The 56,320-nt window shown below is 74.5% G+C and carries 49 protein-coding genes and 1 riboswitch; of the genes, 32 read left to right on the top strand and 17 right to left on the bottom strand.

The features are described from left to right. Entirely contained in the window at positions 1–795 is a 795-nt protein-coding gene (locus WA788_RS12765) for a TetR family transcriptional regulator (protein WP_335976406.1), read from the bottom strand. Positions 796–899: 104 nt separating this feature from the next. Between WA788_RS12765 and WA788_RS12760 the strand changes: the two genes are divergently transcribed. Beyond that, complete coding sequence (locus tag WA788_RS12760; RefSeq protein ID WP_200823366.1) at positions 900–1,052, top strand: hypothetical protein; 153 nt, start codon at positions 900–902, stop codon at positions 1,050–1,052. A 143-nt stretch (positions 1,053–1,195) separates the two neighbouring features. Further along, positions 1,196–1,411 (top strand): DUF4190 domain-containing protein, encoded by a 216-nt coding sequence (locus WA788_RS12755; RefSeq protein WP_335976915.1) that lies wholly within the window; start codon positions 1,196–1,198, stop codon positions 1,409–1,411. A gap of 91 nt (positions 1,412–1,502) precedes the next feature. Here the strand turns inward: WA788_RS12755 and WA788_RS12750 are convergent, their stop codons facing one another. Next, complete coding sequence (locus WA788_RS12750) at positions 1,503–2,978, bottom strand: glycine hydroxymethyltransferase (protein ID WP_335976398.1); 1,476 nt, start codon at positions 2,976–2,978, stop codon at positions 1,503–1,505. A 27-nt stretch (positions 2,979–3,005) separates the two neighbouring features. Beyond that, positions 3,006–3,096: riboswitch (ZMP/ZTP riboswitch) on the bottom strand. Positions 3,097–3,225: 129 nt separating this feature from the next. On the opposite strand from WA788_RS12750, the gene WA788_RS12745 reads away from it, so the two are divergent. The 5 genes from WA788_RS12745 (at position 3,226) to WA788_RS12725 (ending at position 9,938) form a co-directional block, all read left to right on the top strand. After that, on the top strand, positions 3,226–4,236 hold the full coding sequence (locus WA788_RS12745; protein WP_335976396.1) for an enoyl-CoA hydratase/isomerase family protein: 1,011 nt from the start codon (positions 3,226–3,228) through the stop codon (positions 4,234–4,236). A gap of 140 nt (positions 4,237–4,376) precedes the next feature. Then, the gene (locus WA788_RS12740) at positions 4,377–5,117 is read left to right on the top strand and encodes a class I SAM-dependent methyltransferase (protein WP_335976392.1); all 741 of its coding nucleotides are present in this window, start codon (positions 4,377–4,379) and stop codon (positions 5,115–5,117) included. A 247-nt stretch (positions 5,118–5,364) separates the two neighbouring features. Continuing rightward, complete coding sequence (locus WA788_RS12735; RefSeq protein ID WP_335976389.1) at positions 5,365–6,435, top strand: LacI family DNA-binding transcriptional regulator; 1,071 nt, start codon at positions 5,365–5,367, stop codon at positions 6,433–6,435. 316 nt (positions 6,436–6,751) lie between these two features. Beyond that, the gene (locus WA788_RS12730) at positions 6,752–8,659 is read left to right on the top strand and encodes a ricin-type beta-trefoil lectin domain protein (RefSeq protein WP_443034020.1); all 1,908 of its coding nucleotides are present in this window, start codon (positions 6,752–6,754) and stop codon (positions 8,657–8,659) included. 301 nt (positions 8,660–8,960) lie between these two features. Next, positions 8,961–9,938 (top strand): lysylphosphatidylglycerol synthase transmembrane domain-containing protein, encoded by a 978-nt coding sequence (locus WA788_RS12725; protein WP_335976386.1) that lies wholly within the window; start codon positions 8,961–8,963, stop codon positions 9,936–9,938. Between the two features lie 63 nt (positions 9,939–10,001). Here WA788_RS12725 and WA788_RS12720 read toward each other — a convergent pair whose 3' ends face one another. Next, positions 10,002–11,699, bottom strand: coding sequence for a bifunctional 3'-5' exonuclease/DNA polymerase (locus WA788_RS12720; RefSeq protein WP_335976383.1), 1,698 nt, complete (start codon positions 11,697–11,699; stop codon positions 10,002–10,004). A gap of 135 nt (positions 11,700–11,834) precedes the next feature. Beyond that, positions 11,835–12,239 carry a thioredoxin gene (gene trxA, locus WA788_RS12715; RefSeq protein ID WP_335976382.1) on the bottom strand — a complete coding sequence of 135 codons (405 nt, stop codon included), beginning with the start codon at positions 12,237–12,239 and terminating at the stop codon, positions 11,835–11,837. Positions 12,240–12,361: 122 nt separating this feature from the next. Here trxA and WA788_RS12710 point away from each other — a divergent pair, with 122 nt between their 5' ends. Then, positions 12,362–12,616 carry a hypothetical protein gene (locus WA788_RS12710; RefSeq protein ID WP_335976379.1) on the top strand — a complete coding sequence of 85 codons (255 nt, stop codon included), beginning with the start codon at positions 12,362–12,364 and terminating at the stop codon, positions 12,614–12,616. A gap of 55 nt (positions 12,617–12,671) precedes the next feature. On the opposite strand, the gene WA788_RS12705 is transcribed toward WA788_RS12710, so the two are convergent. Continuing rightward, the gene (locus tag WA788_RS12705; RefSeq protein WP_335976377.1) at positions 12,672–14,063 is read right to left on the bottom strand and encodes a citrate/2-methylcitrate synthase; all 1,392 of its coding nucleotides are present in this window, start codon (positions 14,061–14,063) and stop codon (positions 12,672–12,674) included. A 114-nt stretch (positions 14,064–14,177) separates the two neighbouring features. On the opposite strand from WA788_RS12705, the gene WA788_RS12700 reads away from it, so the two are divergent. The 4 genes from WA788_RS12700 (at position 14,178) to pspAB (ending at position 18,129) form a co-directional block, all read left to right on the top strand. Continuing rightward, positions 14,178–15,338: a citrate synthase/methylcitrate synthase gene (locus tag WA788_RS12700; protein WP_335976375.1), complete on the top strand. Its 1,161-nt coding sequence runs from the start codon at positions 14,178–14,180 to the stop codon at positions 15,336–15,338. Between the two features lie 139 nt (positions 15,339–15,477). Further along, entirely contained in the window at positions 15,478–16,431 is a 954-nt protein-coding gene (locus WA788_RS12695) for a quinone oxidoreductase family protein (RefSeq protein ID WP_335976374.1), read from the top strand. Between the two features lie 238 nt (positions 16,432–16,669). Continuing rightward, positions 16,670–17,569, top strand: a complete 900-nt coding sequence (htpX, locus tag WA788_RS12690) for a zinc metalloprotease HtpX (protein ID WP_335976372.1) — start codon at positions 16,670–16,672, stop codon at positions 17,567–17,569. Continuing rightward, positions 17,569–18,129 carry a PspA-associated protein PspAB gene (gene pspAB, locus WA788_RS12685; protein ID WP_335976369.1) on the top strand — a complete coding sequence of 187 codons (561 nt, stop codon included), beginning with the start codon at positions 17,569–17,571 and terminating at the stop codon, positions 18,127–18,129. Before htpX ends, pspAB begins: the two co-directional genes overlap by 1 nt. Position 18,130: 1 nt before the next feature. On the opposite strand, the gene WA788_RS12680 is transcribed toward pspAB, so the two are convergent. Further along, positions 18,131–19,672, bottom strand: coding sequence for an APC family permease (locus WA788_RS12680; protein ID WP_335976367.1), 1,542 nt, complete (start codon positions 19,670–19,672; stop codon positions 18,131–18,133). A gap of 162 nt (positions 19,673–19,834) precedes the next feature. Further along, the gene (locus WA788_RS12675) at positions 19,835–20,791 is read right to left on the bottom strand and encodes a hypothetical protein (RefSeq protein ID WP_335976365.1); all 957 of its coding nucleotides are present in this window, start codon (positions 20,789–20,791) and stop codon (positions 19,835–19,837) included. Positions 20,792–21,054: 263 nt separating this feature from the next. Between WA788_RS12675 and WA788_RS12670 the strand changes: the two genes are divergently transcribed. From WA788_RS12670 to WA788_RS12650, 5 genes are all read left to right on the top strand, one after another. Further along, entirely contained in the window at positions 21,055–22,575 is a 1,521-nt protein-coding gene (locus WA788_RS12670; protein ID WP_335976363.1) for a hypothetical protein, read from the top strand. 147 nt (positions 22,576–22,722) lie between these two features. Next, positions 22,723–23,886 carry a CaiB/BaiF CoA transferase family protein gene (locus tag WA788_RS12665; protein WP_335976361.1) on the top strand — a complete coding sequence of 388 codons (1,164 nt, stop codon included), beginning with the start codon at positions 22,723–22,725 and terminating at the stop codon, positions 23,884–23,886. Positions 23,887–23,997: 111 nt separating this feature from the next. Further along, on the top strand, positions 23,998–25,212 hold the full coding sequence (locus WA788_RS12660; RefSeq protein ID WP_335976358.1) for an acetyl-CoA C-acetyltransferase: 1,215 nt from the start codon (positions 23,998–24,000) through the stop codon (positions 25,210–25,212). Positions 25,213–25,297: 85 nt separating this feature from the next. Then, the gene (locus WA788_RS12655; RefSeq protein ID WP_335976356.1) at positions 25,298–27,484 is read left to right on the top strand and encodes a 3-hydroxyacyl-CoA dehydrogenase NAD-binding domain-containing protein; all 2,187 of its coding nucleotides are present in this window, start codon (positions 25,298–25,300) and stop codon (positions 27,482–27,484) included. Between the two features lie 158 nt (positions 27,485–27,642). Further along, entirely contained in the window at positions 27,643–29,058 is a 1,416-nt protein-coding gene (locus WA788_RS12650; protein WP_335976353.1) for a M1 family metallopeptidase, read from the top strand. A gap of 34 nt (positions 29,059–29,092) precedes the next feature. On the opposite strand, the gene WA788_RS12645 is transcribed toward WA788_RS12650, so the two are convergent. Next, positions 29,093–29,569, bottom strand: coding sequence for a macro domain-containing protein (locus WA788_RS12645; protein WP_335976351.1), 477 nt, complete (start codon positions 29,567–29,569; stop codon positions 29,093–29,095). Positions 29,570–29,616: 47 nt separating this feature from the next. Next, a complete protein-coding gene (locus WA788_RS12640) occupies positions 29,617–30,708 on the bottom strand; it encodes a fatty acid desaturase family protein (RefSeq protein WP_335976348.1) in 1,092 nt (363 codons plus the stop codon). Positions 30,709–30,999: 291 nt separating this feature from the next. Here WA788_RS12640 and WA788_RS12635 point away from each other — a divergent pair, with 291 nt between their 5' ends. From WA788_RS12635 to WA788_RS12615, 5 genes are all read left to right on the top strand, one after another. Continuing rightward, the gene (locus tag WA788_RS12635) at positions 31,000–33,417 is read left to right on the top strand and encodes a Tex family protein (protein ID WP_335976913.1); all 2,418 of its coding nucleotides are present in this window, start codon (positions 31,000–31,002) and stop codon (positions 33,415–33,417) included. Between the two features lie 193 nt (positions 33,418–33,610). After that, positions 33,611–33,793, top strand: a complete 183-nt coding sequence (locus tag WA788_RS12630; protein ID WP_328472075.1) for a hypothetical protein — start codon at positions 33,611–33,613, stop codon at positions 33,791–33,793. A gap of 61 nt (positions 33,794–33,854) precedes the next feature. After that, positions 33,855–34,400, top strand: a complete 546-nt coding sequence (locus WA788_RS12625; RefSeq protein ID WP_335976343.1) for an MOSC domain-containing protein — start codon at positions 33,855–33,857, stop codon at positions 34,398–34,400. A gap of 7 nt (positions 34,401–34,407) precedes the next feature. Beyond that, positions 34,408–35,082 (top strand): NADAR family protein, encoded by a 675-nt coding sequence (locus WA788_RS12620; RefSeq protein ID WP_335976340.1) that lies wholly within the window; start codon positions 34,408–34,410, stop codon positions 35,080–35,082. Beyond that, positions 35,079–36,491, top strand: coding sequence for an FAD-dependent oxidoreductase (locus tag WA788_RS12615; RefSeq protein ID WP_335976337.1), 1,413 nt, complete (start codon positions 35,079–35,081; stop codon positions 36,489–36,491). Before WA788_RS12620 ends, WA788_RS12615 begins: the two co-directional genes overlap by 4 nt. Here the strand turns inward: WA788_RS12615 and WA788_RS12610 are convergent. Further along, a complete protein-coding gene (locus WA788_RS12610) occupies positions 36,475–37,320 on the bottom strand; it encodes a hypothetical protein (protein WP_335976334.1) in 846 nt (281 codons plus the stop codon). The genes WA788_RS12615 and WA788_RS12610 overlap by 17 nt on opposite strands. A 208-nt stretch (positions 37,321–37,528) precedes the next feature. On the opposite strand from WA788_RS12610, the gene WA788_RS12605 reads away from it, so the two are divergent. Further along, positions 37,529–37,936, top strand: a complete 408-nt coding sequence (locus tag WA788_RS12605) for a hypothetical protein (RefSeq protein ID WP_335976330.1) — start codon at positions 37,529–37,531, stop codon at positions 37,934–37,936. Here WA788_RS12605 and WA788_RS12600 read toward each other — a convergent pair. Then, on the bottom strand, positions 37,923–38,531 hold the full coding sequence (locus WA788_RS12600; protein ID WP_335976326.1) for a class I SAM-dependent methyltransferase: 609 nt from the start codon (positions 38,529–38,531) through the stop codon (positions 37,923–37,925). The genes WA788_RS12605 and WA788_RS12600 overlap by 14 nt on opposite strands. Positions 38,532–38,544: 13 nt before the next feature. Between WA788_RS12600 and WA788_RS12595 the strand changes: the two genes are divergently transcribed. The 3 genes from WA788_RS12595 (at position 38,545) to WA788_RS12585 (ending at position 40,920) form a co-directional block, all read left to right on the top strand. After that, a complete protein-coding gene (locus tag WA788_RS12595) occupies positions 38,545–38,880 on the top strand; it encodes a YnfA family protein (protein ID WP_335976323.1) in 336 nt (111 codons plus the stop codon). Positions 38,881–38,999: 119 nt separating this feature from the next. Continuing rightward, positions 39,000–39,404, top strand: a complete 405-nt coding sequence (locus WA788_RS12590) for a roadblock/LC7 domain-containing protein (RefSeq protein WP_335976321.1) — start codon at positions 39,000–39,002, stop codon at positions 39,402–39,404. 214 nt (positions 39,405–39,618) lie between these two features. Further along, positions 39,619–40,920: a DUF6397 family protein gene (locus WA788_RS12585; protein WP_335976319.1), complete on the top strand. Its 1,302-nt coding sequence runs from the start codon at positions 39,619–39,621 to the stop codon at positions 40,918–40,920. Here WA788_RS12585 and WA788_RS12580 read toward each other — a convergent pair. Next, complete coding sequence (locus WA788_RS12580) at positions 40,827–43,340, bottom strand: DEAD/DEAH box helicase (RefSeq protein WP_335976316.1); 2,514 nt, start codon at positions 43,338–43,340, stop codon at positions 40,827–40,829. The two genes, WA788_RS12585 and WA788_RS12580, sit on opposite strands and share 94 nt — an antisense overlap. Positions 43,341–43,473: 133 nt before the next feature. Here WA788_RS12580 and WA788_RS12575 point away from each other — a divergent pair, with 133 nt between their 5' ends. Beyond that, complete coding sequence (locus WA788_RS12575; protein ID WP_335976314.1) at positions 43,474–44,268, top strand: metal-dependent hydrolase; 795 nt, start codon at positions 43,474–43,476, stop codon at positions 44,266–44,268. A gap of 4 nt (positions 44,269–44,272) precedes the next feature. Here the strand turns inward: WA788_RS12575 and WA788_RS12570 are convergent, their stop codons facing one another. Then, a complete protein-coding gene (locus WA788_RS12570; protein WP_335976311.1) occupies positions 44,273–45,535 on the bottom strand; it encodes an MFS transporter in 1,263 nt (420 codons plus the stop codon). Positions 45,536–45,671: 136 nt separating this feature from the next. Between WA788_RS12570 and WA788_RS12565 the strand changes: the two genes are divergently transcribed. Next, positions 45,672–46,430, top strand: coding sequence for a hypothetical protein (locus WA788_RS12565; RefSeq protein ID WP_335976309.1), 759 nt, complete (start codon positions 45,672–45,674; stop codon positions 46,428–46,430). On the opposite strand, the gene WA788_RS12560 is transcribed toward WA788_RS12565, so the two are convergent. Continuing rightward, the gene (locus tag WA788_RS12560; RefSeq protein WP_335976307.1) at positions 46,345–47,316 is read right to left on the bottom strand and encodes a LysR family transcriptional regulator; all 972 of its coding nucleotides are present in this window, start codon (positions 47,314–47,316) and stop codon (positions 46,345–46,347) included. The two genes, WA788_RS12565 and WA788_RS12560, sit on opposite strands and share 86 nt — an antisense overlap. Positions 47,317–47,462: 146 nt before the next feature. Here WA788_RS12560 and WA788_RS12555 point away from each other — a divergent pair, with 146 nt between their 5' ends. Beyond that, positions 47,463–48,434 carry an NADP-dependent oxidoreductase gene (locus tag WA788_RS12555; RefSeq protein WP_335976305.1) on the top strand — a complete coding sequence of 324 codons (972 nt, stop codon included), beginning with the start codon at positions 47,463–47,465 and terminating at the stop codon, positions 48,432–48,434. Positions 48,435–48,466: 32 nt separating this feature from the next. Here WA788_RS12555 and WA788_RS12550 read toward each other — a convergent pair whose 3' ends face one another. Next, a complete protein-coding gene (locus WA788_RS12550; protein WP_335976303.1) occupies positions 48,467–50,251 on the bottom strand; it encodes an ABC transporter ATP-binding protein in 1,785 nt (594 codons plus the stop codon). Then, entirely contained in the window at positions 50,248–52,182 is a 1,935-nt protein-coding gene (locus WA788_RS12545) for an ABC transporter ATP-binding protein (protein WP_335976302.1), read from the bottom strand. The genes WA788_RS12550 and WA788_RS12545 overlap by 4 nt, the downstream gene beginning before the upstream one ends. 308 nt (positions 52,183–52,490) lie before the next feature. On the opposite strand from WA788_RS12545, the gene mscL reads away from it, so the two are divergent. Continuing rightward, complete coding sequence (gene mscL / locus WA788_RS12540; protein WP_335976300.1) at positions 52,491–52,955, top strand: large conductance mechanosensitive channel protein MscL; 465 nt, start codon at positions 52,491–52,493, stop codon at positions 52,953–52,955. A gap of 177 nt (positions 52,956–53,132) precedes the next feature. Here the strand turns inward: mscL and WA788_RS12535 are convergent, their stop codons facing one another. Then, a complete protein-coding gene (locus tag WA788_RS12535) occupies positions 53,133–53,738 on the bottom strand; it encodes a MarR family winged helix-turn-helix transcriptional regulator (RefSeq protein WP_335976297.1) in 606 nt (201 codons plus the stop codon). A 140-nt stretch (positions 53,739–53,878) separates the two neighbouring features. Here WA788_RS12535 and WA788_RS12530 point away from each other — a divergent pair, with 140 nt between their 5' ends. Together WA788_RS12530 and WA788_RS12525 are read left to right on the top strand one after the other, a co-directional pair. Beyond that, complete coding sequence (locus WA788_RS12530) at positions 53,879–55,786, top strand: ABC transporter ATP-binding protein (protein WP_335976911.1); 1,908 nt, start codon at positions 53,879–53,881, stop codon at positions 55,784–55,786. Between the two features lie 101 nt (positions 55,787–55,887). Next, positions 55,888–56,280, top strand: coding sequence for a DoxX family protein (locus WA788_RS12525; RefSeq protein WP_335976296.1), 393 nt, complete (start codon positions 55,888–55,890; stop codon positions 56,278–56,280). Positions 56,281–56,320 lie beyond the last annotated feature (40 nt).

Raw genomic sequence — 56,320 nt, 5'->3', positions numbered from 1 at the left:
TCACGTCCGCCCCGGCAGCCCCGGGCGGTCCCGTGCCGTCGACCGGTCTGTTCGTCCCGCCCGGTCTGCCCGGTCCGGCGCCGGGTCGAGCCAGTGCAGCCGGCCCACGCTGATGATTTGCATCCGCAGCCGGGCCGCGGCCATGATCCGCTCCCGCGCGGCCGCGTCGCCGGGCGGCGCCTCCAGCAGTTCGGCCGCGGTCGCCACCATGTGGTCGACGTGGAGCCCGGCGAGCACCCGCAGTTCGGCCCCCGACCAGCCGGCCGACGCGGGCTGCACGGCCAGCCCCGCCGCCACCTCGTCGGTGAACCGGTCGAGTTCGGCCGCGATCGCCTCCCGTACCGGCCGCACCCCGCCGTGCCGCTCGCGCGCGATGAAGCGGACGTGCGGGCGGTGCTCGTCGACGTACGCCGCCGTGAAGGTGACGCTCCGGTCGATCAGGGCGTCGGGCGCGCTGCCGTCGGCGCCGTCGGCGAGGGTCGCGCGGACCACCTCGTGCAGGCTGCCCAGCGCCTCGCCGACCAGGGCGACGCCGAGGCCGTCCATGTCCGGGAAGTGGCGGTAGAAGGCGGCGGGCGAGACACCGACCTCCCGGGTCAGCTCGCGCAGGCCCAGGCTGCTGAGGTTCTGGTGCTCCAGCAGGCGCAGGCCCGCGTCCAGCAGCGCCTGCCGGGTCTGCTGCTTCTGCGCCCGGCGGGTGCCCGGCCGGGGCTCCCCGGCGCCCGCCCCCGGCCCCGGTCCTGGCCCCGGCCCTGATCCTGGCTGCGGCCGCGGGCCGTCGGAAGTGTGACTCATGTCATTCAGTAAACAACCGTTCTCCGACTTTGGCCACCGTACACTGGAGAAGTCAGTGAACAACTGTCATCCGAAATCTCGAACTCGCTGGAGGTGCAGCAGACATGAGCCTCGTCGTCCTCCTGCTGGGGATGGGCATCCTGATGGGTGCCGCCGCCCACACCTCGCTCACGGTCTTCACCGTCCTCGCCGCCGCCATCGCGGCCTGGCTGCTCGGTTTCGCCGTCCGCGAGGGCATCGCCCGCCGCCACCGCTGAGCGGGCACCCGACCGACGCCCGGAAGAACCCACCGTTTTCCGAGAGGAACACCGTGAACACCGCAGCGCACCCCGTCAGTGCCGCCACCCCGGCCGCCCCCGCGACCCCGGCGGTCTCCCGCAACGTCCGCGACGCGGACGGCATGGCGGTCGCCTCCTTCCTGCTCGGCCTGCCCGGACTGCTCGTGCTCAACGTCGTGCTCGGCCCGGTCGCCGTCGTCCTCGCACTCGTCGCGTTCGCCCGCGGCACCCGCCGCCGCGGCCGCGCCGCCCTCGGCCTGGTGCTCGGCGTGGCGGACCTGGCCGTCATGGTCGCGGTCACCGTCGCCAACCACGGCGTCATCTGGTCCTTCACCTGAGCGGCCCGGCGCAGCGCCCCACACCGCGAACGGCCCGCCCCTCGTACGGATCGACGTACGAGGGGCGGGCCGTCCGGCGTCCCGGCGGGCGTCAGCTCAGGTCGATCCCCGGGTAGAGCGGGAAGCCCGCCAGCAGGTCCGAGGAGCGCGCCGCGACCTGCTCCGCGACGGCCGGGTCCAGCACGTAGTTCGCCTTCGAGGTGCCGCCCTTGGCTGCGGCCGCGGGTGTGGCGGCGGTCAGCACCGTGTCGATCAGGCCGGCGATCTCGTCCATCTCCGGCGCGCCCAGCCCCCGGGTGGTCAGCGCCGGGGTGCCGATCCGGATGCCGGAGGTGTACCAGGCGCCGTTCGGGTCCTGCGGCACCGAGTTGCGGTTGGTGACGATGCCCGCGTCCAGCAGCGCGGCCTCCGCCTGGCGGCCCGTCAGGCCGTAGGAGGAGACGTCGATCAGCGCGAGGTGGTTGTCGGTGCCGCCGGTGACCAGCGTCGCGCCGCGCCGCAGCAGGCCTTCCGCGAGGGAGCGGGCGTTGTCCACCACGGCGTGCGCGTACGTGCCGAACTCCGGCCGGGCCGCCTCCGCGAGCGCCACCGCCTTGGCCGCCATCACGTGCGGCAGCGGGCCGCCGAGCACCATCGGGCAGCCGCGGTCCACGTGCTCGGCGAGCGCGTCGTCGCACAGCACCATGCCGCCGCGCGGACCGCGCAGCGACTTGTGCGTGGTCGTGGTGACGATGTTCGCGTGCGGCACCGGGTCGAAGTCGCCGGTGAGCACCTTGCCCGCGACCAGCCCGGCGAAGTGCGCCATGTCCACCATCAGCGTCGCCCCGACCTCGTCGGCGATCTCGCGCATGATGCGGAAGTTGACCAGCCGCGGGTAGGCGGAGTAGCCCGCGACCAGGATCAGCGGCCGGAACTCGCGGGCGGCGGCGCGCAGCGCGTCGTAGTCCACCAGGCCGGTCGCCGGGTCGGTGCCGTAGCTGCGCTGCTCGAACATCTTGCCCGAGATGTTCGGCCGGAAGCCGTGCGTGAGGTGGCCGCCGGCGTCCAGCGACATCCCCAGCATCCGCTGGTTGCCGAAGTCGGCGCGCAGTTCGGCCCAGTCCGCCTCGGACAGGTCGTTGACCTGGCGGGCGCCGGCCTTCTCCAGCGCCGGGCGCTCCACCCGCTGCGAGAGCACCGCCCAGAACGCGACGAGGTTCGCGTCGATGCCGGAGTGCGGCTGCACATAGGCGTGCGCGGCGCCGAAGACGGTGCGGGCGTGCTCGGCGGCGAGCGACTCGACGGTGTCCACGTTGCGGCAGCCGGCGTAGAAGCGGCGGCCGACGGTGCCCTCCGCGTACTTGTCGCTGAACCAGTTGCCCATCGCCAGCAGCACCGCGGGAGAGGCGTAGTTCTCGCTCGCGATCAGCTTCAGCATCTCGCGCTGGTCGGCGACCTCGGCGGCGATCGCGTCGGCGACCCGCGGCTCGACGCTCCGCACGACCTCCAGCGCGCTGCGGAACGCGGTCGAGGCGACAGAGTCGCGCTGCGGGGAGGCGGAGTGGGAGGGGACGGACGGCTCGGCCATGGCGGGGTCCTCCGGAGGTTTCGGCAACGGGGTGGCCCAGGCGTACGGCACTTCGGTCCAGAACGAGCCGCTTCCCGATGGTTGCACCCATCCCAGCACGCCAGTCACGGCTCACCGGCAGCGTATCAAGGCGGAGGTCCGCCGCGTAGGGTCGGTCCGGGGCCGCCGCCGGGGCGGCCTCCTTACGGCGGGGGCCGGGCCGGCGCGGCGCGCCCCCGGTGCGGACGGCGAGCGGCGGGAGCGGCGGATGGGAACGGCACGGGCCTCGGCATCGGTACGGGGCGAGGTCACCGCCGCGGGCGCGGGCGTCATCGCACTGGACCGGCCCCGCGCGCTCAACGCGCTGGACCTGGACATGGTCCACGCGATCGGCGCGCTGCTGCGCGGCTGGCGGGAGGACCCGGCGGTACGCGCGGTGGTGGTGCGCAGCACCTCGCCCAAGGCGTTCTGCGCCGGCGGCGACATCGTGGCGATGCGCGCCGCGGGCATGGCCGGCGACGACGCGGCGGTCCGTGAGTACTTCAGCGCCGAGTACGCGCTCAACGCGCTGATCGCGCGCTACCCGAAGCCGTACACCGCGCTGGTCGACGGCTACGCGATGGGCGGGGGCCTGGGGATCTCGGTGCACGGCTCGGCGCTGGTCGCCACCGAGCGGGCGGTGCTGGCGATGCCGGAGACGGCGATCGGCTTCTTCCCGGACATCGGCGCCACCTACTTCCTGCCGCGGCTGCCCGGCGCGGTCGGCTGGTACCTCGGGCTGACCGGCGCGCGGCTGACCGGCGCCGCGGCCGTCGGGTGCGGCCTGGCCACGCACTACGTGCCCGCCGCCGAACTGCCCGCGCTTCAGGAGGCCCTGACCGGGCCGGACGGGGGCGCGCCGGACGCGGTGCTGGCGCGGTTCGCCGTGCCCGCCCCGCCCGCCGAACTCGCCGGGCGCGGCGCGGTGATCGAGCGCTGCTTCGGCGCGCCGGACCTGGACCGGGTGCGGGAGCGGCTGGCCGCGGCGGCCGCCGGTGGCGGCGCGGACGACCGCGCCTGGGCCGAGGACGCCCGCGCGCTGCTGGACCGGGCGAGCCCGATGAGCCTGGACCTGACCTTCCGGATGCTGCGCGAGGGAGAGGGCGCGAGCCTGGAGCAGTGCCTGGCGAACGAGTTGGAGAACGCCTGCCGCACCGCCCGGCAGCCCGACTTCCACGAGGGCGTGCGCGCGGCCCTGGTGGACCGGGACCGCACCCCGGTCTGGGCGCCCCGGCCGTAGCCGCGGCGTGAGCGTTCCGTTGTTCCGCCATATGAGACGTCGGTATCACCATGTGGGCGGATCGGCGTACGCTGGCACCCGACGGCACCGGACCGCCGCCGTCGGGCGGCCGGCGGTGGCCGCGGGACGATTGGAGCGCCATGCCGCGGGAATGGGACGCCAGGACGTACGACTCCCTGCCGCTGCCGCACCTCGGCTGGGGGCGGCGCACGCTAGGGCGGCTGCCCCTGCGCGGTGGCGAACGCGTGCTGGACGCGGGCTGCGGGACCGGGCGCGACACCGAGGGGCTGCTCGACCGGCTGCCGGACGGCCGCGTCGTCGCCGTGGACGGTTCCGCCCAAATGCTGGACAGGCTGCGGGAGCGGCTGGCCGGGCGGCTGGACCAGGTGGAGGTCGTGCTCGCCGACCTGACGAAGCCGCTGCCCTTCGAGGGCGAGGTCGACGCGGTCTTCAGCGTCGCCGCCTTCCACTGGATCGAGGACCACGCCGCGCTCTTCGCCGCGCTCGCCGAGCGGATGCGGCCCGGCGCCCGCCTGGTCAGCGACTGCGGCGGCCGCGGCAACATCGCGGCCATCAACGCCGCCGTCGCCGACGTCACCGGCACCCCCTCCGACACCTGGGAGTTCGCGGGCGTGGACGACACCCGCGAGCGGCTGGCCGCCGCCGGGTTCACCGACATCGACGTGCGGCTGCGGCCCGACCCGGCGGTGTTCGAGCGCGGCGAGCAGCTGGAGGCGTTCCTCGCCACCCTCATCCTCGGGCCGCGGCTGGACGCCATGGCCGAGGACGACCGTGAACCGTTCGTCAAGGCGGTCGCGGCGCGGCTGGCCGAACCCGTCGCGGACTACGTCCGGTTGGAGATCTCCGCGGTGCGCGGCTGAGGGGTGCTTCCTGGGCGGGCGGACGTCGGCGGGCCGGCGGTGGACCGGCGGCGCGGGGGTGGGGGTGGCGCGGCGGCAGGGGCGGCACGGGCGGCTCAACCGGTTGAGCCCGCGGCGCCCTGACGCGCCCCCACTTGCCGCCTGCGACAGCACCTGCGGACCGGTTCAGCGTTGTTAAGCTGGGTGGCCCGTCCGCCGCACCCGGCCCGCCCGCGGGCCCCGTACCGCCCGAGGCCGTATGCCCCCCGTGTCGTCGCCCGTGCCCCCCGCCTCGCCCCGCAAGCGCCCCACGATCGCCGACATCGCCGCGGCCGCGGGCGTCTCGAAGGGCGCGGTGTCCTACGCGCTCAACGACAAGCCCGGCGTGTCCGAGGGCACCCGCGCGCGGGTCCTGGAGATCGCCGCCCGGATGGGCTGGCACCCCAGCAGCGCCGCCCGCGCGCTGTCCGACGGCCGCTGCGGCGCGATCGGCCTGGTGGTGGACCGCCCGGCGTGGGTGCTGGGCATCGAACCGTTCTTCATGCGGCTGATCTCCGGGGTCGAGGCCGGGCTCGCGGCCACCGGCACCGCGCTGCTGCTCCAGGTCACCGAGGACGTCGGCGCGGAGGCGGCGGCGTACCGGCGCTGGTGGGGCGAGCGGCGGGTGGACGGGGTGCTCCTGGTGGACCTGCGCGAACCCGACCCGCGGCCTGGGCTGCTCGCCGAACTCGGCATGCCCGCCGTGGCGGTGGGGCACGCCGGGCGCCTGTCGGGGATGCCGTCGGTGTGGATCGACGACGCGGTCGCGGTCCGCGAGACCGTGGCCTACCTCGCAGCCCTCGGGCACCGCGAGGTCGCCCGGGTGGCCGGGCCGCCGCACTTCGTGCACACCCGCGAGCGCAGCGAGGCGTTCGAGGCCGCCGCCGAGGAGTTCGGGATCGGCGGGGTCACCTGCGTCTACACCGACTACACCGGCGAGGGCGGCGCCCGGGCGACCCGGCGGCTGCTGTCGGGCACCCGGCGGCCCACCGCCGTCGTCTACGACAACGACGTGATGGCCGTCGCCGCGCTCGGGGTGGCCCAGGAGATGGGGGTGCCGGTGCCGGGCGAACTGTCCCTCGTCGCCTGGGACGACAGCGAGCTGTGCCGGCTGGTGCACCCCGCGCTGACCGCCGTCAGCCGCCATGTGCCCCAGTACGGCCGCCAGGCCGCGGAGGTACTGCTCGCGCACATCCGGGGGGAGCAGGCTGCGGGCGCGGCCCCGTTGGAGCCGCCGGTGCTGGTGCCGCGCGGGAGCACCGCCCCGGCGCGGTCGGCGGGCGGCGCGGCATCGGCCTGAGCGGCACCGACCCGAGCGGCATCGACCCGAGCTGGCCAACGCCCTTTCGTTTCACGGTGTTTCACTGCGCCGATGCATGTGTGGGCCCTTGACGGCCCGGAAGGGCGCGAGTTAAATCACGTCGCGATAAAAGTCGTGAAACAAGTCCGGGAACAGCTGATGAGCGCAGGCGTGCGGGCCCCCTCGCCGCATGGCTGCCTCGCCCGGACCGCGGACGTACGGGCGTACGCCCCGCTCACGGCACCGCGCGCACGCCCGTACGCCCGCACGCCCCCCATGTCAGCCCATGCCACATTGCCGAGAAGGGCAACGAACCATGAGCGCAGCAACACGCCCCCGCGCGGGCGCAACCCGGATGCGGCGCACCCTCGTCGGGGTGGTGACGGCCGCCGCCGCGGCCGTCGCGCCGATGCTCGCCGCGCCCGCCACCGCGCACGCGGCCGGCGAGAGCGTCCAGGTCTACCTGACCACCACCAGCGACTCCGGTGGCCGGAACGTCACCAAGGGCCTGGAGCAGCAGGCCCCGCTGGCCTTCTCCGCCGGCACCGGCGGCTCCGGTCAGCAGGTCACGGTCGACGAGAACACGCAGTACCAGCAGTTCACCGGTGGCGGCGCGTCGTTCACCGACACCGCCGGCTACCTGCTGGGCTCCAGCGGCGCCCTGTCGGCCGCGACCCGCGACTCGGTCATGAAGAAGCTCTTCGACCCCGTCGACGGGATCGGCCTGGACTTCCTGCGCAACCCCATGGGCGCCTCCGACCTGGCCCGCAGCAGCTACACCTACGACGACATGCCGGCCGGCCAGACCGACCCGTCCCTCGCGCACTTCTCCATCGCCCACGACCAGACCGACATCCTGCCGCTGACCAAGCAGGCCGAGCAGATCAACCCGGACGTCACGGTGATGGCCACCCCGTGGACCCCGCCGCCGTGGATGAAGGACAACGACAGCTATGTGCAGGGGTGGCTCCAGGCGCAGTACTACGCCGCCTACGCGCAGTACTTCGTGAAGTACATCCAGGCGTACCAGGCCGCGGGCGTGCCGATCGACTATGTCTCGGTGCAGAACGAGCCGACCGTCGGCGGCGACTACCCCGGCGCGAACTGGAACGGCTCCGGGCTCGCCTACTTCACCAAGAACGACCTGCTCCCGGCGCTGCACACCGCGGGCCTGTCCACGAAGGTGCTCGCCCTGGACTGGAACCCCGACTCGTACGACAGCTACGCCGCGCCCACCGTCGACGACGCCGCGATCCGCGACGACCCCAACTTCGGCGGCATCGCCTGGCACGGATACGAGGGCAGCACCAGCGAGCAGACCACGATCCACGACAAGTACCCGGACGTGCCGGACTTCGACACCGAGCACTCCGGCGGCACCTGGATCGGCAACCAGCAGAAGGAGGACATGGAGAACCTGATCGACTACACCCGCAACTGGGGCCAGAGCTGGGTCAAGTGGAGCCTGGCGGTCGACCAGGACATGGGCCCGCACAACGGCGGCTGCGGCACCTGCACCGGCCTGGTCACCGTGCACAACGGCGACAGCCGCAGCGGGCAGGTCGACTACACCATCGAGTACTACACGATGGGCCAGCTGACGAAGTTCGTCCGGCCCGGCGCCCACCGGATCAGCTCCGACGACAACTCCACGATCCGCAACGTCGCCTGGCGGAACCCGGACGGCTCCAAGGCGCTGATCGCCTACAACGAGTCCTCCTCCGCCCAGCCGGTCACCGTCGACTGGGGCGGCGAGCACTTCACCTACACGATGCCCGCGGGCGCCTCAGCCACGTTCACCTGGTCCGGCACCCAGAGCAGCGGCGGCACCTCCTCCGGCCACACCGGCACCATCACCGGCTACGGCGGCAAGTGCGCCGACGTCGCCGGCGGCAACTCCGCCAACGGCACCGCGGTCCAGCTCTACGACTGCAACGGCACCCCCGCCCAGCAGTGGACCGCGAGCGGCAACACCCTCCAGGCGCTGGGCAAGTGCCTGGACGTCACCTCGGCCGGCACCGCCGACGGCACCCCGACGCAGCTGTACGACTGCAACGGCACCGCGGCCCAGCAGTGGACCCGCGGCCCGAACGGCGAACTGGTCAACACCGGTTCGGGCAAGTGCCTCGACGCCACCGGGCCGAGCTCGGCCAACGGCACCAGACTCCAGATCTGGAGCTGCACCGGGGCCGCCAATCAGCAGTGGACGGCGCCCGCCGCCTGATCCACTGCCCTGGGCGGCCGGGTGGCGGACCTCTCACCGCCGCCCGGTCGCGCTGAGGGAAGAGCCGCCGGTCCGCGTCACCTCGCGGACCGGCGGCCGCAACTGCTCCCGCCTACCGGGCCTTCTCGGCTCCGCCGCCTGGCCGGCCCCCCTTGCGGGGGAAGGCGTACCTGTGCGCGCGAAATCCCCCGGTCGACTGATGTTCCCCAGCGCTTTGACCCAAGTGGCCCTGGGCGGGTAGGAGAGCGGCTCCACCAGGTCCTAGCCTGGAGGAGCCGTCCCCACGCGCCGAGGAGCCGCCGTGTCCGTCGCACGCACCGATGGAGCCCTTTGGCAGCGCGCCTCCGTGCGGTCCACGGCGATGGCCCTGCCGCTCGCCGCCGTCGCGGTCCTGCTGGTCAGCAAGTGGACGGTCATCAACTCCGGTGCGGGGCGGCTGGGTTCGGCCGACGGCGAGTGGCTCTCGGTCGCCTGCCTGGCCGCGGTCATGACCTGGGTGTTCTCCGCCGTCGCACTCCAGGGCGCCGTGGTGCGCGCGGTCCCGCCCGGGCGGCTGCTGGCCGCGCAGTTCGCCGCCTCGGCCGCCAACCACGTGCTGCCGGCGGGCGTCGGCGGCAACGCGGTGAACCTGCGCTTCCTGGTCCGGCGCGGCATGACCCCCACCGCCGCGCTCGCCGCCCTCGCGGTGCGCGCGGCCGCGGCCGTCGCCGGGCGGATCGCGCTGCTGCTGGTGGCGCTGCTGGTCTTCCCCGACGCCCTGCACATCCGCCGGGTGGTCGCCGGGCGGCCCGCGCTGCCGGACCACCCGCTGCTGCTGGCCGTCGGCGGTACCGCCGCGGTCGTCGGGATCGTGCTGCTGCTGCGCTACGCCCGCCGGCTGGGCGCCCGGCTGCGCGGCTTCCTCACCTCGGTCGTCCAGGACGTGCGGGCGGTGCACCGCGACCCGTCCCGGGCCGCCGCCCTGTGGGGCGGGTCGCTCTGCTTCCCGCTGATGCACGGCGCGGTGGTCGTCGCGGTGATCCGCGCGGTGCACGCGCCCGTGCCGGTCAGCGGCGCCCTGGTGGCGTACCTGTGCGCGAGCACCGCCGCGGGCTGGCTGCCGACCCCGGCCGGAATCGGCTCGCTCGACGCCGCGCTGGCGCTGGCCCTGGTCACCGCGGGCGCCTCCGGGGTCGCCGCGACCTCCGCCGTCCTCGGCTACCGCCTGCTCACCACGTGGCTGCCGCTGGTCCCCGGCGCCGTGGTCCTCGCGGTGCTGGTCCGCCGCGGCGAGCTGTGAGGTCCGCGGTCCGGGGCTGATTGCCTGGGGCCCGGGGTCCGGTGCGCGCGGCGGCAGGCGGCGTTACTTCGCGTCCGCGTAGCACTCGACGGCGTGCGTCTCCAGCGGGAAGGGCACCGGGGTGGCACCGAAGACGAGGCGGCGGGCCTCCTCGCCGGCCTCGGTGACGGCCGCTTCGACGGCGGGGGCCAGCGCGGCGGGCACATGGACGACGACCTCGTCGTGCTGGAAGAGCACCAGCCGCGGCTGCGGGCCGATCACGGCCAGCCGCCTGCGCAGTGCCGCGAGCATCGCCAGCGCCCAGTCCGAAGCGCTGGCCTGGATCACGAAGTTGCGGGTGAAGCGTCCCCAGGAGCGGGCCGCCCGCAGGTTCGGCGAGGAACTGTCCCCCGGGTCCTCGGCCGCCCCCGGCTCCGCACCGTCGGCGTCGAGGAACCGGCCCGCCGACGGGGTGGGCGAGGTGCGGCCGAGCCGGGAGCGTACGACACCGCCCGCCTCACCGGTGCGGGCCGCCGCCTCCACCAGGGCGAGCGCGGTCGGGAAGCGGCGCCGCATGACCGCCAGCAACTGCCCGGCCTCCCCGCTGGTCTGCCCGTACATCGCCGCGAGCAGCGCGATCTTCGCGCGCGGCCGGTCGCCGGCGAACGCGTCCAGCGCGAGCGCCGCGTACAGGTCGCCGCCGGACGCGGCCCTGGCCAGCCCGGGGTCACCGGACAGCGCGGCCAGCACCCGCGGTTCGAGCTGGCCGGCGTCGGCCACCACCAGCCGGTGCCCGGGATCGGCGACCACCGCGCCGCGCAGCAGCCGCGGGATCTGCAACGCCCCGCCGCCGCGCGTCGCCCACCGCCCCGACACCACCCCGCCGACCACGTACTCCGGCCGGAACCGGCCGCCGCGCACCCACGCCTCGCGCCACGCCCAGCCGTGTGCGGCATGGATACGGGACAGCTCCTTGTACCGCAGCAGGAGTGCGGCGGCGGGGTGTTCGACCTCGCGCAGTTCGTGCGAGCGGGTGGTGCGCAGCGGCACCCCGAGCCGGGCGAAGGCGGGCAGCACCTGCGCGGGGGAGTCGGGGTTGACCGGGCGGCCCAGCGCCTGCTGGATGCGCCGGGTGAGGTCGCCCAGGACGGCGGGGCGGGCGCCGCCGGCCGGGCGGGCGCCGAGCAGGCCGGTGAGCAGTTCGTCGTGCACGGCCGCGCTCCACGGCAGACCGTCGCGACCCATCTCCACCGCGGCCAGCGCACCGGCGGACTCCGCGGCGCACAGCAGCAGGGTACGGTCCGGGTGCCCGCTCCCGGCGATACGGCGCCGCTGGTCGGCGTAGACCGCGATCAGCGCGGCCAACGGGTCGGTGTCCGGCGGCAGATGGTGCCGGTCGGCCGCGAAGAGCACCGGCTGGTCGTCGGCGCCGGGCTCCGGCGCGTCCGCCGGCTCGGGCAGGTCGTGCAGCCGGGCCCAGGCCGCGCCGAGGGAGCGCGGCCGCGCGTGCCACCCGGCCATGCCCAGCAGCAGGGACTCCACGAGTTTCACGTCATGGCAGCGGCCCGGCCGCACCGCGGCGCGCTCCAGCAGCCATGGATAGATCTCGTCGGTGGCCGCCCACACCCAGCGCGGCCGCTCGGCCGCCTCCCGCCGCGCCACGGCCGCGGCCAGGTCGGGCACGGCCTGCACCGGCCCCGCCGCACCCCCGTCCGCCGCGAGCGCGCACCACCGACCGCCGGACCCCACCGGGTCCGCGACGACGGCCACCACACTCTCCACACCCCGACCTTAGGTCCGACCACTGACAGTGCCCTGTCCCGGGGCCTTCGCGCAGGTCACCCCGCCCGGACGGCGCGTCGGCCGCCGGGCGGGGCGGGGGAAAGGGCAGGGCCGGGGAAAGGAGGAGTGCGGGGCTCAGGCGGAGGCGCCGCCGGCCGCCTCGCCCCCGGGCGCGCCGCCGGCCTGGGACTCGGCGACCGCCTTGCGCACCTCGGCCATGTCCAGCGCGCGGGCCTGCGCGATGACGTCCTCCAGCGCGGGCTCGGGCAGTGCGCCCGGCTGCGCGAAGACCGCGACCTTGTCCCGCACGATCATCAGCGTCGGGATCGACTGGATCTGGAAGGCGGCCGCCAGCTCCGGCTGCGCCTCGGTGTCGACCTTCGCGAAGACCAGATCGCCGTGCTTGTCCGACGCCTTGTCGTAGACGGGCGCGAACATCCGGCACGGCCCGCACCAGGCGGCCCAGAAGTCGATGAGGACGAAGTCGTTGGCGGACACGACCTCGTCGAAGTTCTCCTTGGTCAGCTCCACAGTGCTCATGACTGTCGCAACGGCCGTGGCCCGCCGGAAATTCCGGCCCCGCGCGGCGCGGCCGTCACTCGTTCGTGTGCCGCGTCGGCCGCCGCAGTGGCTGTACCCGACTCGTCCTCGTTGATCGGCGTATGGCAGCAACGAAGTGGGTTCGCCAGGATCTGACGGTCAGCGGCACCGCCGCGACCCCGGCCGCGGGGACGCCGGCGGCCTGGCGGACGGGGAGCGCGCCCGGCCCTGGCGTAACGGTTCTGCAGGCGCCGGACGCGCCGCTGTTCTCGGCCCTGGTCGCCCAGTGGCAGTCCGCCGGGCGCATGGTGCCCGGCCAGATCGACGCCGAGTGGGCCGAGCTGGTCGGGCGCGTCCCCCGGCTGACCGGCGTGTGAGCCCGGGCGGGGCGGGGCAGGTCGGGCGCGTCCTGGCCGTGCCGTTCGGCGCCGGTCAGCGCGGGTCGGGCCGGGGGAGCGGGCGGCCGGGGCGCGGACCGGCGTAGGCGCCGCTCAGCCGCATCCGCAGCGGCGGCTCCGCGTACTCCTCCAGGGCGTGGGCGATCCAGCCCGCGGTCCGGGCGACCGCGAAGACCGTCTCGCCCGCCTGCGGCGGCATCCCGTGGGACACGGAGAGCACGCCGAGCGCCAGGTCGACGTTCGCGTGCAGGTCGCGGTGGCGGGCGGCGGCGGTGGCGACCACGTCGCGGGCCGCGCCGAGCGCGTCCGCGGCGGCCGGCACCTGGTCCAGCAGCGCGAACAGGGCGAGGGCACGCGGGTCCTCGCCCCGGTAGAGCCGGTGCCCCAGGCCCGGGACGCGCTGCCCGGCCCGCAGGTACTCCGCGACGACCGGCCCGGCGCCGCCCTGCACCGCGACCTCGGCGAGCATGCGGTGGGCCAGCGCGCTGGCCTGCCCGTGCAGCGGCCCGTCCAGGGCGCCGAGCCCGGCCGAGACGACGGCGTAGGGGTGCGCGCGGGCGGAGGCCGCGACCCTGGCCGCGAGCGTGGACGCGGCCAGGTCGTGGTCGATGAGCAGCGACAGCGCCGTGTCCAGGACGCGCAGCGCCGCCGCGTCTGCCGGGGCGGCGGTCAGCTTCGGCCACAGCCGGTGCGCCAGCGGGCCGCCGCCGGGGTCGGCGCGGCCGACCGGCGGCAGCGCGTCCACCAGCGTGGCGATCAGGCTGCGCGCGGTGCCCAGGACCGCGGGCTCGGACAGGTCGAAGCGCAGCGGGTCCGCGCTCGCCGCCGCCGCGACGGCGACCCGCAGCCGGTCCATCGGGCCGCTCCCGGCCGGCAGCGCGCCTGCCGTCGTCCGGGCGGCGGCCAGCGGCGCGGGGGCGGCGGTGAAGCGGGTGCCGGGCCGCAGCGCGCCCGTCCACAGCCATTCCGCGATCTCCTCGTAGGCGTACTCCCCGGCGAGTTCGACCGCGTCGACGCCCCGGAAGAAGTACCGCTCCGAGCCGATCAGGGTGATGCCGGTGCGCAGCCGGCCCCAGCCCTCGGTGGTACCGCCGCCCGGCGCCGCGCCCGGTTCCCGCACCGCGGGCGGCGCGGCTGCCGCCGGGTCGGGCTGGGCCGCCGGGCGCCCCCGCCGGGCGAGCGCGGCGACCTGCGCGGGGTCGAAGGTGCTGCCCCGGCCGCCCTGCGCGCGGCGGCTGTCCAGCAGTCCGCGGGAGACGTACGCGTACAGCGTCTCCGGCTTCACCCCGAGCCGCCGGGCCGCCTCCCGGGTGCTGATCCGCGCCGGGGGCTGCGGTCCGGCCGGTTCGCCGCTGCCGTCGGTGCCCCTGCTGCCGTCGGCGCGCGCGTCCTGCGGCTCCGGCTGCCCTTCCTGCTCCCTCGTCATGGGCCCCACCGTATCTGTACATCTGTACTGGACGGGTCTTCATATTGATTGAATCAATGTTGACACGCTTGAATCAATCATGGACAGTCGCGTACATACCCAAGGAGGAACACCATGCCGACCACCGAGCCCAGCGCCCCGATCGACGTACCCCGCGGTCTCAAGGGCGTCGTCGTCACCGAGACATCCATCGGCGACGTACGCGGGGCCGAGGGCTTCTACCACTACCGCGAGTACTCCGCGGTGGAGCTGGCGCGCACCCGCACGTTCGAGGAGGTCTGGCACCTGATGTGCCACGGCGTGCTCCCCGACGCGGCGCAGCTGGCCGCCTTCCGGGCCCGTACGGCCGAGCTGCGGCACCTGCCGGCCGACGTCGTGGACGCGCTGCCCGCCATCGCCCGCTCCACCGCGCTGTCCGGGCCGCTCGCGGGCCTGCGCACCGCACTGTCGCTGGCGGGCGCGTCCGCCGGGTTCCGGCCGCTGTACGACATCGACCCCGAGCAGCGGAAGGCCGACGCGCTGGCCGCCTGCGCCGCCGTACCCACGCTGGTGACCGCGCTGCACCGGCTGGGGCAGGGCCTGGCGCCCGTAGAGCCGCGCGACGACCTGCCCTACGCGGCCAACTACCTCTACATGCTGACCGGGCGCGAGCCGGAGCCGGCCCGGGCGCGGGCGGTGGAGAGCTACCTGATCTCCACCGTCGACCACGGCTTCAACGCGTCCACGTTCACTGCGCGCGTCATCGCCTCCACCGGCGCCGACCTGGCCGCCTGCCTCGTCGGCGCCCTGGGCGCACTGTCCGGCCCGCTGCACGGCGGCGCCCCCAGCCGCGCCCTGGACACCCTGGACGCGATCGGCACCCCGGACCGGATCGACGCCTGGCTGCGCGAACGGGTCCTCGCGGGCGACCGCATCATGGGCTTCGGGCACCCCGTGTACACCACCGAGGACCCGCGCTCCCGGATGCTCAAGTCCATCGCGCGCGGCTTCGGCGGGGAACTGGTCGACTTCGCCCTGGAGGTGGAGGAGCGGGCCGAGGCGATACTCGCCGAGCTGAAACCCGGCCGCGAGCTGCACATCAACGTCGAGTTCTACGCCGGTGTGGTCATGGAGCTGTGCGGGCTGCCCCGGGAGATGTTCACCCCGACCTTCGCCGCGGCCCGGATGGTCGGCTGGAGCGCCAACGTGCTGGAGCAGGCCGAGGACAGCAAGATCATCCGACCCCTGGCCCGCTACGTCGGCCCGCCGCCGGCCCGCCCGGTGCCCGCCGCATGACCCGCGGGCCCCACCGCGGCTGCGGGACCTGACCGGGTCGGGCGGAGTCGCGTGCGCCGCATACTGACCAGTCGGTAGTCTTTGCGGGCGAGCTCCCCGCCACCCGGCGGGGACCGCCCCACCCGGAGGAGTGGCGACCGTGCGCGCGATCCAGATCACCGAGTTCGGCGGCCCGGAGGTACTGCACCTCACCGAACTGCCCGAGCCCGTACCGCAGCCCGGCCAGATCCTGATCGACGTCGACTCCGCGGGCGTCAACTACGCCGACACCCACACCGTCGAGAACAGCTACCTGGCCGCCTCCTCGCTGCCCATGGTCCCCGGCGCCGAGGTCGTCGGCCGCACCGCCGACGGCCGCCGCGTCGTCTCCCTCACCGACAACGGCGGCTACGCGGAAAAGGCACTGGCGGCCGAGCACCTGGCCCACGACCTGCCCGACGGCGTCAGCGACGGCCAGGCCCTGGCCCTGGTGGTCCAGGGCGTCACCGCGTGGCACCTGCTGCGCACCTGCGCGCGGCTGGCCGAGGGCGAGAGCGTCGTGGTCCACGCGGCGGCCGGCGGCACCGGGTCGCTGGCGGTGCAGCTCGCCAAGGAGTTCGGCGCCGGCCGGGTGATCGCCACCGCCTCCACCGAGGAGAAGCGGGCCCTCGCCCTGGAGCTCGGCGCCGACGCCGCCATCGACGGCGCGCCCGAGGGCCTGACCGAGCGCCTGGTCGAGGCGAACGGCGGCCGCAAGGTCGACGCCGTCCTGGAGATGACCGGCGGCCCGGTCTTCGACGCCTCGCTCTCCGCCCTCGCCCCCTTCGGCCGCCTGGTCACCTACGGCATGGCCTCCCGCATCCCGCCCACCCCCGTCGAGCCCGCCCGCCTGATGGGCCGCTCGCGCGCGGTCATCGGCTTCTGGCTCGCCCACTGCCTCGGCCGCCCCGGTATGTACCACGAGCCGCTGGACGAGCTGCTCGCCATGACCGCCGGCGGCCGGCTGCGCCCCCTGATCGGCGCGGTGCACCCGCTGGCCGACGCCGCCCGCGCCCACGAGGACCTGCGGGCCCGCCGCACCACCGGCAAGCTCGTCCTGGACGTGCGCGCCTGACCCGCGGGGTACGAGGGGCTTCGCGCACCGCGGGCTGTGGGCTGTGGACTGTGGACCGGATTGCGGACTGGACTGTGGGCGACTCCACCCGAATGCCGCAGCGCCCGCGGAACCGGACGGGACGTCCGGAACGTTGCACCGTTGGGCAGGTAGCCGTCGGGCACACCTGTCCAGCACCCTAGGGAGCACGCGGGCCGCAGGCTTGCGACCCGCGCCCCCGCACCACTCGGGAGGGGCCATGCCACGTAACCGCTTCGCCCCCGACCGGGGACTGACGACCCGCATGGTCGTCACGATGTTCCTGATCGGACTGCTCTACGTCGTCTTCGTCGGCGTGCTGCTCGCCCTGCTGCACGGCGCCTGGCCGATGATCCTGATCATCGCGGGCGGGCTCTTCGTCGCGCAGTTCTGGTTCAGCGACAAGATCGCCGCCTTCAGCATGGGCGCCCGCGAGGTCACCCCCGAGCAGGCCCCCGAACTGCACGGCGTCGTCGACCGCATCTGCGCCCTCGGCGACATGCCCAAGCCCAAGGTCGCCATCGCCGACTCCGACGTGCCCAACGCGTTCGCCACCGGCCGCAACCAGCGGAACACGATGGTCTGCGCCACCACCGGCCTGCTGCGCCGCCTGGAGCCCGAGGAACTGGAAGGCGTCATCGCGCACGAGATGTCGCACGTCGCGCACAAGGACGTCGCCGTCATGACGATCGCGTCCTTCCTCGGCGTGCTCGCCGGCGTGATGACCCGCATCGCGCTGTTCGGCGGCTTCCGGCGCAGCCGCGACCCGGGCAGCAACGCACTGATCGTCCTGATCCCGCTGGTCAGCGCCGTCGTCTACGCGATCAGCTTCCTGCTCACCCGGATGCTGTCGCGCTACCGCGAGCTGTCCGCCGACCGCAGCGCCGCGCTGCTCACCGGCCGCCCCTCGGCGCTGGCCTCCGCGCTCACCAAGGTCAGCGGGCAGATCGCCGCCATCCCCACCGAGGACCTGCGCCGCTCCCAGCCGTTCAACGCGTTCTTCTTCGCCCCCGCGCTGAGCGCCGGCGCCACCGCCTCCAAGCTGCTGTCCACCCACCCCACCCTGGAGCGGCGGCTGGAGCAGCTCGCCCAGATCACCCGTGAACTGGACCGCCGCTGATGGGACTGCTCGATGTGCTGCTCGGCCGCAGCAAGCCGGTCCGCCCCGACCTCGACCAGCTCTTCGGCCTGACCTCCGCCGCGATCACCCTCCAGGCGGCGAGCGACCTGCGCCCGACCGGCATGGGCGCGGTGTGCTTCGCCGCGGTCGAGGGCGGTGCGTTCGCCGAGACCCAGCAGGACCTGCTCGCCCTGCTGCCCTCGGTGGAGACCAGCCAGGACAGCTACGGCTACACCTGGCTGCTGTCCCGCCACCGCCCCGAGGAGACCACCGACCTGGTCACCGACCTGCACGCCATCAACTCCGCGCTCGAACAGCAGGGCTTCGGCCCCCAGCTGCTGTGCTCCCTGGTCAGCTTCAAGGACGCCGCCGGCCACCTGCTGGCCCTGGTGTACCTCTACAAGCGGGGCAGCTTCTACCCCTTCTGCCCGCTGCCCGGCGAGAAGCGGGACAACGCACTGGAGCTCCAGGTCAAGGCGCTGGTCGCCAACGACCTGCGGCTGGAGGAGGACCTGTCGCGCTGGTTCCCGGTCTGGGGAGCGCCGGGCCTCACCGGCTGAGCTACTGCGCCGGGCCGGCCGCCGCGGCCGCCTTCTCCAGCTGGAACGCCTCGTTGCCCTGGCCGATCCTGGCGTGCACCTCGGGGCGCCGGCTCCGCAGCACCGCGCCGTGCACCAGGCCGATCGCGGCGGCCAGCGCGATGATGCCCGGCAGTATCCAGCGCAGCCCGTGGCCCGGGTCGGCGCCCAGCAGCACCGCGAAGTCCTTCACCGAGTACCCGAAGATGACCAGCAGCCCGATCGCGGCCAGGCCCGAGGTCACCAGCCGCCAGCCCTGCACCGCCGCCGCGCCGCGCTTGACGAAGAAGACGATCACCGCGACCGCGGCCATGGCCATCAGCAGCACCACACCGAGCGCGCCCACGTTGCCCGCCCAGGTGAACAGCCGCAGCACCGGTGCCGTCGGGTCCGGCCCCTGCGGGCCGAACGAGCCGTGGTCGGTCACCGCGAAGACCGCCACCACCACCAGCGCCACCAGCGACTGGAGGAAGGACCCGGCCGCCGGGGCGCCGCTGGCCTTCGACGTCCGGCCCACGGCCGCCGGCAGCAGGCCGTCGCGCCCCATCGCGAAGGCGTAGCGCGCCACCACGTTGTGGAAGCTCAGCATGGAGGCGAAGATCCCGGTGATGAAGAAGACGTTCAGGGTGTCGGTGAACGCGCCTCCCAGCCGGCTCTGGTTGAGCGCGAAGACCAGGTTCGCCGACTGCTCCCGCGACTGCCCGACCACGTGCGCCGGTCCGGTGGCCACCGTGATCGCCCACGAGCTGAACGCGAAGAAGACCGTCGCGAAGCCGATCGCCAGGAACATCACCTTCGACACCACGCGGTGCGGCTCGCTGGTCTCCTCCGCGTAGACCGGCGCCTGCTCGAAGCCGACGAACCCGGCGATCACGAAGCACAGCGCGGTGCCCAGCCCCGCGCCGCTGAGCGTGCCGGGGTCGAAGGCGTGCAGCGAGACCCCCTGCGGCCCCGGGTCGCCGAGGAAGCTGATGTCGAAGACCACCGTGAGCAGGGTCTCCACCAGCAGCAGCACGCCCAGCGTCCTGGCGTTCAGGTCGATCTTCAGCGCGCCGAACACCGCGGTGACCGCCACCCCGCACAGCGCGGGAATCCACCAGGCCACCTGGTGGTGCCAGTGCTGGAAGACCTGCCCGGATATCTCGAAGCCGAAGATCCCGTAGGTGCCGATCTGCATGATGCTGTACGCGAACAGCGCGACATAGGACGCGCCCGCGCCCATGGTGCCGCCCAGGCCGCGGGAGATGTAGGCGTACAGGGCGCCCGCGTTGTGCACATGGCGGCTCATCTCCGCGTAGCCGAAGCTGAACAGCGCCAGCACCACGCCGACGATGACGAAGAGCAGCGGCACCCCGACGATGCCCATGGTGCCGAAGGTGGTCGGGATGACACCGGCCACCACCATCAGGGGGGCCGTCGCGGCCAGCACCGACAGCAGCAGGGCGGGCGCGCCGATCCGGCCCGCCCGCAGCGCGCGCTGCTCACCCTTGAACGTGTTGATCTCGTGCGGACTGCCCGTCAACATGCCTTCGGTTCCTTCCGGTACACGGTGGGAGGTGCGGATGGAGCACGGTCTGCCGGGGGAGTGCGGGTGGTGCTGGGCGGTACGTGGAGGTGCGGGGTGGTGCGGGCGGTGGCGCGCGGGCGGGTGGGGCGACTTCCGGCCGATCCGGTCAGTCCGTCCCGGTCACGACGGTCCAAAACCGAGGGCGTAGTTGCGTGCGGCGAGGAACGCCTTCTTGGGGTCGCGGTCCGGGTACGACCAGGGCACGCGGGTGGCGGCGGTGCCGATCCGGCTGAACAGCGAGGCGGCCTCCACGGTGTCGCCGACGTGGAACTTGCCGTACGCCACGTAGTTCAGGTCGACCGGAAGCCGCGGGTAGGGTGCCCCGTTCCACCCCAGCCACCAGTCGAAGCCGGTCCGGACGCTGTTGCGGGCCCGCGCGGTGGTCCAGTACGGCAGGCCGTCGGGCTCGGGCGGCAGCGTACCGGCCGCGGCCAGCACGCGGTACCGCTCCACCAGGGCGACCAGCGGCAGCGCGACCAACGGTGAGGCGGGACCCGCCTCACCGGCCGCCCAGTCGGCGAACTCGTACACCTCGTGGAACGGGTCGTCGCCCTCGGTCTTCTGACGTTCCGCCAGGCACCGCGTCATCAGATAATGTGCGTGGTGGTGGCCGCGGTGCCGGCCGCGTACCTGGTCGAAGGCGCGCACCTGCTCGTCGTCGCTGCCGGTGTGCCGGGCCAGGACCAGCAGGAGCAGCCAGGGTGTCGGGTCGGCCGCCGCCATCCGCGCCACCAGCAGGCACTTCTCCCGCGCTTCCTCCGGCTTCTGCTTGCCGGCGATGGCCCGGAAGACCGCCGCGGCGGCGGCCAGCGCCGCGGCGTCCGCGCTCTCCGGCTCGGCGAGCCGCCACTCCTCCGCCCACGCGGCGGCCGACTTGCCCTCGCCGAGCACCACCAGGCGGTGGCCGCGGCAGTCCCAGTCGTCACCGGTGCCGGCCAGCAGGGTGCGGACCACGGTCCACCGCCCCTGATTGAGGGCGGCCCGCGCGGCGACGAGCTGCTGGTCGCCGAACGCGGGGTCGAAGGACATGCCGTCCTTGCCGCGGGAGAAGCGGAAGGGTGGGGGCGGTGGGGTCATCCGCGGGCAGCCCTCCACGGCGCACGTTACGTCCAGTGATCGCGAACAGCCAATCGGTATGCAACAGTTCAGGACAAGGGCGCACCTGTTGTCTTCGTGTAGTCCCGTATCGTTGCCGGAGTTTGGGAGCCGGACCGCGGCACAAGGCGCTGGGCCACCGGTCGCCCAACAGGTGCGGAACACGGCATAGTTGACATTCGAAAACCTGCTCACCGGGCGGCTGCCGCACGGCGAACCGGGTGAGTCCAGTGGGGACCAGGTGAATGGACGAAAGTAACGTGGCACGAGAGGGCACGCCCGCCGCGTCCACGCATCCACTCGCCTACGTGCGCCGCCGGCACGGCTGGAGCTACCAGGACCTCGCGCGGGTGATCGCCGACCACGCGCGGGCGCTCGGCGTCCCGATGGCCGCGCGGCGCGAGAAGGTGTGGCGCTGGGAGCACTGGGGCGTCGTGCCCGAGGCGGACAGCCAGCGCGCCCTCGCCCGCGCGCTCGGCGTCGCCCCGCGCGAGCTGGAGCTCCACCCGTGGCCCCAGTGGCTGCCCGCCCACACGGGGATGCCTGACGGCCTGTCATGGGACGCGGACGGCTCCCGCGCCGCCCTGGAGGCGCTCCTCGACGGCGCCGACGACTCCAGCGGCTGCGCGGTCGCCCAGGGCCACGCGCTGAGGAACGCGATCGCCGAGTGGGACAGCGCCCTCGCGGCGCCGCGGGAGCCGGCGGCCGTGCCGTCACCGCCGGAAAGCGTGGTGGGCACCACTCTGCGGGGCCCTGGAGGCGCCGGTGCGCGGGCCGCCGGCCGCGCGGCCGTGCGCTCGGCCGACCCGGCCCGCGGCGGCCGCCCGGTGGTGCCGCGCCCCGTGCCGGGCGCCGTCCGGCGCACCCGGGTGCCCGAGCAGGCGGGGGCGCCGGGCGCCGTGGACAGCGGCGTGCTGGAGTGGCTGGAGGCCGGTGTGCTCGGGCTGCGGCGGCTGGACGACCGGCTCGGCGGCTCGGCCGTACGGCACCGGGTCGAGGCCGATCTGCGGCTGGTGCGCGGGCTGCTGGCGCGCCGCTCGCACAGCGCCGCCATCGAACGGCGCCTGCTGCGGACCGCCGCGGACCTCGCCCAGCTCGGCGGGCTGGCCGCCACCGACGGCGGCCGCTACGGCGCCGCCCAGCGCCACCACCTGACCGGGCTGCGGCTCGCCCACGCCGCGGGGGACCGGCCGCTCGCCGTCGCCCTGTGGGGCGGCATCGCCCTCCAGGCGGTGCTCACCGAACGGCCGCAGGACGCCGTCGCGGCGGCCGAGGCGGCGGTCCGGGCCGCGGGCGGCACCCCCTCGGCGGTACGCGCGCTGGCCGCGATCAGGCTGGCCCGCGCCCATGCCGCGCTCGGCGCCGAGGGCGCCTTCCGGCGGGCCGCCGCCGAGGCCGAACGCCGGCTGGCCGCAGCGGAGGACGAGGCCGGGGCCGACCGGGCCGCCGCGGCCGCGCCGCCGTGGCTCTACTGGCTGGACGGGCCCGAACTCGCCGCCCAGCAGGGCCTGGCGCTGCTCGACCTCGAACTGCCCTACGAGGCCCGCCCGCTGCTCGAACAGGCGCTGGCGATGCAGAACCCCTGCTTCGTCCGCAACCGCGCGCTGTACTCGGCGCGCACCGCCCACGCCCGCGCGCTGACCGGCGACCATGACGCCGCGCGCGCCCTGGCCCGTGACGCGGCGCGGCTGTCCCGGCACTGCGCCACCGCGGCCCTCACCCAGGCGCTCGACCTGGTCGCCCCCCTGCTCACCAGCCCGCGCTGAGCCGGCCGCCCGCCTGCCGTCGCGCTCCGGTGCTGCTCACCGCCCGCGCCGCGGCCCGACCGGGCCTCGGTCCGGCCGTGGCGACGCGCTGAGCGAGCGCTCAGTCAGCCCTTGCCAAAACTGGAACACGTTCCTACCATCGCGGAAGTGACAGCAGAATCGCCGAACCCGGCCGCCGGTCCCGCACCCGGCCCGCTGGCAGGCGTGCGCGTCCTCGAACTCGCGGGCATCGGGCCCGGACCGTTCGCCGCCATGCTCCTCGCCGACCTGGGCGCCGACGTCGTCCGCGTCGACCGCCCCGGCGGCCAGGGCCTGGGCATCGACCCGGCCCTCGACGTCACCAACCGCAACAAGCGCTCCGTCCTGGTCGACCTCAAGGCCGAGGGCGGCCCGGCCGCCGTACTGGACCTCGCCGCCCGGGCCGACATCCTCATCGAGGGCTACCGCCCGGGCGTCGCCGAGCGGCTGGGCGTCGGCCCGCAGCCCTGCCTGGCCCGCAACCCCCGCCTGGTCTACGGCCGGATGACCGGCTGGGGCCAGGACGGACCGCTCGCCCCGACCGCCGGCCACGACATCTCCTACGTCGCGGTGACCGGGGCCCTGCACATGACCGGCGAGCCCGACCGGCCGCCCGCCCCCGCGGCCAACGTCCTGGGCGACTACGCGGGCGGCTCCCTCTACCTCGTCACCGGGGTGCTCGCCGCGCTCCACCACGCCCGCGCCCACGGCCGCGGCCAGGTGGTCGACGCCGCCATCGTGGACGGCACCGCGCACCTGACCGCCATGCTCCACGGCATGCGCGCCGCCGGCGCCTGGCAGGACCGCCGCGGCTCCAACCTCCTCGACGGCAGCGCCCCGTTCTACGGCGTGTACGCCACCTCTGACGGCGGCCACATGGCCGTCGGCGCCCTGGAACAGCGCTTCTACGACCAGTTCGCGGCCCTGCTCGGCCTGCCCGCCGCCACCGCCGCCCTGCGCGACGACCCCGCCCGGTGGCCCGAGCTGCGCGCGGCCGTGGCCGCCTCGTTCGGCACCCGCACCCGCGAGGAGTGGACCGCCGTCTTCCACGGCACCGACGCCTGCACGGCCCCCGTACTGCCGCTCGGCGAGGCCGCGGAGCACCCGCACCTCGCCGCCCGCGGCACCCTGACCACATATGAAGGCGTGGTCCAGCCCGCCCCCGCGCCCCGCTTCTCGGCGACACCCGGGACGCTGCGCCGCCCTCCCGCGCTGCCCGGCGCGCACACCGCGGAGGTGGCCCGCGACTGGGGCGTCCCCGCGCCGGCCCGCGCCGACGACCCGCCCGGCTGACCCGCACCCGCCGCCGTACAGACCCCCCGTACCAGGCCCGCCACAGGGCCCCCGCACCCGCATTGCCCACCCGCACCGCCCACCCGCGAACCCTCAACGAAAGGCACGACGTTGAGCACCGACGCCTACGTCTACGATGCCGTACGCACCCCGCGCGGGCGCGGAAAGGCCAACGGCTCCCTGCACGGCACCAAGCCGATCGACCTCGTCGTCGGCCTCATCCACGAACTGCGCCGCCGCTTCCCGAACCTCGACCCGGCCGCGATCGACGACATCGTGCTCGGCGTGGTCAGCCCGATCGGCGACCAGGGCTCCGACATCGCGCGCATCGCCGCCATTGCCGCGGGCCTGCCCGACACCGTCGCGGGCGTCCAGGAGAACCGGTTCTGCGCCTCCGGCCTCGAAGCGGTCAACCTCGCCGCGGCGAAGGTCCGTTCCGGCTGGGAGGACCTGGTGCTGGCCGGCGGCGTGGAGTCGATGTCCCGCGTCGCGATGGGCTCCGACGGCGGCGCCTGGGCCATGGACCCGATGACGTCCATGGAGACCGGCTTCGTGCCCCAGGGCATCGGCGCCGACCTGATCGCCACCATCGGCGGCTGGAGCCGGCACGACGTCGACACGTACGCCTCGCTGTCGCAGGAGCGGGCCGCGCAGGCGTGGAAGGAGGGCCGCTTCGACCGCTCCGTCGTCCCGGTCGTGGACCGCGCCGGGCTGACCGTCCTGGACCGCGACGAGCACATGCGCCCGGGCACCACCCCCGAGTCGCTGGCCGCCCTCAAGCCGTCCTTCGCCATGATCGGCGACGCCGGCGGCTTCGACGCGGTCGCGCTCCAGAAGTACCACTGGGTGGAGCGGATCGACCACGTCCACCACGCCGGCAACTCCTCGGGCATCGTGGACGGCGCGGCGCTGGTCGCCATCGGCAACCGCGAGGTCGGCGAGCGCTACGGCCTCACCCCGCGCGCACGGATCGTCTCCGCGGCCGTCTCCGGCTCCGAGCCGACCATCATGCTCACCGGACCCGCCCCCGCCTCCCGCAAGGCGCTGGCCAAGGCCGGGCTGAGCGTCGACGACATCGACCTGATCGAGATGAACGAGGCGTTCGCGGCCGTCGTGCTGCGCTTCGCCGCGGACCTCGGCGTCAGCATCGACAAGGTCAACGTCAACGGCGGCGCGATCGCGCTCGGCCACCCCCTGGGCGCGACCGGCGCGATGATCCTGGGCACCCTCATCGACGAACTGGAGCGCCGCGACCAGCGCTACGGCCTCGCCACCTTGTGCGTGGGCGGCGGCATGGGCGTCGCCACCGTCGTCGAACGCCTCTGACCGGGCCGCCCCCGCCCGGTCCCTGCCCAGTCCCGCCTCGCCCCCACCTCGCCGGACCAACCGGACCAACGGAGCTTCGAAGACCATGAGCGAGTCCACCACCATCCGCTGGGAGCAGGACGCCGACGGCGTCGTCACCCTCGTCCTCGACGACCCCGCGCAGTCCGCGAACACCATGAACGCGGCCTTCGCGGACTCCCTGGACGCCACCCTCGACCGCCTGGAAGCCGAACTCGACGGCATCCGCGGTGTGATCATCACCTCCGCCAAGAAGACGTTCTTCGCCGGCGGCGACCTGCGCGACCTGATCCGCGCCACCCCTGAGACCGCCGAGCAGGTCTTCACCGGCTCGCTGCGCATCAAGCGCCGCCTGCGCCGCCTGGAGACCCTCGGCAAGCCCGTCGTCGCGGCGATCAACGGCGCCGCGCTCGGCGGCGGCTACGAGATCGCGCTCGCCTGCCACCACCGCGTCGCCCTGGACGCGCCCGGCAGCAAGATCGGCTGCCCCGAGGTCACCCTCGGGCTGCTGCCCGGCGGCGGAGGCGTGGTGCGCACCGTGCGCCTGCTCGGCATCGCCGACGCCCTGCTCAAGGTGCTGCTCCAGGGCCGCCAGTACGCCCCGCAGCGCGCCCTGGAAGCCGGCCTGGTGCACGAGGTGGCCACCGACCCCGACGACCTCCTGGCCCGGGCCCGCGCCTTCATCGACGCCCACCCCGAGGCCCGGCAGCCCTGGGACGAGCCCGGCTACAAGATCCCCGGCGGCACCCCGAAGAGCCCCGCCTTCGCCGCGAACCTGCCCGCCTTCCCCGCGAACCTCACCAAGCAGCTGGCCGGCGCCCCCTACCCGGCGCCGCGCGCCATCATGGCGGCCGCCGTCGAGAGCTCCCAGGTGGACATCGACACCGCGTTCACCATCGAGGCCCGCTACTTCACCGAACTGGCCTGCGGACCGGTCTCGAAGAACATGATCCAGGCGTTCTTCTTCGACATGCAGGCCGTCAACTCCGGCGCCAGCCGTCCCGAGGGCGTGCCCGCCCGCCAGGTCGCCAGGGTCGCGGTCCTCGGCGCCGGCATGATGGGCGCGGGCATCGCGTACTCCTGCGCGCGCGCCGGGATCGACGTCGTGCTGAAGGACGTCACCGAGGAGGCCGCCGAGCGCGGCAAGGCGTACTCCGCGGGGCTGCTGGACAAGGCGCTCGCCAAGGGCCGCACCACGCCCGGCAAGCGCGAGGCGCTGCTCGCCCGGATCACGCCGACCGCGGACCCGGCCGACCTCGCCGGCTGTGACGCCGTCATCGAGGCGGTCTTCGAGGACGCCGCCTTGAAGCACAAGGTGTTCCAGGAGATCCAGGACGTGGTCGCGCCGGACGCGCTGCTGTGCTCCAACACCTCCACCCTGCCGATCACCGCCCTCGCCGAAGGGGTGCGCCGGCCGGACGACTTCGTCGGGCTGCACTTCTTCTCGCCGGTCGACAAGATGCCGCTGGTCGAGATCATCCGCGGCGAGCGGACCGGCGACGAGGCGCTGGCCCGCGCCTTCGACCTGGTGCGGCAGATCCGCAAGACGCCGATCGTCGTCAACGACTCGCGCGGCTTCTTCACCTCCCGGGTGATCGGCCAGTTCATCAACGAAGGCGTCGCCATGGTCGGCGAGGGCGTCCCGGCCGCCTCCGTCGAGCAGGCCGCCGCGCAGGCCGGCTACCCGGCGAAGGTGCTGTCCCTGGTCGACGAGCTGACGCTGACGCTGCCGCGCAAGATCCGCGCCGAGACGCGCGCGGCCGTCGAGGCGGCCGGCGGCACCTGGCGGGCCCACCCGGCCGAGCAGGTGATCGACCGCATGGTCGACGAGTTCGGCCGCACCGGCCGCTCCGGCGGCGCGGGCTTCTACGACTACGAGGACGGCCGCCGGACGCGGCTGTGGCCGGGCCTGGCCGAGCACTTCGGCAAGGCGGCGGACGAGCCCCCCGCGGTGGCCGGGTCGCCGCTGCGCGACATGCAGGAGCGGATGCTCTTCGCGGAGTCCCTGGACACCGTGCGGCTGCTGGAGGAGGGCGTCCTGACCTCCGTCGCCGACGCCAACATCGGCTCGGTGCTGGGCATCGGCTTCCCGGCGTGGACCGGTGGCGTGCTCCAGTACATCAACGGGTACGAAGGCGGCGTCGCCGGCTTCACCGCCCGCGCGCGGGAGCTGGCCGCCGCGTACGGGGAGCGCTTCGAGCCGCCGGCGCTGCTGGTGCGGAAGGCGGAGAGCGGGGAGCGGTTCACGGACTGACCCGGCGGCGGGGCGGGGCGGGCCGCGGCGCTCGCGGTAAGGGCCGGTCGCCTGGCGCACGGGTCTTACGCGGTGCCGCCCCGGGCGGCTGGGGGGCGCGCCGCTCCTGGCCGCCGCTCCGGGCGCGCGCCGGCCGGCCACCTCGTACGCTGGCCGGCGTGCGCCTACGCCTGCCGCCGCGCGCGGTCCCGCTGCTGCTCGCGGGCTGCCTGCTCGCCTGCGGCGTGTCCTGCACCGGCACCAGCGACCCCTCCGCCACCGGCGCCCCCGGTGTCGGCGACCGGCTCTTCCCCGACGCGGGCAACGGCGGCTACGACGTCGGCCATTACACCCTCGACCTGGACTACGACCCCGCGTCCGGGCAACTGCGCGGCACCGCCGTCCTCACCGCCACCGCCGACCGGCAGCTGGACCGCTTCGACCTCGACCTGGCCGGGCTCACCGTCCGGCGCGTCACCGTCGACGGCGCGACGGCCCGCACCAGCCGGAAGGGCGACGAACTGCGGGTCAGCCCCGCGCACCCGCTGCGGCCCGGCGCCCGTTTCACCACGACCGTCGCCTACCAGGGGATGCCCCGGCTGCTGACCGACCCGGACGGCTCGCACGAGGGTTGGTTCCGCACCGACGACGGCGCCCTCGCCCTCGGCGAACCGGTCGGCTCCATGGCCTGGTTCCCCGGCAACGACCACCCGTCCGACAAGGCCGCCTACGACATCACCGCCACCGTCCCGCGCGGCCTCACCGCCGTGTCCGACGGCGAACTGGTCGCCACCCGCCCGGTCGCCGACGACCGCACCTCCTACCACTGGCGCAGCACCGCACCGATGGCCACCTACCTGGCGACCGTCGCCATCGGGCACTTCGACGTCACCCGTTCGACGACACCGGACAAACTGCCCCTGTACGTCGCGGTCGACCCGCGCTCCGACGACGCCGCGACCGCCGCGGCGCTGGCCCGCATCCCCGAGATCCTGCACTGGGAGCAGGGCCTGTTCGGGCCCTACCCCTTCGCCTCGGCGGGCGCCATCGTGGACCACCTGGCGCGCGGGCGGGTCGGCTACGCGCTGGAGACGCAGAACCGCCCGGTCTTCCCCGGCGACAGCCCGCCGCCCGCGGTCGACACGACCACGCTCGTGCACGAACTGTCGCACCAGTGGTTCGGCGACTCCGTCACCCCCGCCGCCTGGCAGGACATGTGGCTCAACGAGGGCTTCGCCACCTTCACCGAGTGGCTGTGGAAGCAGCACGAGGGCGGCCCGTCCCTCGACGCGAGCGCCGCCTCCGCCTTCGCCTCCGACGCCGACTGGGCCTTCCCGCCCGCCTCCCCGCCCCACGCGGCGGCCGTCTCCGCCGCGCCCGTCTACGGCCGCGGCGCCCTGGTGCTGTACGAACTGCGCCGCGCCCTGGGCGCCCCCGCCTTCGACCGGCTGCTGAAGCAGTGGCCGGTCGCGCACCGCCACGGCAACGCGTCCACCGCCGACTTCACCGCCTTCTGCGCCCGGTTCACCTCCCGCGACCTGCGGCCGCTCTTCGCCACCTGGCTGTACGGCACGGCCAGGCCCGCCCGCCTGTGAACCCGCGGCCCCCGAGCGGACCCGGGCCCGTACCTCACTCGTGGTCGTAGACCGTGACGTCCACCCCGTGCTCCACCAGCCGCGCGGTGACGAGTGGTTCGACGCGCTCCCACCTGCCCCCGGCCAGGCCGCACCCGACACGCGGCATGTGCACCGACGCGCCCAGCTCCAGGGCGCGGCCGCCCAGGGCGGCCAGCGCGCTGTCGATCGCCTCGTAACGCACCGGCACGCCCTTGCTGCCGGTGCGTATGCCGCGCTGTCCCACCATGTTGGCCACCCAGGTCCAGCGATCGACCCGGACGAGCTGGAGGGCGCCCAGCCCGAAGTCGTTGCGCGCCCGGTCGCGGTGCCAGCGCCGGTAGGCCGCCTCCGGTTCCGGCCAGCGGCGCGAGAGCGCCACCACGAACCCCTTGCCCCAGCCGCCGATGTCGTTGCAGACGTGCGCGATCACCTTGACGCCCTTGCCCCGAGGTGCGGTGGCGTCTCCCCGCACATACGTGATCTCCCCCATGCCCTTCACGCTAGCCGCCACCACTGACAGCGGGACCGGGCGCCGGTTCAGCGCAGCGGCTCGCCGACCGCGTGCATGTGGCCGAGCGCCTGCCGGTAGGACGCGACCAGCCCCGTCTCGGTGTACGGGATGCCCAGGCGGGCGCAGTGCGCGCGGACCAGCGGCTGGGCCAGCCGCAGGTGCGGGCGCGGCATGCTCGGCACCAAGTGGTGTTCCACCTGGTAGTTGAGACCGCCCAGGAGGAAGTCGACGACCGGGTTGCCGCGCACGTTGCGCGAGGTGAGCACCTGGCGGCGCAGGTGCCCCCAGCGCGATCCCTCCTCGGGCATCGCCATCCCCTTGTGGTTGGGCGCGAACGCGCACCCCAGGTGCACCCCGAACAGCGCGTGGTGCAGCGCCGCGAACGCCACGGCCTGCGCCGGCGGCAGCGCGGTCAGCAGCAGCGCCGCGTACCCCGCCGTGTGGGCCGCCAGCAGCCCGCCCTCCACCAGCCGCTCCCGGCGCGGGAGGCGCCGCAGGTCCTGGAAGCTGGCGACCTTCAGCGCCAGCCCTTCGAGCAGCAGCATCGGGAAGAACAGCCACGCCTGGTACTTCGTCAGGAAGCGGGCGAAGCCGCGCCGTTCGACCGCCTGCGCCCGCGTCCACACCAGGGCGCCCACCTCGACATCGGGGTCCTTGCCGACGTGGTTGGGGTTGGCGTGGTGCTTGTTGTGCTTGTCGGACCACCAGGCGGCGCCCATCCCCAGTAGCAGGTTCCCGTGCAGCAGCGCGATCGCGCGGTTCGCCCGCCGCCCGGCCGCGATCTGCTGGTGCCCCGCGTCGTGCCCGACGAAGCCGGAACGGGCCGACAGCACCGCCGCGGGCAGCGCCAGCGCCAGCACCCGCCAGGACCCGGTGCCGCCGACGAGGAAGACCGCCGCCCACACCGCGGCGAACAGCAGCAGGTTCACCGTCATCGACACCGCGTAGTGCCCGCGCCTGCGCCGGAGCAGCCCGGCGTCCTTGATCTGCCGCAGCAGCGGCGCGAACTCGCTGCCCGCGGCCTGTTCCGGGGCCGTCGGACCGCCCTGCGGTACAGGACGCGGGACCGCGGGCACGACGGGCGGCGCGGCGGTCAGCGTGCGGCTTTCGGGCGGCATGGACGCTCCTCGGGGCAGGCTCCCGCACCGCGTTGCCGCAGACGGGGAGTCGGGGTGGTGAGCGACCGCGACGGCCGCACCCCCGACGCTAGGAACCGCCGCCGCCCGCAACCATGGCGCCATCACCCGGCTTCCGCCGGGCGGGCCCCACGCCCCACCGGGGGATAACCCCACCCCGGCGCCGCCGCGCCCCGCGGGCGTTCGGGTGCTCCTGGCGCCCTTGGTGCGGCCGACTCCGTCCGGCACCGCCTGGCGTCTACGATGCAAGACACACGCGGGGCGGCGCGCGGGATGCGCCGCCCGGCAGGCGAGCTTAGGAGCGAGATCATCAGCGGCAACGTGTCGGTGGAAGCCAGGATCGCCGAGGAGCTTGGCGTACGCGAAGGACAGGTCCGGTCGGCGGTCGACCTGCTGGACGGCGGTGCGACGGTGCCGTTCATCGCCCGCTACCGCAAGGAGGCGACCGGCACCCTGGACGACGCCCAGCTGCGCACCCTGGAGGAGCGGCTGCGCTACCTGCGGGAGTTGGACGAGCGGCGCACGGCCGTCCTGGAGTCCATCGACGCGCAGGGCAAGCTCGACGACGCGCTGCGCGCCCAGATCATGGCCGCGGACTCCAAGGCGCGCCTGGAGGACATCTACCTGCCCTACAAGCCCAAGCGCCGTACCAAGGCGCAGATCGCCCGCGAAGCCGGCCTCGAACCGCTCGCCGACGCCCTGCTCTCCGACCCGGGCCTGGACCCGCAGGCCGAGGCGGCCGGATACGTCGACGCGGACAAGGGTGTCGAGGACGCGGCAGCCGCCCTCGAAGGCGCCCGCGCGGTGCTGACCGAGCGCTTCTCCGAGGACGCCGACCTCGTCGGCGAACTGCGCACCCGGATGTGGAACCGCGGTCGGCTGATCGCCAAGGTGCGCGACGGCAAGGAGGAGTCGGGCGCGAAGTTCGCCGACTACTTCGACTTCGGCGAGCCCTTCACCAAGCTGCCCTCCCACCGGGTGCTCGCCATGCTGCGCGGCGAGAAGGAGGAGGTCCTCGACCTCACCCTGGAACCCGAGGAGCCCGGCGACGGCCCGACCAGTTTCGAGCGGCGCATCGCCCAGCAGTTCGGGATCGCCGACCGGGGCCGGCCCGCCGACCAGTGGCTCGGCGAGACCGTCCGGTGGGCCTGGCGCACCCGCTTCCTGGTCCGCCTGGGCATCGACCTGCGCGTCCAGCTGCGGCAGGAGGCCGAGGACGAGGCCGTCCGCGTCTTCGCCGCCAACCTGCGCGACCTGCTGCTCGCCGCCCCCGCCGGCACCCGCGCCACCATGGGCCTGGACCCGGGCCTGCGCACCGGCGTCAAGGTCGCCGTGGTCGACGGCACCGGCAAGGTCGTGGCCACCGACACGATCTACCCGCACGCCCCCCGCAACCGCTGGGACGACTCCCTGGCCGCCTTGGCGCGGCTCGCCGCCGCCCACCGCGTGGACCTGATCGCGATCGGCAACGGCACCGCCTCCCGCGAGACGGACAAGCTCGCCGCCGACCTGATCAAGGCGCACCCGGAGCTGAAGCTCACCAAGGCGGTCGTCTCCGAGGCGGGTGCGTCGGTGTACTCCGCGTCGGCGTACGCCTCCGCCGAACTGCCCGAGCTGGACGTGTCGCTGCGCGGCGCGGTGTCCATCGCGCGCCGCCTGCAGGACCCGCTCGCCGAGCTGGTCAAGATCGACCCGCGCTCCATCGGCGTCGGGCAGTACCAGCACGACCTGTCCGAGGTGAAGCTGTCGCGCTCCCTGGACGCGGTCGTCGAGGACTGCGTCAACGGCGTCGGGGTGGACGTGAACACCGCGTCGGTGCCGCTGCTGCGGCGGGTGTCGGGCATCACCGAGGGGCTGGCCGGCAACATCGTGGCGCACCGCGACGCCAACGGGCCGTTCCGCACCCGCAAGGACCTCAAGGGCGTCGCCAGGCTCGGCCCGAAGGCGTACGAGCAGTGCGCGGGCTTCCTGCGCATCCAGGGCGGCGAGGACCCGCTCGACGCCTCCAGCGTGCACCCGGAGGCGTACCCGGTGGTACGCCGGATCAGTGCGAGCGCGCAGACCGACATCCCGGCGCTGATCGGCAACGGCGCGGTGCTGCGCGGCCTGCGCCCGCAGGACTTCGTCGACGACTCGTTCGGCCTGCCGACCGTCACGGACATCCTCGCCGAGCTGGAGAAGCCCGGCCGGGACCCGCGTCCCGCCTTCAAGACCGCGACCTTCAAGGAGGGCGTGGAGGAGATGAAGGACCTGCGGCCGGGGATGCTGCTGGAGGGCGTGGTCACCAATGTGGCGGCCTTCGGCGCGTTCGTGGACGTCGGTGTCCACCAGGACGGCCTGGTGCACGTCTCCGCGCTGTCCGACTCCTATGTGTCCGACCCGCGGGACGTCGTCAAGCCCGGCGACATCGTGCGCGTGAAGGTGCTGGATGTCGACCTGCCGCGCAAGCGGATCTCGCTGACGCTGCGGCTCCAGGACGAGGCGCGGCCGCGCGGGGGCGACCGGCAGGGCGGGGAGCGGCAGGGCGGCGACCGGCGCGGCGGACCGCCGCGGCAGGGCGGCCGCGGCGGCAACGGAGGAAAGGGCGGCGGCCAGGGCAACGGCGGCCGGCGGGGCGGCTCCGGCCAGCCCGCTCCGAGCGGTGCGATGGCCGACGCGCTGCGCCGCGCGGGCCTGACCGGCGGCAAGTAAGGCCCGGGCTCCAAGGCGCGCGCTCCTTACCGCTCCCCGGGCCGCCCCGACGGCCCCGCGATGTCTTGCCCGGTTTTTACCCGCTGGGTCTTGCGCCGCGGGGCCTCGGGAACCGCGGCGGCTCGCGGCGCGTTCCACTGGACAGGTACGGTGAGGACGCGGCGCGGGCCGCCGTGAGACGGAGGCGGGGACCATGACGAATCGCACGAAGGTCGCCATCGGTGGCGTGGTGGTCGGGCTGATCCTGCTCGCCTGGATTCCCTGGTGGGTGTTCTTCCTGGTCGTGATCGGCGTGCCGGCGGTCGCCTACTTCACGCTCGACTCCTCCCAGCGCCGCCGGCTGCGCCGCGTGAGCCGGCGGCAAATCGGTCGCTGAGCCCGGGCTCCCCCGATAGGGTGAAGCGTCGGGTCAGGGAATCCGATCGAGGGGACACCCCATGCTCAGCGCTTCTGTCCTGGCAGTCAGCCGAGACGCGAAGCACCGGTTCAGCAAGGCCAACCAGCACAGCATCCGGCTGCTGGCCGGACTCGGCGTCGAGGGCGACGCGCACCTGGGCGCCACCGTCCAGCACCGCTCCCGCGTCGCCCGGGACCCCAGCCAGCCGAACCTGCGGCAGGTCCACCTGATCCACGCCGAACTCTTCGACGAACTGCGTGCGGCCGGGTACGACGTGGCGCCCGGCGACCTCGGCGAGAACATCACGACCAGCGGTCTGGCCCTGCTCGACCTGCCCACCGGCACCCGGCTGCGCCTCGGCCCGGCCGCGGTCGTCGAGGTGACCGGCCTGCGCAACCCCTGCCTGCAGATCGACGCCTTCCGCAGCGGCCTGCTCAAGGAGGTCGTCGGGCGGGACGAGACGGGCGCGGTCGTCCGCAAGGGCGGCGTCATGAGCGTCGTGGTCGTCGGCGGCGTCGTACGGCCCGGGGACGCGATCGCCGTCGAACTGCCTGACCCGCCGCACCGCCCACTGGAAAGGGTCTGAAGCCGTCATGTCGGCAGACACCCCCGCAGCCGCCGCGTCCTCCGCCGGGACACCCGGCGCCGACGCTGCCGCCGTCCGCTCGGTCCCGGTCCTCGCCGCCCTGGTGGCCGCCGGTACCCGCGTGAAGTACCTGCACTTCTGGGGTCACCGCCCGCAGCGCGACGGAAGTGTCGGCGCGGGCTGCCTCAGCCAGTGGTGGCCGGCGCCCTTCACGGTCGACGGCGTCACCTACGCGACCGCCGAGCACTGGATGATGGCGGGCAAGGCCCGGCTGTTCGGTGACGAGGACGCCGAGCGCCGCGCGGTGGCCGCCGGCCACCCCAAGCAGGCGAAGAGCGCGGGCCGCTCGGTCCGCGGCTTCGACGAGGCGGTCTGGCAGCACGAACGCTTCGGCCTGGTCGTGGCGGGCAGCCTGCACAAGTTCGCCCAGCACCCCGACCTGCGCGCCTATCTGCTCGGCACCGCGCGCCGCGTCCTGGTGGAGGCCAGCCCGCTGGACCGGGTCTGGGGCATCGGCCTGGCCGCCGACGACGAGCGGGCCGAGCGCCCCGACGCCTGGCGCGGCCTGAACCTGCTCGGCTTCGCCCTCATGGAGGCGCGGGACCGGCTCGCCGCCCAGGCACCAGGACGCGCGGCGGACACCGCACCCCGCCCCGCACTCCAGGAGCACACCGCCTCATGACCGAGCGCCTCGTCGTCGTCGGCGGCGACGCCACCGGCATGTCCGCCGCCTCCCAGGCCCGGCGCCGCAGGCCCGCCGACGGTCTGGAGATCGTCGCCTTCGAGCGCGGGCAGCACGTGTCCTACAGCGCCTGCGGCATCCCCTACTGGATCGCCGGGGACACCAGCGGCCCCGACGCCCTCGTCGCCCGTACCGCCGCCGAGCACCGCGACCGCGGTATCGACGTGCGCCTGGGCACCGAGGTGACCCGGATCGACCCCGAGGGCGGCCGCGTCCTGGTGCGCGACCCCGACGGCCACGAGAGCTGGACCGGCTACGACCACCTGGTGCTCGGCACCGGCGCGGTGCCCGTACGGCCACCGATCCCCGGCATCGACGCCCCCGGTGTCTTCGGGGTGCAGACCCTGGACGACGGCGAGGCCGTCCTGCGCGGCCTGGACCGTACCGGCGTCCGGCGGGCCGTGGTGGTCGGCGGCGGCTACATCGGCGTCGAGATGGCCGAGGCGATGCTGCGGCACGGCCTGGAAGTCACCCTCGTGGACCGCAACCCGCAGCCGATGACCACCCTGGACCCCGACATGGGACGCCTGGTGCGCGAGGCGCTCGAAGGGCTCGGTGTCACCGTGGTCTCCGGCGCGGCCGCCCGCGAGGTGCTCACCGACGCCGAAGGGCGCGCCCGCGCCGTCGCCACCGACGACGCGGAACACCCCGCCGACCTCGTCGTCCTCGGCCTGGGCGTCCGGCCGAACACCTCCCTCGCCCGCGACGCCGGACTCCCGCTCGGCACACACGGCGGGCTGCTCACCGACCGTTCGATGCGGGTGCGCGGCACCGACCGGATCTGGGCCGGCGGCGACTGCGTCGAAGTGCTCAACCTCGTCTCCCGCGCCTGGCAGCACATCGCCCTGGGCACCCACGCCAACAAGCACGGCCGGATCATCGGCACCAACATCGGCGGCGGCTACGCCACCTTCCCCGGCGTGGTCGGCACCGCCGTCAGCAAGGTGTGCGACGTGGAGATCGCCCGGACCGGCCTGAAGGAGTCGCAGGCCAGGGCCGCCGGCCTGGACTTCGTCACCGCGGTCATCGAGTCCACCAGCCGCGCCGGGTACTACCCCCACGCGGCCCCGATGACCGTGAAGGTGCTCGCCGAACGCGGCACCGGGCGGCTGCTCGGGATGCAGATGGTCGGCCGGGAGGGCGCCGCGAAGCGGGTGGACATCGGCGCGGTCGCGCTCACCGCGGGCATGACCGTCGGGCAGATGGTCGACCTCGACCTCGGCTACGCCCCGCCCTTCTCCCCGGTCTGGGACCCCGTGCTGGTCGCCGCCCGCAAGGCCGCGGACGCGGTGGCCGCCGACATCGTCCGCACCGCGCCCGCCGCCCGGGACGTCACGAAGCCGGGCTGACCTCGGCCGCGGCGAGCCGGCTGAGCGCTTCCAGCAGCGGTGGCAGCGCGGCTCCGCGGCCCACCGGCAGCACCTCGCCGGGCTCCTCGTCGAGCAGCACGAACGCCATGTCGTCGGTCCGAGCCACCAGGCTCCAGCCCGGACCGTCGGCGCGGACCGCCCCATACGCGGTCCGGACCCGGCCGGGCGGAGGCGGCTCGCGGGTGTACGCCTCGGCGCTCTCCAGGGCGCGGCGGACACCGTCGTGCGAGATGGCGCCGAGCGCGGCCCTCGGATCGGCGGACGCCGCCGGGGACGCCGGGCTGTCGTCGCCGCGGGCTCCTTGCGGTCCTGCGGCGGCCGGGCCGACCTGGTCGCGCCACTCCAGCCACCTGACCGCTATCTCGTCGGCCCCCAGCCGCCGTTGCGGCGGCCCCCACACCGACGTGTCGGGCGGCGCGAGTACCGGTCCGGCATCCGGCGCACCGTCAGGGTCGTGCGGCTCGGGCACCCCGGGCGCCGAGACCGCGACCGGCAGCGGCCAGCCCGGCAGGGACGCGACCATGGTGCTCTCGTCCGGCGCCAGTTCGTAGGCGAGCCCGCAGTCCCACGCGGCCAGCGCGCACGCGACCATCGCGGCATCGCTGGTCACCACCGTCCAGCGGGCCCCGGCGGAGTCCTGTCCGAACACCAGGCCGTAGCCGCCGGCCAGCGGTTCGAGCCCCAACCCTGCGCAGGCCGCGGGATAGTCGTCGCCCAGCACACCGGGAAAGCCGCCGGGCGTCAGCATCGCCGCCGTCAGCACGAGGAGCGCGTCCTCCTCAGGCGTGTCCTGCGCGTTGCCGCCCATCCCCAACCTCCCTGTCGCCGCACGGGTCCGCCGCACCTTAACCAGCCGGTAACCTCCGCGTCGAGTAGTGCGGAGTGAGGAATCCGTGCAGGTGGTGCGCTCGCGCGCCGCATCGCCCCCGCCGGTCAGGAGCCGCGCGGCCCGGGGTACGCCGCGCCTGCCGCAAATCACTGGCGGGGCGGCGCCGTTGCCTTCTACGATCCCGCGCATGTCCGGTATCAGGCGCTCCCACTTCGTCTGCGTGTCCTGCCGCGCGTCATGGAAGAAGCAGACGGGACGGGTGGACCGCGGCGACGTCTGCCCGCGCTGCGCCGGGCCGCTCGTCGACGCGGGGATTCAACTCGCGGTGCCGCGCAAGCGGGACACGGCCGGTTGGCGCGCCCTGGAAGCGGTGCTGGCCGCCGGGCTGCGCTTCAACCCGTCCTGTATCTGCTGCATGGACGGTCCCGGCTACCGCCCGCGCACCCCGCGGGAGGTCAGGGAGCGGCTCGCCCACGCGGCGGCGACCGGTGTGCCCGTGGCGGAGGCGCTCGCCTGCCAGGACCCGACCCACAGCGACCTACGCCCCGGGCCGGGGGCGCGCCGTGCGGGCGCCGGTCGGCTCAGGACTTCCTGACCGCCAGGGCCAGATAGCGGGCGGCGGAGTCGTCGAGGCACCTCAGCTGCCAGCCGCTTTCGTCCAGCAGCCGTCCGAGCTGCGGCTGCGCGCGGATGTCGTCGGGCGACAGCGCGTGCCCGTGGCGGGCGGCCAGCGCGGCCCGGCCGCAGGGGTGGAAGAGCGCGAGGCGGCCGCCGGTCCTGGTGACACGGGCCAGTTCGCGCAGACCGGCACCCGGGTCGGGCAGGTGGTGCACCAGGCCCGAGGCGAGTACGGCGTCGAAGGCGCCGGATCTCAGCGGCAGTCGGGCGCAGTCCGCCTCCACCAGGGCGCCCTGGGCCCGGCGGCCCAGTGCGGCCGCCTCCCGCAGCATCTCGGGCGTCAGGTCGACCCCCACCACGAGACCCCCGGGCCCGACCGCGTCCCGCAGGTGCGGCAGCGCCCGCGCCGTACCGCACCCCGCGTCGAGCGCCGACCGGCCCGCACCCAGCTCCAAGGCGGCGACCGCGGCTGCGAACGCCGGGCCGTCGTCGGGGAAGCGCTCCTCCCAGCCCGCGGCCCGCGCCGCGAAGAACTCCCGCACCCCGCCCCGTCCGCGCCCTGTTCCGGCCATGCATCATGTTCGCATGATCACGCTGCGTTCCGTCGCCCTGTTCCTGCTCGCCGCGGTGCTCGAGATCGGTGGCGCGTGGCTGATCTGGCAGGGCTTGCGCGAGCACCGCGGAATCGGCTGGATCGCCGCGGGTGTCCTCTCCCTCGGCTGCTACGGATTCGTCGCGACCCTCCAGCCGAGCGCCGACTTCGGACGCATCCTCGCGGCCTACGGCGGGGTGTTCGTCGCGGGATCGCTGGTGTGGGGCATGATCCTCGACGGCTACCGGCCGGACCGCTTCGACGTGATCGGCGCGGCGGTGTGCCTCGTCGGCGTCGGCGTGATCATGTACGCCCCGCGCGGTGGCTGATTCCCGCCGTCCGCGGGCGTGCGAACGGCCGTCCGAACGCCGTCGGCGCGAAGGTGGGGCTTGCCCTCGCGCGCCGGGCGTACCAGGCTGCGTAGCGCAGCGGAGACGGGAGGCAGGCGATGACGGTGGGCAACGGGCTCGCATGGCTGCTCGATGACCTGACCAAGCGGGTGCCGCACGTGCAGCACGCGCTCGTGCTGTCCAACGACGGCCTGGTCACGGGGGCCAGTGGCGACCTCGACCGGCCGACCGCCGAGCACCTGGCCGCTGTGTCATCGGGTTTCCACAGCCTCGCCAAGGGCGCCGGCCGGCAGTTCGGCACCGGCGGAGTACGGCAGACCATGATCGAGTTCGAGGAGGGCTTCCTCTTCGTCACCGCGGCGGGCGACGGCAGCTGCCTGTCCGTGCTCAGCGGGATGGACGCGGACATCGGCCAGGTCGCGTACGAGATGACGCGGCTGGTGCGCCGGGTCGGCGAGCATCTCGGCGTGGCGCCGCGGCAGTCCGGCACCGCGCACGCGTGAACGGCCAGGCCCTTCCGCCCGGCCCGGCCCGACCCGAGCGCGCCGGGCTCGCCCTCGCCGACCGGGCGAGTTGTCCTGGCCGGAGCGCTTGAACCGGTCCTGAACTGCGGTTTCCTGCGGTTCTCGGAGTTGTCCACAGGCGCTCCGCGAGGGGTTTCCGTTCCGCGCTAGTTTGGTCACTGTCAGTGATCGAACTTCGCGGAAGGTGATGGACGTGGGTGTGACGCAGGAGCGGCAGCAGCGGTTCGAGACGCAGCGGCCGACGGGACAGGCGGGTGCGGCAAGGGCACGGCGGGCGGCGCGCCCGGCGCAGGACCGGCTTGCCGTGGACGGGCCGCCCGCGGTGGCGGACGGCTCCTTGATGACGCTCGCGCGAGCCCGCGACGCGCTGGGCCTGGACTATGACGAGTTCGAGCTCGCCGTGCAGATCGGCGAGGTCTCCACGGTCGTGTGCGGGACGCACAGTTGGAAGGTGGAATCGGAGGAGGTGGACCGGCTCCTAGCGGAGGAGGGGCATCCCCTGCCGCTGCTCGACCGGGTCCGGCTGGTCGGCAGCGCCGAGGCGGCCAGAGAACTCGGGGTGGGCCGGGAGCGGTTCGTCCGGCTGGCCAGAGCCGGGCACATCCGTCCGGTCCGCTGGTATGTCAACAGGTACCGCGCGCTGGTGTGGATGTATCTGGCCCGGGATCTTCCGGTGCTCGCCGAGCAGTTCCCTGAGCTGCTCAAAGGCCCGCTGCCCGAGGAGCTACGGGCCGCGGTGGCCGAAGGCGGGGACGAACGGGCCCGCGGCTGGCGCTCCCGCCGCGTCACCCAGCTGCTGCGCGACGCGTCCGACGCGTGGGACGAGGCGGCGGTCTGGTCGGCGCTGCTCGGGCCGGAGCTGGTCGACAGCGCGGTTCCCGACCCCTACGAACGGGCGCATCTGCGCAAGTTGCGCGCGGCCCTGCCGCCCGGCCGGCCCGGCATGGCCACACCCGAGCAGATCAAGGCGATCGCCACGGCCGACCACCCGGACGAGATCGCACCGGCACTCGTGGCGCTCGCGGACGCGCTCGGTCGGGCCAGGAACGCGCGCCCCGCGCCGGGGCGGGCCGTCGGGGCCGCGGCCGGACTCGTCGCCGGGCTCGCCCCGTTGCCGACGGCGCCGCCCCCGCCCCAGCCGGTGCCGTCGTCCGTGCCGCCGGCATCCGTCACGCCACCGCCGGCGCTGCCGGCGCCGGGGCGCTCTGCCGCCGCAGCCGGACCGAAGACAGCGGGGCCCAAGACAGCGGGGTCGAAGACAGCGGGGCCGAAGACCGCCGAGCCGGAGGCGGCAGCGGCCACGCCGGGCCTGCGCGGGCTACTGCGGCTGCTCGGGCGCAGGCAGCGGTCAGCGGGCGCGGGCGCGGACCCCGGCCGGTGTGGCACCGACCGGGGCAGAACTCACAGCTCGCCGACGTCGGTGACCCGGACCACCGCGCGGCCCTCCTCGTCGGAAGCCGCGAGGTCCACCTCGGCCGAAATGCCCCAGCCGTGATCGCCGTTCGGGTCGGCGAAGGTCTGGCGGACCCGCCACAGGCCGTGCTCCGGCTGCTCCTCGATGAGCAGGAGCTTCGGACCGCGCGCGTCCGGTCCGGTGCCGAGGTCGTCGTACTCCTCCCAGTAGGCGTCCATGGCGTCGGCCCAGGCGTCGGCGTCCCACCCGGAGTCGGCGTCGAGTTCGCCGAGCTGGTCGTACTTCTCCAGCGCGGCCAGCTCGACACGGCGGAAGAGGGCGTTGCGGACCAGCACCCGGAAGGCGCGCGCGTTGGCGGTCACCGGCTTGACCTGATCGGCGCGCTCGGCGGCCTCCTCGGCGCTCTCCTCCTCGGGGTTGGCCAACTGCTCCCACTCGTCGAGGAGGCTGGAGTCGACCTGCCGCACCAGCTCGCCGAGCCAGGCCGTCAGGTCCTGGAAGTCCTCCGACTTCAGGTCGTCGGGCACCGTGTGGTCCAGCGCCTTGTACGCGCCCGCCAGGTAGCGCAGCACGATGCCCTCGGTCCTGGCCAGCTCGTAGTAGGAGACGAACTCCGAGAAGGTCATGGCCCGCTCGTACATGTCGCGGATCACGGACTTCGGCGACAGCGGATGGTCGCCGACCCACGGGTGGCTCTTGCGGTACACGCCGTAGGCGTGCAGCAGCAGCTCCTCCAGCGGCTTGGGGTAGGAGACGTCCTGGATGCGCTCCATCCGCTCCTCGTACTCGACCCCGTCGGCCTTCATCTCCGCGATCGCCTCGCCGCGCGCCTTGTTCTGCTGGGCGGCGAGGATCTGGCGGGGGTCGTCGAGGGTGGACTCCACGACGGAGACCATGTCGAGGGCGTAGGAGGGGGAGTCGGGGTCGAGGAGTTCGAAGGAGGCCAGCGCGAAGGTGGACAGCGGCTGGTTGAGCGCGAAGTCCTGCTGGAGGTCCACGGTGAGGCGGACGATCCGGCCCTCGGTGTCGGGCTGGTCGAGCCGCTCCACCACACCGCCGTCCAGCAGCGACCGGTAGATCGCGATGGCCCGCCGGATGTGGCGCAACTGGGACCTGCGGTCCTCGTGGTTGTCCTCCAGCAGCCGACGCATCGCCTCGAACGCGTTGCCCGGCCGGGCGATCACCGACAGCAGCATCGCGTGGGTCACCCGGAAGCGGGAGGTCAGCGCCTCCGGCTCGGACGCGATCAGCTTCTCGAAGGTGTTCTGCCCCCAGCCGACGAAGCCCTCGGGCGCCTTCTTGCGCACCACCTTGCGGCGCTTCTTCGGGTCGTCGCCGGCCTTGGCGAGCGCCTTCTCGTTCTCGATCACGTACTCGGGCGCCTGCGCCACCACGAACCCGGCGGTGTCGAAGCCGGCCCGGCCGGCGCGCCCGGCGATCTGGTGGAACTCCCGGGCCCGCAGCACCCGCACCCGCTGCCCGTCGTACTTGGTCAGTGCGGTGAACAGCACTGTGCGGATGGGCACGTTGACCCCGACACCGAGGGTGTCGGTGCCGCAGATCACCTTCAGCAGGCCGGCCTGCGCCAGCTTCTCCACCAGCCGGCGGTACTTCGGCAGCATCCCGGCGTGGTGCACCCCGATGCCGTGCCGCACGTAGCGGGAGAGGTTGCGGCCGAAGGCGGTGGTGAAGCGGAAGTTGCCGATCAGGTCGGCGATGGCGTCCTTCTCCGCCCGCGTGCACATGTTGATGCTCATCAGCGCCTGCGCCCGCTCCACCGCCGCGGCCTGCGTGAAGTGCACGATGTACACCGGCGACTGACGGGTCTCCAGCAGTTCGGTGAGGGTCTCGGTCAGCGGGGTGGTGCGGTATTCGTAGCTGAGCGGCACCGGCCGGGTCGCGGAGCGGACCACCGCGGTGGGCCGCCCCGTGCGCCGGGTGAGGTCCTCCTCGAACCGCGACACGTCGCCGAGCGTCGCCGACATCAGCACGAACTGCGCCTGCGGCAGTTCCAGCAGCGGGATCTGCCAGGCCCAGCCGCGGTCCGGCTCGGCGTAGAAGTGGAACTCGTCCATGACGACCTGGCCCACGTCGGCGTTCCGGCCGTCGCGCAACGCGATCGAGGCCAGCACCTCCGCGGTGCAGCAGATCACCGGCGCGTCCGGGTTGACCGAGGCGTCGCCGGTGAGCATGCCGACGTTCTCGGTGCCGAACATCTTGCACAGGTCGAAGAACTTCTCCGAGACCAGCGCCTTGATCGGCGCGGTGTAGAAGGTGACCTCGTCGCGGGCGAGCGCGGCGAAGTGGGCACCGGCCGCCACCAGGCTCTTCCCGGAGCCGGTGGGAGTGGACAGGATCACGTTCGCGCCCGAGACCACCTCGATCAGCGCCTCCTCCTGGGCCGGGTAGAGCGTGATGCCCTGCCCCTCGGCCCACGTCGAGAACGCTTCGAAGAGGGCATCGGGGTCGGCGTCGGAAGGGAGCTGATCGATAAGGGTCACCCCTCCATCTTGCCCGTCCGAGCGGCCGAGGGCGGAACCGGCGGTGAGAGCGATGATCACCACCGGTAGTGTGTGGCGTCGACCACACGTCAACTCCGCCCGCGGGCGGCCGAATCGGGGGTACCGCAGCACCATGATGGGACCAGCACACTCGCTGTCGGGAGCGGCGGCCTGGTTGGCGGTCGGCGCCATCTCGGCCGGCCTCGGCGATCCGATGCCGTGGCCGACCGTCGTGGTCGGTGCGCTGATCTGTGCCGGTGCGGCGCTCGCGCCGGACCTGGACCACCAGGCAGCGACGATCTCCCGCGCCTTCGGCCCGCTGTCCCATGTGGCCTGCAAAGTCATCGACGCGCTGTCCCACCTCGCCTACCGGACGACCCGGAAGAGCGGCGACCCCCGACGGGCCGGCGGCCACCGCACGTTGACCCACACCTGGCTGTGGGCGGCGATCCTCGGGGTCGGCTTCTCGGCACTGGCCGTCTACGGCGGCCGGTGGGCGGTGCTGGCGATCCTCTTCGTGCACATGGTGCTCGCCGTGGACGGCCTGCTGTGGCGGCAGGCCCGCACCTCCAGCCACATCCTGGTGTGGCTGCTCGGTGCGACCAGCGCCTGGATGCTCGCGGACGTGCTGGACGATCCGGGCCAGGGCAAGGCGTGGCTGTTCACCCAGCCGGGCCAGCACTACATGTGGATCGGTATGCCGATCGTGCTCGGCGCCCTGGTGCACTGCGTCGGTGATGCCATCACGGTCTCCGGGTGCCCGATCCTGTGGCCGATACCGATCGGCCGCCGCCGGTGGCACCCGCTGGGCCCGCCGAAGTTCATGCGGTTCCGTGCCGGGAGCTGGGTGGAGCTGAAGATCCTCACGCCGGTGTTCTTCGTCGCGGGCGGCGTCTGCGCCGTCGGCGCCCTGGGGTTCGTCGGCTGACGGCTCAGCCCTCCTTCGCCCGCTCGGCCGGGCGGCCGCGTCCCGCCCGCGCCGGCTGCCGCGGCCGGGCGCCGCGCACCGCGGGCACAGCGAGCACCGCGGCCACCGCCGCGACCTGCCACACCGGCCCGAAGCCCAGCACCCGCGCGGAGCCGAGGAGCGCGGCGGCCGGGCCGGCCGCGGCCAGGCCGATCGGGCCGAGGACATAGGCCCCGAACGAGCCGTAGGCGCTCACCCGGGCGAGGACCTCCGGCGGCACACCGCCCTGCACCCCGGCCAGGTAGAGCGTGGTGCAGAACGCCGAGCCCACGCCGCCCAGGAAGGCCGCGGCGCAGACCCAGCCGAGGGGCAGCCCGGCGGCGAGGGTGGCCGGTGGCAGCGACCAGCCCAGCGAGGCGGCCGTCCCCACGAGCAGGGGGCGGCCCGGGCGGCGGCCGAGCAGGGCGAGGCCGCCGGCCACCGCCCCGGCCCCGTAGCCGGCCATCACCAGCCCCCAGGCCGCGGAGCCGCCGAGCCGCTGCTGGGCGACGACGGGGCCGAGGACCAGGAACGGAGCCCAGACGAAGAGGTTCATCAGGCCCATATGCACCGTCGTCACCCACAGCCAGATACGGGAGCGGAAGGCCGTCCAGCCGCTTCGCAGGTCGGCGGCGAAGGACGAGCGGCGGGCGGCGGGCCGGACCGTGCGCGGGAGCAGCAGGAGCGCCGCGACGCTCACGGCGTAGCTGGCAGAGTCCAGTGCGATCACGCTGGACGGGCCGCTGACGGCGGTCAGCACCCCGGCGAGCGCGGGCCCGGCGATGGAGGTCGCCGAGGCGGCCGTGCCGAGCAGGGCGTTGGCGTCGGAGAGCGACGCGGTGCCGGCGAGGTGGGGGACGAGGGCGTTGAGCGCCGGGTTGAACAGCGCCTCGGCCGCGCCCCAGAGGCCGACGAGGGTGACGAGTGCCCACAGCGGTGGCCGGGAGCCGAGGAGCACCGCGGCGAGGGCGCCTTGGGTGAGGCAGCGCACCGTGTCGGCGGTCAGCATCACCTGCCGGCTGCCGAGCCGGTCCGCGAGGACGCCGCCGGCCAGGAGCACCAGGACGAGCGGCGCGATCCGGGCGCTGAGGACCAGGCCGAGTTCGGTGCCCCCGCCGCCGGTGGTGAGGATCGCGAAGGCGAGCGCGACGGAAGCGGTCGAGGAGCCGAGGAGGGAGGTGGCGTAGCCGATGAAGAAGCGGCGGAAGTCCCGTTCGCGCAGCAGGGAGAGACCGGAGGGGAGAGGCATGGGCGCAGCGTGCAGGGCGCGTGCGGCGACACGCCAGATCGGGTGACGAAAAAAGCTGAGTCGAAGTGAGTCAAGTTATGCTGCTGCCTGGAGCGTTCCGAAGTGCGTTTACTGCGATGGGCTGAACGGGGGCGATATGAGTCGGCCGGTGGAGTACGCGGTGGCCGTGGAGCGGTTCGTCGCCGCGGCGGAGTTGGGGGCGGGCTCCCGGCGGGTCTACCGGATCGCCCTCGCCACCTGGGCCTGGTCGCTGGTGGACAAGGCCCCGCCGGTGGGGGAGGGGCGCAGGGGCGCCACACCGCCGACGGTGCCGCTCGGCCTGCTCGACGCCCCGCGGACCGGGGAGCGGCTGCGGGAGGCGTTCCGCGCGCGGGCCGGGGCGGTCGGGGCGCGCACCGCCAACCGCGAGCTGTCGATCCTGGCCGCGGCACTGAACTGGTGGCGCGAGCAGGGGTGGTTGACGGGCGACCCGCTGTCCGGCGTGAGCCGCCTGCCGACGTCGGCCGCCCGGCAGCCGGAAGCGCGGCTCGACGCCGACCAGGTCCGTGCTGTCCTCGGTCTGCCCGTCCCCTTGCGGGAGAAGGCCTTCTGGCACCTGCTCCATGAGTCCGGGGCGAGCATCGAGCGGGTCCTCGCCCTCGACATCGGCGACCTGGACCTGGCCGGCCGCCGAAGCCGCGGGCGGGCCGCACTGCACTGGGGCGAGGGTGCGGCCGCACTGCTCCCGCTGCTCACCCTGGGCCGGCTGGACGGGCCGCTCTTCGTGACCGGGCGGGGGCGGCTGTCCTACCGCCGCGCCGCGGAGGTCTTCACCGCGGCGACCCGGCCGCTCGACCCGCAGGGGCGCGGGTGGACGCTGCGGCGGCTGGCGGCCGCGGCCGGGCCGCGGACGTAGGGGCGGGCGTGCGGGCGGGCGCGGCGTCGGGGCCGGGCGCGCTCATCCCGAGGGCGGCCGCGGCGGAGGCCGCCGCCCGCACCAGCGCGGCCACCCCGCGGCTGCGGGAGTGCTCCGGCCAGGCGATGACCAAAGTGGCGGGCGGGCAGTCCGCGAGGGGCACGTAGGAGACGGCCTGCCGCGGGTAGCGCGCGGCGACCGACCGGGGCAGCACGGTCGTCGTGGCACCGAGGCCGACGAGGGCGAGGAGCTGCGCGAGGTCGTGGACGCCCTGCGCGGCGATGTCGCGTTCGGCCCGGTCGTCGACCTCGTCGGGGCCGATGCCGAGGTCGGCCAGGCGCACGGCGGCGGCACCGGCGAGCGGATGACCCGCGGGCAGCGCGGCCACACGGGGTTCGCGCGCCACGACATCCGCGTCGATGCCGCTGGAGTCGTACGGCTCGAACATCAGGGCGGCGTCGGCCTCGCCGGTCCGCAGCAGCCGGGTGCGCTCGCGCCAGCCGCACAGCCGTACGGCGACCGGTTCGGCACCGGGTTCCTCGGCGACCGCGGCGAGGAGGTGTTCCAGCAGTCCGCCGTCGGCGTCGGCCTTGACGGCGAGCAGCAGCCGGCGGTCCGCGGTCCCGGCGCGCACGGCGCGCCGGGCGGCCGCGTCGAGCGCTTCGAGGGCGGGCCGCACCTGGCTGAGCAGCACCTCGCCGGGCTCGGTCAGGGCCACCACCCGGGTCGTGCGCTCGAACAGCCGCACCCCGAGGTCGGCCTCCAGGCTCCGGATCGCCCGCGACAGCGCGGGGGCGGCGATGCCGAGCCGCTCGGCGGCGCGGGTGAAGTTGCGTTCCTCCGCCACGGCGACGAAGTACCGCAAGGGTCGGGACTCCACGGGCATGGCCCCATTATGACCCGCCCGGTCGGATGATTGTTGCCTGCCGGGTCACAGTCGGTGCCGAGCTGGTCGTTCTGCCGCGGCCGCCGCGCCCGCAGACTGGGGAGCGCCGCAGGGCGTACGTCCCTCGGCGGAACGGAGCAGGACCCATGCGCGCAGTCGGCATCGAGCGCTTCGGCGACACCCCGGAACTCAGGGAGGTGCCCGAACCCGAGCCCGGCCCCGGCCAGTTGCGGGTCGCCGTCGAGGCCGCGGCCACCAACCCGCTGGACCTGGCGATCGCCTCGGGGGCACTCGCGGAGGCCGGCGCCTACCGCTTCCCGCTCACGCTCGGCATGGACGGCGCGGGCACGGTCACCGCGGTCGGCGCGGGCGTCACCGGCTTCCGGGTCGGGGAGCGCGTCTTCGGGCAGTTCTGGAGCAGCCCGTTCCAGTTCGGCACCTTCGCGGACGTCTGCGTCGTCCAGGAGGCACCCGCGCTCGGCGCGCTCGCCGCCGTACCCGACGAGCTGCCCAGCCACCTGGCGGCCGCGCTGCCGACCGCCGCCATGACCGCGCTCGGCGTCATCGAGCAGGCACAGCTGCCCGCGGGGGGCACCCTGGTCGTCATCGGCGCCACCGGAGGCGTGGGGACGTTCGCGGTGCAGGCAGCCGCGGCCCGCGGCCTCCGCGTCGTCGCCACCGCCGCCACCGCCTCGGGCGGGCGCGCCGACCGGCTGCGGGAACTGGGCGCCGACACGGTGCTGGCCGGTGGTGGCCAGCCGCTCGACCAGGCGCTGCGCGACCTCGCGCCCGACGGGGTGGACGCGGTCCTGGACGCCGTCGGCGACCGCGCCCTGGCCGGCAGCGCGGCCGGCGCCGTACGGGACGGCGGCGCCCTGATCTCGATCGCCTTCGGGCTGGACGAACGCGCACAGGCCGACCAGCGCATCCGCGCCGCGAACTACCGCCTCGACCGCAAGCCCGAACTCCTCGCCCAGGTCGCGCACCTGGCCGCCGCAGGCACCCTGCGGCCCGTCATCGGCGCCGAGGTCCCGCTGGAGGACGCCCCGCGGGCCCTCACCGGCGCCGTCCCCTTCACCGGCGGCCTGCGCGGCAAGGTCGTCGTCCGGGTGGGCTGAACGCGCCGCCCGCGGCAGGCACCCGGGCCTCCTCACCCGTGCCAGGACCGCCACAGCGCCGCGTAAGCCCCCTCCGCCGCCACCAGTTGGTGGTGGCTGCCCAGCTCGCTGATCCGGCCGTCCTCGACCACCGCGATCACGTCCGCGTCGTGCGCGGTGTGCAGGCGGTGCGCGATGGCCACCACGGTACGGCCGTCCAGCACCCGGGACAGCGAGCGTTCCAGGTGCCGGGCGGCCCGCGGGTCGAGCAGGGAGGTCGCCTCGTCGAGCACCAGGGTGTGCGGGTCGGCCAGCACCAGCCGGGCCAGCGCGAGTTGCTGCGCCTGCGCCGGGGTCAGGGCGGCGCCGCCGGAGCCGACCTCGGTGTCCAGCCCGTCCGCCAGCGCGGCCGCCCACCCTCGCGCGTCCACGGCGGCCAGCGCGTCCCACAGCTCGCCGTCGCCGGCCGCCGGGCGGGCCAGCCGCAGGTTGTCGCGCAGGCTGCCGACGAAGACGTGGTGCTCCTGGTTGACCAGCGCGACGTGCTCCCGGACCCGCTCGGCGGGCATCCGGGCCAGCGCGGCACCGCCGAGGGTGACCTCGCCGGTCCGCGGCGCGTAGAGCCCGGCCAGCAGCCGCCCGAGCGTGGACTTGCCCGCGCCCGACGGCCCGACCAGCGCCAGCCGGGTGCCGGGCGGCACGTCGAGCGACACGCCATGCAGCACGTCGGTGTCCTCGGTGTAGCCGAACCGGACCCGGTCCGCGGTCATGGTCCGGCCGTCCGGCACCAGTGCGCCGTCGCCCTCCTCGACCTCCACCTCGCGCACACCCACCAGCCGCGCCAGCGACGCCTGCGCGGTCTGCAACTCGTCGTACCAGCGCAGCATCATGCCGATCGGGTCGACCAGCATCTGCGCGTACATCGCGCCGGTGGTCAGCGCGCCCACCGCCAGCCAGCCGTGCAGCGCGAAGCCGCCGCCGATCAGCAGCACGGCGGTGAGGATCAGCACGTGCGTCATCGTGACCGCGGGGAACAGCACGCTGCGCAGCCACAGGGTGTACCGGCTCCAGTCGATCCAGTTCCGCAGCCGGGCCCGGGACAGCTCCTCGCGCCGCCCGCCCAGGCCGTGTGCCTCGATGGTGCGGCCGGCGTCCACGGTCTCGGCGAGCGCGGCGGCCACCGCCGCGTAGCCGGCCACCTCCGCGCGGTAGGCGCGCGGCGCCCGCCGGAAGTACCAGCGGCAGCCGACGGCCAGCAGCGGCATCGCCACCACCACGGCCAGCGCCAGCGGCGGGGCGGTCACCACCAGCGCGCCGAGCAGCAGCAGCGCCCACACCACCGCGACGGCCAGCTGCGGCACGGCCTCGCGCATCGCCTCCGACAGCCGGTCGACGTCGGTGGTGATCCGCGACAGCAGATCGCCGGTGCCGGCCCGCTCCAGCACGCCCGGGGGCAGCGAGACCGCACGCACCAGGAAGTCCTCGCGCAGGTCGGCGAGCATGCGCTCGCCCAGCACCGCCCCGCGCAGCCGCACCTGCCGCACGAACCACGCCTGCACCGCCAGCGCGGCCAGGAACAGGCAGACGGTACGCGTCAGATGGATGTCGCGGTGGCCGTCGGCCAGGTCCTGCACCAGGTCGCCCAGCAGGAACGGGCCGACCATCGACGCCACGACCGCGACGGTGTTGACGCCGAGCAGCAGCGCGAACTTGCCGCGGTGCCGCCCGACCAGCTCCCGGACGTAGCCGCGCACCGTGGCGGACGAGCCGACCGGCAGCGTGGCGTTGTTCGCGACCGGCGCCGAGGGGTCGTGCTCCGGCGGTCGTACGCCGATCATGCGAGGTCCTCCTTCGTCGACATGTCGCCACGGGCACCGGCCGCCTCGGCCGCCGCCACCGCTTCGTCCGCCACCGTCCCATCCATCGCCGCTCCGTTCGCCGCGGTACCGTTCGCCGCGGTCCCGTTCACCACCGCGTCGTCCTCCTCGCGGGTCACCACGGACCGGTACAGCGGCGTCGTCCGCAGCAGTTCGTGGTGGCCGCCGGTGGCCAGCGCGGTGCCGTCGTGGACGAACACCACCCGGTCGGCGCGGTCCAGGACCAGCGGGCTGGAGGTGAGGACCACGGTGGTGCGCCCGGCCCGGATCTCCCGCAGCCCGTGCGCGATCCGCGCCTCGGTGTGCGCGTCGACCGCCGACGTCGGCTCGTCGAGCACCAGCACCCCGGGGTCGGCCATCAGCGAGCGGGCCAGCGCGAGCCGCTGCCGCTGCCCGCCGGACAGGGACCGGCCGCGCTCGATGATCCGCGCCCGCATCGCGTCCCCGGACGCCGCGTCGGCGCCGGCCAGCGACCGCACCAGCGCGTCGAGGACGTCGCCGCACTGCGCGGCGGCCAGCGCCGCCTGCGCGGCCACCCGGCCCGAGGCGGGCACGTCGAGCAGTTCGGCCAGCGTGCCCGACAGCAGCACCGGGTCCTTGTCGTGGACGAGCACCGCCGAGCGGGCCGCCGCGAGCGGTACGGCGTCCAGCGCCCGCCCGCCCAGCAGCACCGACGGGTCGCCCTCGACGGCGGCGGGGCTGTGCCCGCCCAGCCGGTCCGCGAGCCGGCCGGCGGCGTCCGGGTCCCCGCACACCACCGCCGTGAGCAGCCCGGCGGGGGCGAGCAGCCCGGTCGCCGGGTCGTACAGGTCGCCCGCGAGCGCGGCCTCGTCCAGGGCCTGCCCGGCACCGGCCCCGCCCGCCCCCGCCGCGCCTGCCATGCCTGCCACGTCGGTACGACGCAGTGCCAGCACCCGCGCGGCCCGCTTCGCCGACGGCCGCGAGAACGACCACGCCATGGCGATCTCCTCGAAGTGCTGGAGCGGGAACAGCAGGAAGGACACCGAGCCGTAGACCGTGACCAGCTGGCCGACCGAGATCTGCCCGTCCAGCGCGAGCCGCGCCCCGTACCAGGCGACACCGACCAGCAGCAGCCCCGGCAGCGCGACCTGGACGGCCGCGATGGTGGCCCACATCCGGGCGCTGTGCACCGCGGCCCGCCGCACCTCCTGCGACGTACGGCGGTAGCGCTCCAGGAACAGCTCCTCGCCGCCGATCCCGCGCAGCACCCGCAGCCCGGCCACGGTGTCGGCGGCCAGCTCCGTCGCCCGGCCGCCCTTCTCCCGCTGGAGGTCGGCCCGGCGGGTGGCCGCGGGCAGCAGCGGCAGCACCGACAGCGCCAGCACCGGCACGCACGCGGCGACCACGACCCCGAGCTTCGGCTCGTAGACCACCAGCGCCACGGCCACGCCGACGGTCGCCAGCAGCGCCGAGGTGAAGCGGGCCAGCGCCTCGACGAACCAGCCGATCTTCTCGACGTCGCCGGTGCTGACCGCCACCACCTCGCCCGCCGCGACCCGGCGGGTCAGGACCGCGCCCAACTCGACCGCCTTGGCCGCCAGGAGCTGCTGCACCTTGGTGGAGGCGCTGATCCAGTTGGTGACCGCGGTGCGGTGCAGCATCGTGTCGCCGAGCGCGGTGAGCATGCCGAGGACGAGCACCGCGACACCGGCCAGCACCAGCCGGGTGCCCGAGCGGTCCACCACCGCCTGCACGGCCACGCCGACCACGGCCGGGAAGCAGGCCAGCGGCCCCATGCGCAGCAGGCCCCACGCGGCGGCGGCCACCTGGCCGCGCCACTGGCCCAACTCCAGCCAGATCAGCAGCCGGCGGCCGGAACGGGTGTCGGGACGGCCGGGATCGGCGAAGGGGAGGGCGGTGAGGGACGGCATGATGTCCTGAGGTGGGTGCGTGGCTGCGGGCAGGGGTCAGCGCCCGGACCCGGCTGGGCCCGGGGCGGAGCGGACGTCCCACGGCCCCCTCGCCGCATTCCGGGCGATCCCCCGCGATCCCCCGCGATCGGGCCGGAAGCCGCCGTGGACCGTGTAAGACTCCCTGCGCACCGGCCGCCGGGTCAAATGGATTTCACGGAACAAGATCACTCGTGTGGGTGACCTCCACCACACCGACTTTGCGGTGCGATGGCTGGAAACGGCACACTGTGTGGCTCCACATCTTGGTTACTGAGGAGACCCCCCACATGAAGGGCTTTCGGGCATTTCTGCTGCGCGGCAACGTCGTCGACCTGGCGGTCGGTATCGTCGTCGGTGCCGCTTTCACCGCGCTGGTGAACGGTTTCGTCGGAGCGTTCCTGACGCCGATCGTCGGCCTGGTCAGCGGTGCCACCGGTGATTTCAGCCACCGCAGCTTCCACGCGGAGGGCGTCACCTTCCCGTACGGCGTGTTCATCAACGCGCTGATCAGCTTCGTCATCGTGGCGGCGGTGATCTACTTCCTGGTCGTGCTGCCGATGAACCGCATGCAGGAGAAGTTCTTCCCGAAGGCCGCGGCCGCGCCGATGCGCGAGTGCCCGGAGTGCCTGACCGCGATCCCCGTCGCCGCCAAGCGCTGTAGCGCCTGCACCGCGGTGCTCGCCCCGTCCGTGCCCGCCCAGGGCGGCGAGAGCGAGGCCGCGAGCGACGGAGCGGTCGACATCTCGAAGTAGAAGTCCTCGCAGGAGAAGGAGGGGTCCACGAGGCCCCGGGGTCCCCGCCCCGGTCCTCCCCGGTCCTCCCCGGTCCTCCCCGGCTCCGGGTGAACGGCGCGCCGCACGGACGAGTGGCGCGCCGCAGCCTTTTCCGCCCTAACCCCGTCGGCGCCGTCGTCCCCCCGCGCGGCCGCGCTACTCCCGCGGCCCGCCGCCCTTCGCGCGCCCCTTCGGCCCGCCGCCGGACCCGCCGCCGGGCCCGCCGTGGCCCCCGTGCGCTCCATGCGCTCCATGCGCTCCGTGCGCCCCGCGCCCCTGCGGCTGCCCCTCCCCGAGCGTGTCCAGCAGCGCCGACAGCGCCGCCCGCTTCTCCTCGTCCAGCGGTGCCAGCAGTTCGGCGGCCGCGGCCCGGCGCACCGCCCGCAGCTCGGACAGCGCCCGCGCGCCCTCGTCCCGCAGTTCGATCCTGATCACCCGCCGGTTGTGCGGGTCGGGCACCCGCCGCACCATCTCCCGCTCCTCCAGCGCGTCCACGAGCGTGGTCACCGCGCGCGGCACCACGTCGAGCTGCTGTGCGAGGTCGGCCATCCGCGGCGGCGTCTCGCAGTGTGCGAGCGCGCGCAGCAGCCGGGACTGCGCCGGAGTGATGCCCAGCGGCTCCATCAGCCGCCGCTGCGCGCGGTGCAGCCAACGGCTCAGCGTCAGCAGCTGGTCGGCGAGGCGTCCGGTGGTCTCCTCGGCGCCGCCGGGCGCCGGGCGGGACCGGCTCTCCTCGGTGGCCGCGGTGGTGGGGGAATCCATGGCCTCAGGCTATCAGGATGAACCTCATTGTGAGTATAGGTAACAATGACCTACACTCCCTTTGTCCACGCGTCCCGGGCCACCCGACGCCCCGGACGCGCACCCCGACCCGGAGGAGCCCTTTGCGCCCCCAGAACACCGTGTCCGACCGATGGACACCACCGAAAGGCAAGCCCGTCACCCGCGCGGACGTCGACGTCCGCCGCATCCTGCGCCTGTTCCGCCCCTACCGCGCCCGGCTCGTCGTCGTGGGGCTGCTGGTCGCCCTGTCCTCCCTGGTCTCGGTCGCGTCGCCGTTCCTGCTGCGCGCGATCCTCGACACGGCCATCCCGCAGGGCCGCAGCGGACTGCTCGCCCTGCTCGCGCTGGGCATGATCGCCACCGCCGTCGCCAACGGCGTCTTCGGCGTGCTCCAGACCCTGATCTCCACCACGGTCGGCCAGCGCGTCATGCACGACCTGCGCACCGCCGTCTACGAGCGGCTCCAGCGGATGTCGCTCGCCTTCTTCACCCGCACCCGCACCGGCGAGGTGCAGTCCCGGATCGCCAACGACATCGGCGGCATGCAGGCCACCGTCACGTCCACCGCGACCTCGCTGGTCTCCAACCTCACCTCGGTGGTCGCCGCGGTGGTGGCGATGGTCGCCCTGGACTGGCGGCTGACGATCGTCTCGCTGCTCCTGCTGCCGGTCTTCGTCTGGATCTCCCGCAAGGTCGGCCGCGAGCGCAAGAAGATCGCCACCAAGCGGCAGAAGCAGATGGCCACGATGTCCGCCATCGTCACCGAGTCGCTGTCGGTCAGCGGCATCCTGCTCGGCCGCACCATGGGCCGCACCGACTCGCTCACCCGCGACTTCTCCACCGAGTCCGAGCGCCTGGTCGACCTCGAGGTGCGGTCGAACATGCAGGGCCGCTGGCGGATGGCCGTGATCGGCATCGTGATGTCCGCGATGCCCGCGCTGCTGTACTGGGCGGCCGGCCTCACCGGAGGCGGCGGCCCCGGCTCCTCGATCTCCATCGGCACCCTGGTCGCGTTCGTCTCCCTCCAGCAGGGCATGTTCCGCCCGACGGTCTCGCTGCTGGCCACCGGCGTGGAGGTGCAGACCTCGCTCGCGCTCTTCCAGCGCATCTTCGAGTACCTCGACCTGCCCGTGGACATCACTGAGCGGCCCGACCCGGTCCGCATCGAGCGGGTCCGCGGCGACATCCGCTTCGAGGACGTCGACTTCGCCTACGAGGCCGCGGACGGCGGCCGCGCCGAACCCACCCTGCGCGGCATCGACCTCGCCATCCCCGCCGGCGGCAGCCTCGCCGTGGTCGGCGCGACCGGCTCCGGCAAGAGCACCCTCAGCTACCTGGTGCCCCGCCTGTACGACGTGACCGGCGGCCGGGTCACCATCGACGGCACCGACGTGCGCGACCTCAGCTTCGACACCCTGGCCGCCGCGGTCGGCGTGGTCTCCCAGGAGACCTACCTCTTCCACGCGTCCGTCGCGGAGAACCTGCGCTTCGCCAAGCCCGACGCGACCGACGCCGAGATCGAGGCGGCCGCCCGCGCCGCGCAGATCCACGACCACATCGCCGGCCTGCCCGACGGGTACGACACCCTCGTCGGCGAACGCGGCTACCGCTTCTCCGGCGGCGAGAAGCAGCGCCTGGCCATCGCCCGCACCATCCTGCGCGACCCGCCGGTGCTCGTCCTCGACGAGGCCACCAGCGCGCTCGACACCCGTACCGAGGCCGCCGTCCAGGACGCGATCGACGCGCTCTCGGCCGGCCGGACCACCATCACCATCGCGCACCGGCTCTCCACGATCCGCGACGCGGACCAGATCGCCGTGCTCGACGCCGGCCGCGTCGTGGAACGCGGCACCCACGACGAACTCCTCGCCCTCGACGGCCGGTACGCCGCCCTCAGCCGCCGCGGCGCCGACCACCCGGACGCGGCAGCAGCCGAGGCCGCCGCAGCCGAGGGAACCGCGGCAGCCGCCGTGACCGCGGCGACCGGGCCGGCGACCGCGCTCGCACCCGCGGCCACCCCGCGCTGAGCGCCGGCGCGGGGGCCGTACGGGGCTTGCCGGCGCCACCTTACTCACGGGTAAGGTGGGCCTCCGGCGGGAGCCGCCCGCCGGTCGGAGGAGGCCGCCCCGTGTCCGTACGCCCCGCATCCCTGCGCCCGGCTCCGCTGCTCGCGGGGCTGCTGGCCACCGCCGGCGCCCTGCACTTCCTGGTGCCCGCGCCCTTCGACGGCATCGTGCCCACTGCCCTGCCGGGCCGCCCGCGCGACTGGACCCGGGCCAGCGGCGCCGCCGAACTCGCGCTCGCCGCCGCCGTCGCCCTGCCGGCCACCCGCCGCACCGGCGGCCTGCTCACCGCCGGCTTCTTCGCCGCGGTCTTCCCCGCCAACGTCAAGATGGCCTACGACTGGCGGCACCGCCCCGCCCCGCTCAAGGCCGCCGCCTACGCCCGGCTCCCGCTCCAGGCGCCGCTGGTGATGTGGGCGCTGAAGGTCAGCCGCTCGGCGGCGTCCGGATCGCGCTGACAAGGATCGCGCTGACACGGATCACTGCGATCACTCCGAC

Source organism: Streptomyces sp. CA2R106, from assembly GCF_037034245.1.
GTDB lineage: Bacteria > Actinomycetota > Actinomycetes > Streptomycetales > Streptomycetaceae > Actinacidiphila.
The sequence above is the reverse complement of the archived record's forward strand: the minus strand, read 5'-3'. Positions and strand labels throughout refer to the sequence as shown.

What these genes read in the sequence shown, in the direction of transcription:
- WA788_RS12635 (WP_335976913.1), top strand. Translation starts at nt 31,000, where the DNA reads ATGCGCCGCCCGGCAGGCGAGCTTAGGAGCGAGATCATCAGCGGCAAC.
- pspAB (WP_335976369.1), top strand. Translation starts at nt 17,569, where the DNA reads ATGGGACTGCTCGATGTGCTGCTCGGCCGCAGCAAGCCGGTCCGCCCC.
- WA788_RS12745 (WP_335976396.1), top strand. Translation starts at nt 3,226, where the DNA reads ATGGGAACGGCACGGGCCTCGGCATCGGTACGGGGCGAGGTCACCGCC.
- WA788_RS12675 (WP_335976365.1), bottom strand. Translation starts at nt 20,791, where the DNA reads ATGACCCCACCGCCCCCACCCTTCCGCTTCTCCCGCGGCAAGGACGGC.
- WA788_RS12710 (WP_335976379.1), top strand. Translation starts at nt 12,362, where the DNA reads ATGGCAGCAACGAAGTGGGTTCGCCAGGATCTGACGGTCAGCGGCACC.
- WA788_RS12550 (WP_335976303.1), bottom strand. Translation starts at nt 50,251, where the DNA reads ATGATCGGCGTACGACCGCCGGAGCACGACCCCTCGGCGCCGGTCGCG.
- WA788_RS12535 (WP_335976297.1), bottom strand. Translation starts at nt 53,738, where the DNA reads ATGGATTCCCCCACCACCGCGGCCACCGAGGAGAGCCGGTCCCGCCCG.
- WA788_RS12570 (WP_335976311.1), bottom strand. Translation starts at nt 45,535, where the DNA reads ATGCCTCTCCCCTCCGGTCTCTCCCTGCTGCGCGAACGGGACTTCCGC.
- WA788_RS12625 (WP_335976343.1), top strand. Translation starts at nt 33,855, where the DNA reads ATGCTCAGCGCTTCTGTCCTGGCAGTCAGCCGAGACGCGAAGCACCGG.
- WA788_RS12630 (WP_328472075.1), top strand. Translation starts at nt 33,611, where the DNA reads ATGACGAATCGCACGAAGGTCGCCATCGGTGGCGTGGTGGTCGGGCTG.
- WA788_RS12645 (WP_335976351.1), bottom strand. Translation starts at nt 29,569, where the DNA reads ATGGGGGAGATCACGTATGTGCGGGGAGACGCCACCGCACCTCGGGGC.
- trxA (WP_335976382.1), bottom strand. Translation starts at nt 12,239, where the DNA reads ATGAGCACTGTGGAGCTGACCAAGGAGAACTTCGACGAGGTCGTGTCC.
- WA788_RS12740 (WP_335976392.1), top strand. Translation starts at nt 4,377, where the DNA reads ATGCCGCGGGAATGGGACGCCAGGACGTACGACTCCCTGCCGCTGCCG.
- WA788_RS12605 (WP_335976330.1), top strand. Translation starts at nt 37,529, where the DNA reads ATGTCCGGTATCAGGCGCTCCCACTTCGTCTGCGTGTCCTGCCGCGCG.
- WA788_RS12615 (WP_335976337.1), top strand. Translation starts at nt 35,079, where the DNA reads ATGACCGAGCGCCTCGTCGTCGTCGGCGGCGACGCCACCGGCATGTCC.
- WA788_RS12600 (WP_335976326.1), bottom strand. Translation starts at nt 38,531, where the DNA reads ATGGCCGGAACAGGGCGCGGACGGGGCGGGGTGCGGGAGTTCTTCGCG.
- WA788_RS12610 (WP_335976334.1), bottom strand. Translation starts at nt 37,320, where the DNA reads ATGGGCGGCAACGCGCAGGACACGCCTGAGGAGGACGCGCTCCTCGTG.
- WA788_RS12575 (WP_335976314.1), top strand. Translation starts at nt 43,474, where the DNA reads ATGATGGGACCAGCACACTCGCTGTCGGGAGCGGCGGCCTGGTTGGCG.
- WA788_RS12595 (WP_335976323.1), top strand. Translation starts at nt 38,545, where the DNA reads ATGATCACGCTGCGTTCCGTCGCCCTGTTCCTGCTCGCCGCGGTGCTC.
- WA788_RS12700 (WP_335976375.1), top strand. Translation starts at nt 14,178, where the DNA reads ATGCCGACCACCGAGCCCAGCGCCCCGATCGACGTACCCCGCGGTCTC.
- mscL (WP_335976300.1), top strand. Translation starts at nt 52,491, where the DNA reads ATGAAGGGCTTTCGGGCATTTCTGCTGCGCGGCAACGTCGTCGACCTG.
- WA788_RS12620 (WP_335976340.1), top strand. Translation starts at nt 34,408, where the DNA reads ATGTCGGCAGACACCCCCGCAGCCGCCGCGTCCTCCGCCGGGACACCC.
- htpX (WP_335976372.1), top strand. Translation starts at nt 16,670, where the DNA reads ATGCCACGTAACCGCTTCGCCCCCGACCGGGGACTGACGACCCGCATG.
- WA788_RS12640 (WP_335976348.1), bottom strand. Translation starts at nt 30,708, where the DNA reads ATGCCGCCCGAAAGCCGCACGCTGACCGCCGCGCCGCCCGTCGTGCCC.
- WA788_RS12760 (WP_200823366.1), top strand. Translation starts at nt 900, where the DNA reads ATGAGCCTCGTCGTCCTCCTGCTGGGGATGGGCATCCTGATGGGTGCC.
- WA788_RS12560 (WP_335976307.1), bottom strand. Translation starts at nt 47,316, where the DNA reads ATGCCCGTGGAGTCCCGACCCTTGCGGTACTTCGTCGCCGTGGCGGAG.
- WA788_RS12565 (WP_335976309.1), top strand. Translation starts at nt 45,672, where the DNA reads ATGAGTCGGCCGGTGGAGTACGCGGTGGCCGTGGAGCGGTTCGTCGCC.
- WA788_RS12750 (WP_335976398.1), bottom strand. Translation starts at nt 2,978, where the DNA reads ATGGCCGAGCCGTCCGTCCCCTCCCACTCCGCCTCCCCGCAGCGCGAC.
- WA788_RS12765 (WP_335976406.1), bottom strand. Translation starts at nt 795, where the DNA reads ATGAGTCACACTTCCGACGGCCCGCGGCCGCAGCCAGGATCAGGGCCG.
- WA788_RS12705 (WP_335976377.1), bottom strand. Translation starts at nt 14,063, where the DNA reads ATGACGAGGGAGCAGGAAGGGCAGCCGGAGCCGCAGGACGCGCGCGCC.
- WA788_RS12670 (WP_335976363.1), top strand. Translation starts at nt 21,055, where the DNA reads ATGGACGAAAGTAACGTGGCACGAGAGGGCACGCCCGCCGCGTCCACG.
- WA788_RS12545 (WP_335976302.1), bottom strand. Translation starts at nt 52,182, where the DNA reads ATGCCGTCCCTCACCGCCCTCCCCTTCGCCGATCCCGGCCGTCCCGAC.
- WA788_RS12680 (WP_335976367.1), bottom strand. Translation starts at nt 19,672, where the DNA reads ATGTTGACGGGCAGTCCGCACGAGATCAACACGTTCAAGGGTGAGCAG.
- WA788_RS12730 (WP_443034020.1), top strand. Translation starts at nt 6,752, where the DNA reads ATGAGCGCAGCAACACGCCCCCGCGCGGGCGCAACCCGGATGCGGCGC.
- WA788_RS12655 (WP_335976356.1), top strand. Translation starts at nt 25,298, where the DNA reads ATGAGCGAGTCCACCACCATCCGCTGGGAGCAGGACGCCGACGGCGTC.
- WA788_RS12590 (WP_335976321.1), top strand. Translation starts at nt 39,000, where the DNA reads ATGACGGTGGGCAACGGGCTCGCATGGCTGCTCGATGACCTGACCAAG.
- WA788_RS12555 (WP_335976305.1), top strand. Translation starts at nt 47,463, where the DNA reads ATGCGCGCAGTCGGCATCGAGCGCTTCGGCGACACCCCGGAACTCAGG.
- WA788_RS12755 (WP_335976915.1), top strand. Translation starts at nt 1,196, where the DNA reads ATGGCGGTCGCCTCCTTCCTGCTCGGCCTGCCCGGACTGCTCGTGCTC.